Genomic DNA, 50149 nt, shown 5'->3' on the forward strand with positions numbered 1-50149 from the left:
CCCATTCCGAACACGGAAGTTAAGCTCTTCAGCGCCGATGGTAGTTGGGGCATTGCCCCTGTGAGAGTAGGACATCGCCATGCAAGAAGAGAAAGAGCAGCTGAAGAGGCTGCTCTTTTTTTGTTTGAGGAAAGCTCGTAAGAGCTAGTAAACGGAGGAATCCGCCTAAGTAAAATCGAAACTGTGGGGGCGGAAAGGAGCAAGAAGGTCGAGGAAGTGAAATGAGAGAAGACCGGAACGTACGACCGTACGTGAGGATCTGAACGAATGAAACTGACGAAGAGATTCGCCGCTCATTTTTGTCCGAACCCGAACCCGGAAGTAAAGCTCGAGCGCCGATGGTAGTAAAAAAAGGAGCTTCTGCTAAAGGCGTGCACGTCCTGTGCACAACGCAGAAGTCACCACATCCTGTGGAAGTCCTGTGAGAGTAGGACGTCGCCATGAAAGAAGAGAAAGTGCAGCTGATGAGGCTGCTCTTTTTTTGTTTGGACTGAATTCATAAACTAGCGGTACGAGTTTTTTAATACGATATAGAAATAGTTGCAGTAGCAAAGATTGGGTCATTTCAAAATAATTGAATATAAGCAGAGGTAAGTAAAAAGGAAATGAGGTAAGTAAAAGACAAAACGAGGAAAGTAAAGCGAGGCAGAGGTAATTAAAATCGAAAAAGAGGAAAGTAAAACGCCAAACGGGGTAAGTAAAAGAGAAGCGAGGAAAGTAAAACGTCAAACGGGGTAAGTAAAAAGAGAAACGAGTTAAGTAAAACGCCAAACGGGGTAAGTAAAAGAGAAACGAGGAAAGTAAAACGTCAAATGGGGTAAGTAAAATGGGAAACGAGGAAAGTAAAACACCAAATGGGGTAAGTAAAAGAGAAACGAGGAAAGTAAAATGCCAAACGGGGTAAGTAAAAAGAGAAACGAGTTAAGTAAAACGCCAAACGGGGTAAGTAAAAGAGAAGCGAGGAAAGTAAAATGCCAAACGGGGTAAGTAAAAAGGGAAACGAGGAAAGTAAAACACCAAACGGGGTAAGTAAAAGAGAAACGAGTTAAGCAAAACGTCAAACGGGGTAAGTAAAAAGAGAAACGAGGAAAGTAAAACGCCAAACGGGGTAAGTAAAAAGAGAAACGAGTTAAGTAAAATGCCAAATGGGGTAAGTAAAAGAGAAACGAGGAAAGTAAAACGCCAAACGGGGTAAGTAAAAAGAGAAACGAGTTAAGTAAAACATCAAGTGGGGTAAGTAAAAGAGAAACGAAGCAAGTAAAGAGCAGAAAAGCATGTAAAATCGAAGAATAGACATGTAAAAGGGAAATGAGTAAAGTAAAAAACTTATCGGAATAAATAATACGTAAACAAATCAAGTAAATGAGCTACTAGAAACAAACTTTAACAATGACATGACAATACGAGTCTTGTGTTATCAAGGATAAATACGACTAATTAATCCTATACACGATTGCTCCCAAATCTAAAAAAGATTGATTGACTTTCACTCATCAGAGGAGTAAAGTCAAAATAAAATGTCATGTTAAGGAGTTAGTATGGAATTCTATACGAAGAATGTTCACTACGGAAAAAAAGTGGCTACACCAATAAAAAGCAAAGTAACTCCTATTTACCAATCTTCGGCCTTTACATTTGCGTCTCTACAAGAGTTAGAAGGATTTTATGAAGGGAAGGGAAACTTTTTATATTCAAGAGTAGGTAATCCGAATACTGATGAATTGGGTCAAGCTGTCGCTGCTTTAGAAGGTGCTGAACAAGGTGTTGCAACTTCATCAGGTCTTTCAGCAATATTGGTATCGATTTTAGCTGTAGCTTCTACTGGTGACCATGTTATCGCTCCAGTTGACCTTTATGGTGGAACATATCAGCTAATCGCAAAAGAGCTTAAGGATGTAGGAATAGAATCTACTTTTGTACCATTTGAATCCAAGCATACTATTCTAGAGGCAATAAAGCCTAATACAAGAGTAATCTATAGTGAATCTGTAACTAACCCACTCCTTAGAGTTGAAAATATTGACCAACTTGTAGAGGTTGCTAAAGAATATAAATTAATTTCAATTATTGATAATACTTTTGCTACCCCCTTACTTTGCAAACCAATTAATAAAGGAGTAGATTTGATCATACATAGTGCTACTAAATACATTGGAGGACACAGTGATGTTACTGCCGGTGTAGTAGTAGGGAACAAATCTCTAATGGAGAAGGTTAATCAAAAGGTTGTAAACTTAGGGACTAATTTAAGTCCATTTGAGAGCTGGTTAGCGTGCAGGGGAATCAAGACACTTAGTATTCGAATGGAGAAACAGGCCCAAAATGCAAAGGCATTAGCTGAAGCATTAGTTGGAGTAAAAGGTGTTAAGCAGTTGTTCTATCCCTCGACCTTATCTAGTTTAGGAAACGGTGCTATTGTTACAATTGAACTTGATACGGAATTATGCAGGATGGAAAGCTTCTTTGAGTCATTAGAGTGGATTAAGATTGTACCTACATTGGCAGGGGTAGAAACAACGGTTTCTTATCCAATTGCTACATCTCACCGAGCTCTGTCAGAAGACGACCTTAAAAAACTAGGAATTACTCGTGGAATGGTAAGGATCTCAGCAGGTATTGAGCACGATCAAGACATCATCAAAGCATTTAAAGAAGCTATTATAAAGTCACTTATTTAAAAAAGTGACTTTTTCCTTTATTTAATAAAGAATTTGTGTTACTATAAATATTGTCATCTTTTTAATTATCGTGTGGTGCAGCAACAAGCAGCACTTCAATGAATAAGCTTCGAGTTGTCACGACGCACATTCATCTCTGAATAGTCTTGAAGAGGAAGGGACAGTCAAAATACACTTAACTATGTGTATACACAACTAAATTTATTTTTATTATCGCGGGGTGGAGCAGTCTGGTAGCTCGTCGGGCTCATAACCCGAAGGTCGTAGGTTCAAATCCTGCCCCCGCAACCAACCTATTTACCTTTAGTCATTATACATAATAATACGGTCCCGTGGTGTAGCGGTTAACATGCCTGCCTGTCACGCAGGAGATCGCGGGTTCGATTCCCGTCGGGACCGCCATCTTAACGAAAGTATGCTTTCGTTTTTTTATTTGCATTTTTATGGGGAAAATAAGAAAATGACAATAGGCACCTTAGGATATAAACTCCTAAGGTATTTTTGTTGAATAAATTATCTCAAAAAGTGGTGTTCATATTGGGTATTCATGATGAATTTTCATTTATAAAGGCGATTACTCCAAAGGAGAAACGAAGAGAAGATGTAATTGTGAGTATTGGTGATGATGCCGCAATTTTTAGGACAGAAAAAAATAGTGATACAATTGCATGTACAGATACAATGGTGGAAGACATTCATTTTAAACAAGAAACAATGGAGCCTTTTCATATTGGATTTAAGGCGCTTGCTGCGAATATCAGTGATGTAGCAGCGATGGGGGGGATTCCGCAGTATTATCTTGTCTCCATTGCTATTCCGGAAAAATGGTCTGAAGAGTCCCTAATGGAGATTTATAAAGGAATGGAGCATCTAGCTGAAAAGTATAATATGGATCTTATTGGTGGAGATACGGTCTCGACCTTTGGACCATTGGTTTTGAATGTTACAGTAATTGGAAGCGTTGAGAATGATAGAGGAATAAAGCGCAGTAGTGCAAAGCCTGGTGACGTGGTGTTTATTACAGGAAACATTGGTGACTCTGCTGCAGGTTTACATATTCTTTTAAATGAGAAGGCTAATAAGAATCAATTATCACCCCTGGTATTAAAACATCAAATGCCATTACCAAATGTACAAGCCGGACAACTGTTAGTCAAACAAGATAGGGTCTCCCTCAATGATATCAGTGACGGAGCAGCTAGTGAGGCTATCGAAATTGCTGAAGCAAGCCATGTCGATATCATTCTATATAAGAGCCAGCTCCCGTTTTCTAATGATATTCTTACTTTTGGTTTTGATCGAGCACTAAATTGGGGATTGTTCGGTGGAGAGGACTATGAATTGATTGGTACGATATCACAAAATTCATGGGAGAAAGTGATGGCTGAATTCGCAAAAATAAAGATAAAGATTACCAAAGTAGGAGAAGTTGTAGAAGGCTCCGGAAAAGTTTTTTTACAATCTGAAAAAAGACGAGAACAATTATTAAAGCAAGGATATAATCATTTTGGAACACGGTGATACTATGAAAATTGTAGAATGGATAACACATAACGAGGACGAAACAAAGGCAATTGCTACAAAGCTTGGCCGACAAGCAAGTCCAGGTGATGTTTTTCTTCTAGAGGGAGATCTTGGTGCTGGAAAAACAACCTTTACAAAGGGACTCGCTAAAGGTTTAGAGGTCTCTCGGAACGTAAACAGCCCTACCTTCACGATTATAAAAGAGTATGCAGGTAGACTACCTCTTTATCATATGGATGTATATAGGGTCGAGGATTCATACGAAGACCTGGGGTTTGATGAATATTTTTACGGAGAAGGTGTAACCGTCGTAGAATGGGCACATCTAATCGAGGATCAGCTGCCTAATGAGTATGGAAAAATCGTTATTGAACGAATGGACGATATAAAAAGGAAAATTACCTTTGAAGCAGTTGGTGTTAGATATGAACAATTGTGCGAGGAGTTAGAAAAGAAATGAATATATTATCTATAGATACGTCGTCCTATGTAATGGGAGTTGCCATCATGAGGGATGGACAAATTGTTGGTGAGATTTTAACCAATACAAAGAAAAACCATTCCATTCGCTTAATGCCAGCGATTGATAGTTTAATGAAGGAGTGTGATGTGTCCCCAAAAATGCTACATAAGATTGTCGTAGCAAAAGGACCTGGGTCATATACAGGTGTACGTATCGGCGTAACCGTTGCCAAAACATTAGCATGGACCTTAAATATTCCTATCGTGAGTGTCTCAAGCCTAGAGCAGCTAGCATGGAATGGAAAAAATTTTGATGGTTATATTTGTCCGTTAATAGATGCTAGGAGACAGCATTTGTTTACAGGTCTTTATGAATATAAAAACGGCTCGATGGAAGCCATTATTGAGGATCAAAATATTCAAATCGATGAGTGGGTTTTAAAACTAATAGAGCTCGATAAGAATGTATTATTTATTGGGAATGATGTACCTATCCACCAAGAGACATTACATCAGAAACTTGGAAATCAAACAGTTTTTGCAGAAAAACTGGATTGGAATCCTAAACCGTCTATGTTAGCATTTATTGGAGCAATGAGAGATCCAGAACATACACATTCTTTTGTACCAAGCTATTTGCGATTAGCTGAAGCTGAAGCGAACTGGTTGGCTTCCAAAGAAACTTCCAAATAGGGGGTCTTTATGAACAATTCCATTTCCTTTCGGTTAATGACAGTAGCTGATATTGATCAAGTTTTAATGATTGAGCATGCGTCTTTTACAGTGCCATGGAGCCATGAGGCATTTTATAATGAGATGGTAAATAATCCTTATGCAAGCTATATTATTTTGCAAGAGGGTAATACGATTATAGGATATTGTGGATTATGGGTAGTCATGGAAGATGCTCATATCACCAATATTGCGGTTTTGCCAAGTTACAGAGGTAGAAAATTGGGAGAAGCGCTACTTAATCAAGCAATTGAATTGGCAAAAGCACTAGGTTCAGAGAGGCTGTCCTTGGAAGTCCGTGTTTCGAATCATGTGGCACAATCACTGTACCGTAAATTAGGTTTTCAAAATGGAGGTATCCGAAAAAATTATTACACAGATAATGGTGAGGATGCCTTAGTTATGTGGGTGAATATTCATGAAACATCAGATCATATTAGGAATTGAAACAAGCTGTGATGAAACAGCGGTTTCAATCGTAAAAAATGGACAAGAAATCCTTTCGAATGTCGTGGCTTCTCAAATTGAAAGTCATAAACGATTTGGTGGGGTAGTTCCCGAAATTGCCTCAAGACATCATGTTGAGCAACTGACCCTTGTTTTTGAAGAGGCATTAAAAGAAGCGAATGTCTCGTATGAGGATATTGATGCGATAGCTGTAACAGAGGGTCCAGGATTGGTGGGTGCCCTTTTAATAGGTGTAAACGCAGCAAAGGCACTTGCCTTTGCACATGGCATCCCACTTGTTGGGGTACATCATATAGCAGGGCATATATATGCAAATCGATTTATGAAGGAATTTACGTTCCCGCTATTATCATTGGTTGTTTCAGGTGGGCATACAGAACTCGTTTTAATGAAGGAGCATGGCTCGTTTGAGGTTATTGGTGAAACACGTGATGATGCAGTGGGGGAAGCGTATGATAAAGTGGCAAGAACTTTAGAGTTGCCTTATCCAGGCGGTCCACATATTGACCGTTTAGCACATTCAGGACAGCCAACATTAAACCTGCCAAGAGCGTGGTTAGAGCCAGGCTCTTATGATTTTAGCTTCAGTGGGCTAAAATCTGCTGTCATAAATGCACTTCACAACGCAAGCCAAAGAGGAGAGGTGTTAGCTCCTGAAAATGTAGCAGCTAGCTTCCAAGATAGTGTAATAGATGTACTCGTAACGAAAACTGTGAAGGCTACAAAGGAGTATGGAGTGAAGCAAGTGCTTTTAGCGGGCGGAGTTGCTGCTAATAAAGGATTAAGAGCCGAGCTAGAGAGAGTGTTTCAAGAGATACCTAATGTCGAACTAGTCATACCTCCTTTGTCCTTATGTACGGATAACGCAGCGATGATTGCAGCGGCTGGAAGTATTGCGTATGAAAAAGGGAAACGCTCAGGATTCGACTTAAATGCAAATCCTGGGTTAGAATTAACATCTTTTAACAAAAGCAGTATCTAAAAAGGCTATCATGAGTAGCCTTTTTTATTTTGCGATAATAGTAGTGAATAATCAATCTGTGGATAACCTGTGGATATGTGAATTACTAATTGTGTGTTTTGTGGAAAACTAGTCAAAAACCACGTATTTTCATGTTGGTATTGTGGATAACAATGTGTATATGTGGGTAAAAAAAACACCAACGCTAATATTGTTGGTGTTTTTAGTGAAAGCAAAGAATTATTGTTAGGTTATCCACAAACTGTTTATTCACCTTTCTCAATTAATTCTTCCCATTCCTCCATTAACTGCTCTAATTTTTCATTGGTATGACTCGTTTCATTGTTTAGCATTTGTACTTTTTCGTGATCCTGATAAATTTCTGGATCACAAAGTAACTCTTCATTTTTAGCGATTGAAGCCTCCAGAGCTGAAATCTCTGTTTCAATTTCGTCGAGACGTCTCTTTCGTTGTCTTTCTACCCGTTTTAATTCTTTTTCCTCTTCGTAGCTTAATTTTACTTCTGGTTTTTTTGGATTTATTTCTATAGAAACGGTTTTCTTTTCGAACTGCTCTAATTCAATAAGATTAGCCTTTTTTTCAAGATAATAATCATAATCGCCCAAAAACTCCGTAACATTTCTTCGACCTAGCTCGAGTACTTTTGTTGAGATTCGGTTAATAAAGTATCGATCATGAGAAACAAACAGTATCGTTCCAGGATAATCGATTAATGCATTTTCAAGTATCTCTTTACTATCTAAATCAAGATGGTTTGTAGGTTCGTCTAATATAAGAAAGTTCGCTTTTTGCATCATTAATTTCGCTAATGCCAATCGGGCTTTCTCGCCACCGCTTAAGGTAGATACTTCTTTTAACACGTCATCTCCTGAAAAAAGAAAATTACCGAGAATGGTTCGGATGTCTTTTTCAGGAACAAGAGGATATTCATCCCAGAGCTCATTTAAGACTCGTTTATTTGATTTTAAGTTTGCTTGCTCTTGATCATAATATCCAATAGAAACTCCTGATCCAAACTGGATTGTCCCATTGCTAGGCTTTATTTTCTGTAAAATTCCTTTTAATAAACTTGACTTACCGATTCCATTTGGACCAATTAAAGCAACGCTTTCTCCTCTATTTAAGGTAAAGGTAATATTTTCAATGGTAGGTTTATTTTCCTCATAGGAGATAGCTAGATTTTGTACTTTTAATACATCATTTCCACTTTGTCGTTCAATTTGAAATTGGAAGGATGCTGATTTCTCATCCCCAGACGGCTTGTCCACCAATTCTATGCGGTCTAACTGTTTTCTCCTACTTTGGGCTCTTTTAGTAGTGGATGCTCTAGCAATATTCTTTTGAATGAAATCCTTTAACTTGGCTACTTCATCCTGTTGTTTTTCAAATTGTTTAAGATCTCGTTCATAATTCTCAGCCTTTTTCACAAGATAGTGACTGTAGTTACCGAGATATTTCTGAATGGAAGTTCTAGAAATTTCATAAACCTGTGTGACTAATTTATCTAGAAAGTATCGGTCATGGGAAACAATTAAGATTGCACCAGGATATGAGCTTAAATATTGTTCTAACCAAGCTAATGTACTCATATCAAGATGGTTGGTAGGCTCGTCTAATATTAGTAAATCGGGTTTTGTTAATAACAACTTCCCGAGGGCTAATCGTGTTTTTTGTCCCCCACTTAGTGTGGAAATAGCTGTAGAGTAGTTAAAATCACCGAAACCTAAACCGTGAAGTACAGAGCGAATCTCTGACTCGTACTGATAGCCACCTTCAAGTTTAAAGCTTTCTTGTAAAAGATCATATTCTTTAAGAATGCGATCGTATTGAGTTGAATTACTAAATATACTAGGATCTCCCATTTTTTCTTCAAGGGAACGTAATTCTCTTTCTTTTATTTTTAAATGTTGAAATACAGAGAGCATTTCATCCCAAATAGATAATGATGTTTCAAGTCCGGTGTGTTGAGCTAAATACCCCATCATGACATCCTTAGGTTTAATGATTTCTCCACCATCATGTGAAATATGTCCAGCAATTATCTTTAATAAAGTAGATTTTCCGGCTCCATTTCGACCAACTAGTGCAATACGGTCTCTTGATTGTACTTCTAATTTTATATTCGATAAAATAAGGTCAGACCCATAGTGTTTTGTTATTTGGTTGAGTTGCAGTAAGATCATGTTTTTCACCTCAAGTTTCCTATCTATAAGTGTATATATTTTTATATCGCTGGGCAATAGATGAGTATACAACATGAGTATGTTTCGTCGTAAAATGTTCACAAAAGGATATGCGACATTTTCGTTTAAATAGTGTATAGTCAATGTAGAGAAGTCTAGCCATAGGAGGGATTAGTTTATGGCAGAATTTACTCATTTCAATACGCAAGGTCATGCGAAAATGGTAGATATTACCTCTAAAGGAGATACTACTAGAACAGCCTTAGCAAGAACAAGTGTTGAGGTCTCAAACGAAATCTACCAGAAAATTGTTTCCTCTCAAATCCAAAAAGGAGATGTCCTTGCTGTTGCCCAAGTCGCGGGAATAATGGCAGCTAAAAAGACATCTGAGATTATTCCTATGTGTCATCCGATTCCAATAAAGGGAGTCGACATCACATTTAATTGGAAGCAAAAAGAAAGTATGTATGAGCTCGAGATTGACTGTATAGTGAAGACAAAGGGCAGTACAGGTGTTGAGATGGAAGCGTTAACTGCAGTTTCCGCGTGTGCTCTAACAGTATATGACATGTGTAAAGCAGTGGATAAAGGAATGGTAATTGGTCCGACATACTTAGTTGAAAAGACTGGCGGAAAGAGCGGGGATTACCACCGAGAGTAGAAAATGATAGGTGATAAGGTTGAGTCAAGAACAGTCTAAAATACCCCAAGCAACAGCGAAGCGATTACCATTGTATTATCGTTTCTTAAAAAATTTATATTTGTCAGGAAAAACGAGAGTCTCCTCTGCTGAACTAAGTGAGGCTGTAAAGGTTGATTCGGCTACTATTCGCAGAGATTTCTCATATTTTGGTGCACTTGGGAAAAAGGGGTATGGATATAATATTCAATATTTGTTATCCTTTTTCAGGAAAACTCTTGATCAAGATGAGCTAACAAAGGTTACCTTGATTGGGGTTGGAAACCTTGGTACTGCATTTTTAAACTACAATTTTATAAAAAATAATAATACTAAAATCGAAATGGCCTTTGACGTAGATATAAATAAGGTAGGAACGTTGATTGGGGATGTTCCAATATACCATTTTGATGAATTGGAGAATCGACTAGCAAATGATGTATCAATTGCGATATTAACAGTACCTGCATCGGTTGCCCAACCTATAACCGACCGATTAATTTCGTTAGGTATAAAGGGGATTCTGAATTTCACTCCTGCTAGAATCAATGTTCCGGATACAGTTCGAATTCACCATATAGATCTCGCCGTTGAATTACAGTCGTTAGTGTACTTTTTGAAAAACTATCCATTAGATTAAAGGAGGTGATTGGTTATGCCAAACATCGGATTAGGAAGCCTCTTATTAATTGTTTTCGTTGCTTTATTGATTTTTGGACCTAGAAAGCTACCTGAGTTAGGAAAGGCAGCTGGAAATACTCTTCGTGAATTCAAAAACGCTACAAAAGGGTTAGCGGATGATGAGGACGATGAAAAGAAAAAAGACGCTAACAAGTAAGCTGGACGATTTTTCTGGTGCTTACAAGCCTTCGCGCCTCGAACAGAAGTGCTTTCAACAAGCCAATGTACTTAAAAAATGTTTTTATTTGCTGAACATGTAAGTTAGGATGATATCCAATGAATCAAAATGAAATGTCCATTTATGATCATATTGGGGAATTGAGAAAACGACTCATTATCGTAGTCGTTTTCTTCTTTCTAGCAGTAGTTGGAAGCTTCTTCATAGCTGAACCGCTGATTGTGTATCTGCAAAAAGCAGATGAAGCGAGTGAGCTAACAATGAATGCATTCCGATTAACAGACCCTATAAAAATATATATGCAATTTGCGTTTATAGTGGCTTTTGTCATTACGTCTCCGATTGCCTTATATCAATTGTGGGCGTTTATTAGCCCTGGTTTATATTCTAGAGAACGGAAAGTCACATTAAGCTATATACCGATTTCAGTTTTTCTATTTTTACTTGGAATTGCATTTTCTTATTTTGTTTTATTTCCATTTGTCGTTGACTTTATGTCAAGGCTTGCATCGAGGTTAGATATACAGCAGGTCATTGGAATCAATGAGTATTTTCAATTTTTGTTTCAGTTAACTCTTCCATTTGGTATTTTGTTTCAATTGCCTGTTGTTATTATGTTTTTAACAAGATTAGGGATTGTAACGCCAGCCTTCTTGGCAAAAGTTCGAAAGTACGCTTATTTTGTGTTATTAGTGATAGGGGCGATGATTACCCCTCCAGAATTGATCTCACATATGATGGTTACGATTCCATTATTTTTTCTGTATGAAATTAGTATTCTTATTTCAAAGGGTGCCTATAAAAAGAAGCTCAGAGCAGAACAAGAACAAGAATAAAAACCTCCATTTCAAGATTAAATGGAGGTTTTTTTATGTTTATTTTTTTGACTTCGTTTGTTTTATTTTATTTGCAATTAGCATCATTCTAATTCCAACTCCAAAATCAAATGTTGCAACTACCATTAAAATGATGGTTGGAAAGCTCCATATATTATCGGTCTTACTTTGGATCGCCAATACGACAAAAATAATACCCATTCCAAAATATAATAAGCCCATTAAAAAAGGTGATCGCATGTTGAAAAAGCCTCCAGTTGATAAATACTTCGATAAATATATCGTTATGTGCTGATTTAATGGAAAAGCGATATGAATGCCTGCAGTGTTTCCAGTTCCTGTTGGTATCTCTCGATTTCATCTTTAAATATAAGTTGTACTAAAACAACAAAAGTATTTAAAGAAACATGAGCAAATATCGGAACAAGAATTCGTTTCGTTTTTACATAAAGATAAGCAAACGTCAAACCAGTAGCTGTGTAGACAAGGATGTTTACAAAGTCCATATGAATAATACCGAAGATAGCCGAGCTTAATAGGGCCGCTATCCAAAAGTTGAAACGCTGATAGAGCGTGCCGAATATAATTTTACGAAAAACAATTTCTTCTAAGATAGGTCCAAGAATAGATGTTACTACTATGAAGAGAGGGGTCGCTTTTGCAAGTTCTAAAAGAAACTCCGTATTTTCAGATCCAGGTTCAGCCCCAAATACCTCTTGGGTAATGTACCCTGCCATTGCTTGCGATACAAGCCCTAAAATGATACCGACAAAAGCCCAAATAATAGATACGGGAATGGAGCTTGGCTGATTCATTCTTGATAGTGGTGGCTGTTTTCTAATTAAAAGTATGATAATAATTAGTGCCAAGAGGAAACTAAACAGCATCCAATATGTATAGGCGAGCTTTAATGTAGCAGCTTCATCTTGAAGGGAACCACCAATTCCTAGCTTTAGTAACAATGGGACTCCTAACAACCCTGAGATTTGCATTAAAAAATAGGTAATGATCACGAGCCAGTATCTCTTTGCCGTTTGGTTCTGGCCTTTATAGTTCGTTTCCAATAGCCACAATCTCCTTTTTCCAAAAACTTTTGAAACTAATTGAAAAACAGTCTTTAGTATTGTACCATAGTTAAGTTTTGATTGAGCACTGAAAGCTTCACCAAAATGAAAATGGTCCATACAAACATATTGTATGTATAATGCTTACTATATAGTAGAAAGACCGGGTAAAATTCTAGCGAATCTCCTTCACATATTTAGTAAAAAGGTAGAGGGTTTAGTCATAGACTAGGCAGGATAAAATGTAAGAGGTAAGATTTATAAGAATGCTCAGTTACCTATAAGTATGGATTAAGTAAAATAAGTTTGTTAGAAATTGTCGGATTAAGACGTTAAAAATTTTCATCAAAATCGTTAGTTTTGACTTGCAATACTAGAAGAGATTATTTAATATAATAGTTGTGTTAGCACTCGAGACTAATGAGTGCTAATAATAAGATTATAATAATATTGAGGAGGTTGTCTCACATGTTAAAGCCATTAGGAGATCGCGTTATTATCGAGCTAGTTGAATCTGAAGAAAAGACTGCTAGCGGAATTGTTTTACCAGATTCAGCAAAGGAAAAGCCTCAAGAAGGTAAAGTAGTAGCTGTTGGTACAGGTCGTGTTCTTGATAACGGTGAGCGTGTTGCTCTAGAAGTATCTGCTGGGGACCGTATCATCTTCTCAAAATATGCTGGTACTGAAGTGAAGTATGAAGGTAGCGAATACTTAATTCTTCGTGAGAGCGATATTTTAGCTGTAATCGGTTAATACACATACTTAGAATAAAAGACAACGGTGGTTGTCATGCATAGTTTATACTTATAACAGATAATTAGAGGAGGTACACAAACATGGCTAAAGAAATTAAATTTAGTGAAGATGCACGTCGCGCAATGCTTCGTGGTGTTGATACTCTTGCAAATGCAGTAAAGGTAACGTTAGGACCAAAAGGACGTAACGTGGTTCTTGAGAAGAAGTTTGGTTCACCACTTATTACAAATGATGGTGTTACAATCGCGAAAGAAATTGAATTAGAAGATGCATTCGAGAACATGGGTGCAAAGTTAGTTGCAGAAGTTGCTTCTAAGACTAATGATATTGCTGGTGACGGTACGACTACTGCTACAGTTCTTGCACAAGCGATGATTCGTGAAGGCTTAAAGAACGTAACAGCTGGAGCTAACCCTGTTGGAGTACGTAAAGGTATCGAAAAGGCGGTTACTACAGCAGTTGGAGAGCTTGCTGCTATCTCAAAGCCAATCGAAGGTAGATCTTCAATCGCTCAAGTAGCTGCGATTTCTGCTGCTGATGAAGAAGTAGGTCAATTAATCGCTGAAGCAATGGAGCGCGTTGGTAACGACGGGGTTATCACAATCGAAGAATCAAAAGGATTCACGACTGAACTAGAAGTAGTAGAAGGTATGCAATTTGACCGTGGATATGCTTCACCATACATGGTAACTGATTCTGATAAGATGGAAGCTGTTCTTGAAAACCCATATATCTTAATCACTGATAAGAAGATCACTAGCATTCAAGAAATCTTACCGGTACTTGAGCAAGTTGTTCAACAAGGAAAGCCACTATTACTAGTTGCTGAAGATGTTGAAGGGGAAGCTCTTGCTACTCTAGTAGTAAACAAGCTACGTGGAACATTCAATGCAGTAGCTGTTAAGGCTCCTGGATTTGGTGACCGTCGTAAGGCTATGCTAGAAGATATCGCTGTGTTAACTGGCGGTGAAGTAATCACTGAAGATTTAGGATTAGATCTTAAATCTGCTAACATCAATCAATTAGGTCGCGCTTCCAAAGTTGTTGTCACAAAAGAAAATACAACAATCGTTGAAGGTAATGGAGAATCTGCTAACATCGCAGCTCGCGTGAAGCAAATCCGTACTCAAATGGAAGAAACGACTTCAGAATTTGATAAAGAAAAATTACAAGAGCGTCTTGCTAAGCTTGCAGGTGGAGTTGCAGTTGTTAAGGTTGGAGCTGCTACTGAAACTGAGCTTAAAGAGCGTAAGTTACGTATCGAAGACGCATTAAACTCAACTCGTGCTGCAGTTGAAGAAGGTATCGTTTCTGGTGGTGGTACTGCACTAGTGAACGTATACAACAAAGTTGCTGCATTAGAAGCTACTGGTGACGAGAGAACTGGTATCAACATCGTTCTTCGTGCACTAGAAGAGCCAGTTCGTCAAATCGCACACAATGCTGGTCTTGAAGGGTCAGTTATCGTTGAGCGCTTAAAGAAAGAAGAAGTTGGTGTTGGTTACAACGCAGCAACTGGTGAGTGGGTAAACATGATCGAAGCTGGTATCGTGGATCCTACTAAAGTAACTCGTTCAGCCCTTCAAAACGCTGCATCTGTATCTGCAATGTTCTTAACGACAGAAGCAGTTGTGGCTGATATTAAAGAAGAAAACGCTGGTGGCGGAATGCCTGACATGGGCGGAATGGGTGGAATGGGCGGCATGATGTAATCTGCCCCTTGAACCCTTGATATGACTGGGTTTGTTGGTAAGGTGAGAGTGGCTTGCTAACATTTTGCTAACATTGAGGTAAATTATCGGAGGCTTCTCATTAGTTCACTGAACTTTTGGGAAGCTTCTTTTTTCATTTCTTTCGTAACGTGGAGATACACATTCTTTGTAATTTGGTCATCAGTATGGCCGAGCCGATCCATGATTTGTTCGAGTGACACATTAGCTTCGGCAAGTAGGGAGGTATGTGTATGCCTTAAGCTATGTGGTGTTAATTCTTCATTTAGGCCAGCTATTCTAAGCAGCCTTTTCATTCGGTCTCTCACATTTTTAATCACGATGGGATAACCGAATTGTCTCTCCATCTTAGCAAAGATAAAATACCTATTGTAATAATCGTCACCTAATCGCATTCTTACTTGATTTTGAGCTTCCTTGTGATCCTTTAAAGCTTGAATAACATCTTCATCTACTACAATTTTCCGCCTTGATTTTCGGGTTTTGGGTGTGACTAACTGATACTCCACGGTATTGTTATTTGGATTATAATACGTCTTGGTAATACTTATCGTATGGTTTAGGAAGTCTATATCCTTCCACTTGAGAGCAACTAACTCTCCAACCCTCATTCCAGTATAGGCGAGTATTAAAAACACTAAGTAATCATGTTCAAGGCCATTTTGTTTTGCTGTTTCTAAAAACAAGGCCAGCTCTTCTTTTTCTAAGTAATTTGGTACTTCCTCTTCTTCCAGTTGTTCAATCGTTTTTTTGTCTTTCTTAACGTAAGCGAATTCTGTAGGATCCTTCTTTAATAGCTCCAATTCTAGTGCCTTTCGAAAGATCATCCTCCCGGTTCGATTGATTCCCTCCCTTGTGCTATCAGCTAACCCTTGATCTTTTAAGTCATTGAGAGCATCTTGGTACATCTTTCTTGTGATGTCCTTTAATTTTAATTGAGCAAAGTAGGGTAATAACCTCCCAATTTCATGAAGTCGAACACGAATAGTTCCGGGCTTAACGTCCTTTGATTCACTGTAGATATGCAGCCATTCTTTAGCAAAGTCGCTGAAAGTTTTGTCTGTATCCTCTAAATATGTCCCTTGATTTAACTCGTAAATGAGAGTATTAGCTGCCGCTTCTGCTTCTTGTTGGGTCAGAAAACCACTTTTAGACTTCTGTTTTCTTTTTCCAGAGATTGGGTCTATTCCGACATCAACGACATATGCCCATTTTGCACCGCAAGTACATTTTTTCTTTTTGCAAGTATAGTTCCTTCGATATAGATGTCCTTTCATTTGTAACCTCACTTTCTAAAAAATATTTTGTTGCTAAAAATACATTATTACCAAGTGTAATTCCATTAATTCATTCCATTTATTCGCTACATAATAAGAGAGATTTTATAGTGGAGGAAGTAATTGATAAGGGGGAGTTTTATGGGTAGTAGACTACATACTGCGTAGCAAAGAGGATCAACTTCAGATGACTTTGTGAAAGATTTCACTAAAACTATAAGGTCGAGTGTTAGTTTAAGAAGAGTGAGATAACTGAGAGCTATTCATAAAAATGAGTAAGTAGATTTAATTGAGAAAACATAATTAATCATGAATTTAGCTAAGTATACAATTATAATATAGAATTGGATCTATCTTAAATATAGAAGTACCTATAGAAGATTATTACTTCATGCTAAATTTCGAGATTTTACAATTTGGGGAGATAGACTTTAAATTTACTATCTTCCTGTGGTTTAAGGATGAAAATTTCACTTAAACATTAATCGATATGCAAATCGTTTGCCAAAATAATGATTCCATTTGCTGAGCATGTAGGTGAGTATCTATTATTACTTGGAATTGATGGGGCATCGAAAGGGAAAGATCATGATAAAAAAAGTCTAGTCCCAATTACTGAAAAAGATAAACGGCTACCATAGTTGTTATATAGAATTCATTTCCGGAGTTAATCTTAAGTATTAAACCTCGAATGCCTTAGAGTTTAATAGGTGATATAAAAAAATTAAAATTATCAATCATTGCTCTTGTGATTGGTACGATATCGTAGTATATTTAAGTTAGAAATTTAAATCTAAAAGGTGTGGGACATGGAACATTTGGTTGATCTTTTACTTAAAAACGGAATTAAACCCTTCAGCTACTTTCCGAAAGCAGTTGAGTTAGAAAAAAAAATCTCCCACACAGATTTATCAGCCTTAGTGTTTTTGCTAATGAAAGAACAACTAACTATGTCAGAATTAGCTTCTGACCTAGGTGCACCTCTAAGTACGATCACAAGTATGGCCAAACGCCTTGAAAAAAAGGGGTGGATTCAAAGAACAAGCTCACCCAAGGATCAGCGGGTGATTATAGTTTATTTAACTGAAGAAGGAAAAATTCTGGCTAGGCAGGCTAATGAAATCATGAATCAGGCATTGAGACGTGTTGAAACTGCCTTAACAGAACAGGAACTAGAGCAATTTGTGTACCTTGTGTTAAAGGTAGTAAAATCGTTGCAACAGCCTGAGGATGAGTACAACACATCCATTAAAAAGAAGCCTACTATCCGAAAAATCTCCATTGATGAATAATGGTTACCTTCCAAGCATTATATAGGGATGAACAAGTTATTAAAACGTTGTTCATCTTTATTATAAATAAATAGTACGATGTCGTAGTATAACACCTAGTGAGTTAAGTGAAGTCCAACACTACCCAACTATATTTTTTTAGCTGATTAGTACGATATCGTATTAAAAACATACCCAACTATACGAGGTGAAAAACATGAGGATTATTATTTATACGGGAAAAGGTGGAGTAGGGAAAACAAGTATTGCTGCTGCAACAGCCGTACAATTAGCACAGCAAGGATTGAGAACGCTTGTGATGAGTACAGATGCAGCACACAGCTTATCTGATGCTTTTGACCAACCATTAAGTGATCAACCTAAAGAGCTTCATGATTGTTTATGGGGAATTGAGGTTAATAGTTTACGAGAAACAGAACGGAACTGGGGAGCAGTCCAACAATGGTTGAGTGGCATGATGAAATGGGCAGAGCTAGAGGATATCAGTTCAGAGGAAATCATGATATTTCCAGGTATGGAGGAAATATTTAGTTTGATGCAAATTAAGACTCATGCTCAAAGTGGAAAATATGATGTCATTATAGTGGATTGTGCTCCAACTGGTGAAACATTAAGACTCTTAAGCTATCCCAATCTTATGAAATGGTGGCTTGAAAAGATCTTTCCATTTGAGCGACGTCTCATCAAGGTTGTCCGTCCAGTAAGTAAAGTTGTCATGGGGGGATTGGAGTTACCGAATGATGATGTACTAAACAGTATTGAACGCTTTGTCCGAGAATTAGAAGAAATGAATAAAATACTTTTAGATCGCGATGTAACATCTGTCAGAATCGTTTTAAATCCCGAAAAGATGGTCATCGCCGAATCAAGAAGAGCTTTCACTTACTTGAATTTATTTGGATTTAATACCGATGCCATTCTCGTTAATCGAGTCATTCCAGAGGAAGCAAGAGAAGGCTTTTTAGCAAATTGGCATCATATTCATCAGCGCTATGATGAAGAAATTAAGACCTGCTTCGAGCCTCTCCCTATTTTTCGAATTCCTTTAATGCCTTCTGAGGTTTCAGGGAGATTACACTTAGAGCAGCTTTCTCAAGTAGGGTTTGGTGACACAGATATGTCCAACATCTTATTCTCAGGCCAAACAGAACAAGTTCGCAAAGAGAATGGTCAATATATTTTAGAAATTTCGCTACCCTTCGTGAGTAAGGATGAAATTGAACTTTCGCAAAAAGGTGATGAGCTAATCGTTCAAATTGGATCTTATAAGAGAAAACTAGTTTTGCCTCGTAGTCTTGTGGGGAGAGCGATTGAAAGTGCTCGCATAACTGAACATGTCTTGAATCTTCATTTTTCAGAGAGTATCAATCAGTTTTAGGAAGGGGTGAGCAAAATGAAGAGAGGAACGACTTCACATGTTTTTCTGTCCCTATTAGAATCACATGAGCAGTTCTTAAAAAATACGATTCCTAAAGAATCACAGATACATTTCAGGAATGCCAATAAAGAGTTACTGATTGGCATCGGTGCTTGGATTGATCATCACATTGTGGAATTGGAACAACGTGCTGAAAAAGAAACAACCATGGCGCAATCCAACCATCAAGCGGTGAAGAAAATTAAAATATCCGATCAATGAGGAGGAAGAATGATGAACTGGAAAAAACGTAGTGGCCTATTACTAATGCTAACTTCTGTTATTCATAATCTTATTGGGATTGTTATATTTTGGGAGCCTTTGGTTGATATGTTTCAAGCAGGATTATTTAACTCTGTTGCTAGTCAGTATGATAGAGCCACTGTCTTTTGGTTTCTATTATCAGGTGCACTGATCTTTATCCTTGGGAATTTTATGCATTGGCTGGAAAATGACTTAAACAAAGAAATTCCACCTTTCCTCGGCTGGCATTTATTGTGGTTGTCTATTGTGGGGGCTTTCTTCTTACCAGCATCCGGCTTTTGGCTAGTCATCCCTCAAGCATTGATCATTATAAAGAGATGATGAATAATGAAATAACAGTTTATATCGACGAACACTTTACTAATTATTTGAATTTTAGCTGATTATTTAATGTGTTACCCATAGTAAAGGGAGGAATAACATGAAAGCGATTGTATGCAAAAAATCTGGTTCACCGGATGTACTGAATTATGAAGAAATTAATAAACCTAATCCCAAACCGGATGAAATTTGTGTCAAAGTGTATGCCTCTTCTGTTACAAGAGGAGATGTAATATTACGTAAGATGCCGCGCTTTATTCTATTCCCTATTGGATTAATGTTTGGATTTAAAGCCATGCACATACCTGGTGTTGAGTTTGCTGGCGAGGTTGAAGATGTTGGAGAAAATGTTAGGGATTTTAAAAAGGGCGATCAAGTATTTGGCACTGCGACCGGATTAAGATTTGGTGGTAATGCCCAATATATATGTGTTCCGGAAAAATCTAAGACAGGGGTTGTCACCAAAAAGCCTGAGAACGTTACTTACTCCGATGCTACTGTCATTCCAGTTGGGGGTATGACAGCAATGTATCTATTACGAAAAGGAAACATAAGAAAAAATCAGAAGATTCTTATCTACGGCGCATCGGGGGCGGTAGGTTCATATGCAGTTCAACTTGCTAAGTTTTATGGAGCTAAAATAACGGCTGTATGTAGTACAAATAATTTAGATTTAGTAAGATCTATAGGAGCAGATGAAGTGATAGATTATACTAAGGAAGTATTTACAGAAAGAAGAACAAATGATTATGATATTATTTTTGATGCTGTAGGAAAGATATCAAAGTCCCAATGTAAAGATATCTTAGTGAAGAATGGAAGTTATATCTCTGTAAAATCACCCACAAAGGAAAAACTAGAAGACTTGTTGTTCCTTAAAATGTTGCTAAAGGAAGAGAAACTAAAACCCATTATTGATAGGGAGTATACATTAGAACAGGTTGTAGACGCACACAGATATGTAGAGAGAGGACACAAAAAGGGTAATGTTGTTATCACGGTTGAACATAATTAGAAAGCTGTTTGACAATAGTGTATGGGAAGCAGTAGGTTTGTAGTGAGTTAGTAAATTATTAAGAAATCTTTTGTCAATAAACATATAAACAATTCTACTTTTAGAGAATAGCAAATCCTAATTATCAACTCCATAATAGGTTGTGAATTCTTCACTACATTAACAGGAGCAAAATATAGAATTTCAAAGATGAAAAACAACGGAGTCATTTTGCTGCACAGTACAAATATACTATTCAATAAAAAGACATAACCAAGCGGGTTTAGAATGTTAAATAAGGGAAGAATTCTTGTAATGGTATATCGATATTTTTGAATCAGGATAATTATTTTTCGAAGAGTTTAAGTAGAATGTAGAAGAGCCTCTGTGAAAGGATACAGTAGAAGGAAAGAGAAAACAACGCGTTATGACAACTGGTTAAGGTTTGTAAAGAAGAAATAAGAGATGGACTTTGATGTGACCCCTAAAAGTAGAGTTATATATTAAGCAGCTAATTGGCAGGTATGATTACGGTATTCAACCGGACTCATACCTGCTAATTTTTTCTTTATGCGCTTGTTATTATAATAACCTATATATTCTTCAATTCTTTGCTTTAAATCTTCAAATGAGCATATTGCCTCACCATAATACATCTCTTGCTTCATCAAACCAAAAAAGTTCTCAATAGGTGAATTATCTATACAGTTTCCTTTACGGGACATGCTCTGGAATACTTTGTTTTCTTTTAATGTTTTGACCCATTTATTATGTTGATAATGCCAACCCTGATCAGAATGGATAGTGGTTCTGTACTTTGAATCTTTAACAATTTCAAGAGCTTCCTTGAGTGGTAGGAGAACTAACTCTAAAGTTGGTCGCGTGCTTACTCCATATGTAAGAATTTCTCCGTTAAACAGATCCATGATTGGATTTAAATAAAGTTTAACACCATCTAAACACTTAAATTCAGTAATATCAGTTGTTAGTTTCTGATGACATACACTAGTATAAAAACGACGATTAATGAGGTTCTTGGCAATCGTTCCAACAGTCCCCTTGTAAGAACTATATTTTCGTGATTTTCGTCCGAATTTTTCTGCCTTAAGCCCGAGTTTTTTCATGATACGTTGTACCTTTTTGTGATTAACTTTATAACCACGCTTTCTCAAATCCAGATAAATTCGACGGTAACCATAGTTTCCATTGTTTTCATTAAAGATGACTTGAATAAGCTCTTCGAGTTCTTGGTTTGGATTCTCTTTCTTTATCATTTTAATATGATAGTGATAGGTGGATTCAGGAATACCTACTCTCTGTAAAACAGCATGCTAACATTTTGCTAACGCAATCCAGTGAAAAACGGTAAAATTCCGTTAAAGATGTTACAGACAGAATTTAGCAAAACCTTGATATAACGCACTTTAAGAACATCCAGTTAAAGATATTACACACTCTCACCTTAGGGGCGGCATGAAGTGATAGCCACCAAATCCTTAATATATAAGGTTTTTTGGGCGATTTGCTAACAAAATGCTAACATAGTATAAAGAAAATTAAGGCTTCTCATTAGATTAACTTTTGAGGAGCCTTTTAACGTTTATATTTTGAATTGAACAATAACATTTAAATTTTAAATTGGACTATGCCTTTGTTTCATTTTGTCAGTCTATTTTACCTTGCTTTTTTATTTTTATTCCAATTTATTCAATAACTGTGTTTAAAAATGGTACAATTATCCTAAATGATATATATGAGATTTGAGGTGCTGAGATGAGTAGTCAAACTAATGATACGATTATTGATTATATAGCTAGTTTAGGAGAATATGCAGCGGATCATGCTGTTAAAATAAACAATATACATAAAAGTTTAATAGAAAAAATGCACTATTTAGAAGACGACGTAGTTCGAAATGAATTACAGAAATTGGAACATGAGGTTCTGCAACAATTAAGTGAATTAGAAAAATCAATTGGACAAGTTGGAAAGCATACGAACACAAAACTTTCTTCTGCTGAGGGAAAAATCTTAAATAGTGCCTCCAAACAGATAGAAGAATTAAAGGAAATGAGGAGTCAACTATATACTCAGATTGAACAAGTTGAACGAAAAATTTCTAGTTTGAATACTCATTATCATCAAGAAATTGTCCGGAAAATTGATATTAATCAAAAAGCAGTAATGACAAAACTGGATCAGAATCTTAAGAAGGTTAATCAAGATTTTAATGAGATAAACAATCACTTAGAGGGTCTGAGTAAAAAAGTAAGGTTTGGTAATGTTGTTAGTACTTTAGTCTTAGGAGTGTTAGTTGGACTTATTATTTACTTATACTCGACAGGTGTTATTCTGTGACGAGATTTATATTTTGTTATGAAGAGAAAATAGTAGTTAATGAAGGTAACAAAGAAAAAGTATATGAAAATTATTGTTTAAAAAATATCAATAGTCGCTATTATTTTGGAGAAAAGGCCAGTGAACTTCACCGTGTGTGGCCTAATTTGATAAGAATGCATTTTAATAAAGCAATTAGACAAGCATCAACATTAGAGGAAAGAAATCAATTAGTAAGAAATTTTCTTAATCAGAACATCGATGGTACTGATCGCCATGTTTTCATAATGCCTAGAGATATCATTGAGATTATTGAGAACGAACAAAAAGAAATTATAGATGAATTTTCTGATCGGGTTCTTTTGCAAGGTTTCGGGATGTTCTACTCAAAAATTACTAAAAATGTTAAAAAGGAGAGCAATACTTATACGATTCATATATACCAAGGGCTTGAAGGAATCGAGGGAGTATTGTCAGAGGTGAAGCCAGAAGGAGAATTAAAAATAATTTCTGAGATTTATGTTAAGCCATCGAATCAAATTATTATCCTGAATAAAGTAATAGAACATCTACATAAACAAGTTCAACAATCAAGTAGTGTTAAGTTGTATATCAAAACTGGAAATGAATTAACGAAAAAATTTCCTTATCTATCTATTTTGGAACAGAAAAGTGAGGATTTTACTTTCACATTCAATTTAAGTGACTTTAATGACGATACAGGATCATATGAAATGAATGAATTGCAATACGACCTTAAAATGCTTGCAAATCATTTAATAGAAAGATTACCAAATGAAAAGTATAAAAATTTATTTTCTAGTATTATTTATTCGTTTAATAAAGTTGCCATAAAGGACCAAGAATTTGTTCTCGAACAATTAAAAAGTGTCATTTTGAAGAATTCGGGAATTACAGACGATGACTTAGAGAAGTTAAGAAATATCTTTCTACTGAGGAAGTCTTCAACTTATAAGGTAGGGTTTATCAGTCCATTTTCTTACGGCAAATCATCATTAATTAATGGTCTTCTTGGTAAGTCTCTATTAAAGGCTGATATTCGAGCGGAAACTGCTGTTGTAACCCATGTTACATATGCAGATGAATATTCTCTATTCTTTGTAAATAATGAAGAAATAATAGCTGCTCGTTTTGATACAATTGATCAGTTTAAGAAAGAAGTAGAGAAAATTACAAGTGTCCATACTGCTGATGAAACTTTGCAGCACTTATATTTAACCTTACCTTATGATACAAGATATCCCTCAATTGAGTGGATAGATACACCGGGATTGTTTGCTAAACATGAGTATCATAATCAGGTAACTGATAAGGCAATTGAAGGTTTAGATTTAGTTGTGTACGTGTTTGATCCCACAAAAATTGGAGAAAAGCCTTTTACTAAAAAAATAAAAGAGTACACAGAAATTATTGGAGAAGAAAATACAATATTTGCAATTGGAAAACGAGATTCTGTAGTTGATTCGTTAGATTTAATAGAACAAGAATTAAGGCAACATTTACCGAAAAGTCAGGAAGAAAGAGATATTGTTAGTGCCTCTGGGTATTTTGCATTAAGGGCTAGACAGTATAAATCTGGACAGCTTGAGTTAGTGGACCTTCAAAAAGATTATTTAATATATGCACTTTATAAAGAAGATTCATACTCGGGGAAACGCTTAGAAGCACATCATATTGATAGGGTGTTAGAAATGAGCAATATTGGTGCTCTAGAAAGAATCATTTATAAAAAAGTAAGAAAGTGGCTTAAAGAGGAGGGAGTTTATGAAAATAGTATTGTTTTACGATAATGAAATGTATGTTAAAAAATGGAAGTGTATTATGGATTGTCTAGTAGATCAGGATTCAACTACTGTGACATACACTTCCTTATTTGACCATTATAAAATGGAGGATTCATTTTTTTCTTTTTTTCTATTAACACCGCAACAAGCTGCATCAATGCCTTTATTAGAAAAAGTAGAAGCTTTAATTGAAACTGGAGCACATGAAAAAAGTATGTTGTTTATTATTAATGACAAAGACCAAGTAAGCCTAGAGGAAAGAGAAGTTATTACTACAGAAGTATGTAAGACCCTAGAAAAATATATATTGAGTCCAGAAATACTTTGGACTTCTAGCCATGGATATCACTTGTATCAAACATTTAAAAAAAATCATGAAGATGAAGGGTTAAAAAGAGAGCTGAGATATACTTATTGGAACACTGAAGGAGAGCCTCTAACTTTAAAAGATATGATGGAAAACCAAGAGATGTCACTCGTTATTGAAGACTCTGGTATTCCAGCATTAACTGAGTTTATTGAAAATCAGATGCTTCTCTTTCCACAGAGAGTAAACAGGAGAGATCTCAGCAAAAAACATGTGTTGTTACTAGGAGATAACCGATTAATTAGAGATGCGCTTGCAGAACAAGATAATTTGGTTATACATAAAGTAGAGAATTTTAACCAATTGGAACAGGAAGCGATGCCGCATGACTGTATTTTGATTTTCACTTCTCATGAACAAGTAGAGTTGCTTGATTATGAAAAGTTAAATAGTTTTTCTTCTGTCACAGTCTTAATAGATGGAGGTAATCAACGAAATGTCTGGGAGATACACTCTGATGAGGCATCACAACTAACTGTTAAACATCCTTACCTTAGATTTATAGAAGTTTGTTCATACTATGTAGAGTGTTTAAAGGTTAAAAAGACTCCTGAAGAATTAATTGACGATCCATTTATTGTAATTCGTGGCCAACATGGATTTCCAATTTATAAAGTTGAAATATCTGACTGGGATGAAGCATTGTTGAATGAAAGTGGAATTCCAAATGTTATTAAAGCTATTTCATAAAATTAAAGAAATAACTATACATCTTTGAATTGATAGGAGGAAAAAAGGTTGTTAAAAGAATTTGCAATTAAAAAAGAATTTACATTGCAACAAGCAAATAAGGTAGTTAATGATGAGAATATTGTCAATGAAGTGTTAAAAGAATCTGGTTTAAAGGAGAAGGTAAATAGATTAGAACAGGGCTTGTTTCGCATTGCACTTGTTGCTCCTTTTTCAGCAGGGAAGTCAACATTTATTAACGGCTTGATAGGGAAAGATTTACTTTCAGTAAATATCTTAGCTGAAACAGCCGCAATTACTGTCATTAAATATAGTGAGGAAAAACGTATTGAAATTCATTATAAAGATGGTACTAAGGATATCTTTCCTACTGATGGATCTGAACCAACAGATGAAGAATTAAAGCAGTTTTTAAAAAGGAAAACTGCTGTACAGCGTAAAGATGGGGAAACAGTAGAAATATTTGAAGAAAAAATCGATAAAGTAGAAGTGTATTGGGATCTGCCAATCTGTGAAGATGGAGTAGAGTTAGTTGATACACCTGGACTGTTCTCTGCATATGATCAGCATAGTCAATTGACGAATAATATTCTTCCTACTATTAATGCTGCTCTGTTTGTAGTGGAACCCCACCAAGTCGGTCAGAAACATTTCATGGAAGTTATACAAGATAGAGTAGAAGAGGCCAAAAATAGTCGCTTAGAAGAAGAAGGACGTCATATCTTCTTTATTATTAATAAAATCGATAAATACCCAACTGAAGAAGTGGAAAAGGCCGAGAAAGAACTTATAAATATCTTAAAGCCTATTTTAGCTGTTCCAAATATATTTAAAGTGTCTTCATACTTTGCCGTAAAAGCAAGAATGTTTCAAAATAAAGAAATAAGTATAGATGAAATACAAAAGGATACACAGATCCGTTTCACAGATGAAGAAGGATTTCCGGTGGCAGGAAGAGGCATACAAGAAGAACACATTCCGGAAATTTTAAATATTAGTAATTTTTTACCTTTAGAAAAAGCACTATCGGATTACTTATCTGAAAAGAATGATTTTCTTATTTCAGACGTACTTAATACTATACAAATTTTATTTGATAGAGAGATAGAAGGGCTAAAGCAAAGCATTGAAATTCAAAATAATGCAGGCGATGAAAAGCGTGAATATTATATTGAACGACTAGCTGAGTTAAAAGATTCCTTTGGCGAGATGCTACATAATATTCAAGATGATATTGAGGAAACAATTCATTTTGATTTATTTGGTAGTTCATCATCTTCTGGTGGATTAAAAGAAATATCAGAGAAAATTGAAGATGAAGAAGCTGAGAAATACGCCTTAGATCTTGAAGAATATGCAGGGAAGTTTTGGAATACAAAATCTGTTTTCCTAGATGAGGACAATGCAGTAGAAATGATGAACGAAGTCGCAGATAAAATAAATTCAAAAATCAACATATTCCGTCGTCAATTAACCAAAAATTCTTTTGATCAAATTGAACAACGTGTTAAGAAAGCTGCTAATAAAGTTGTAAATCTTTTTGAGCAATTTGAAGTAGAAGTTAATAAGTCCTTTGAGGACAAACTGGACTTATCAAAGAAAGACCATACATCATTTCTGGATGTAAATGCTTTATTAGAGAAATTACGTTATGATCTTGAAAAGAATTTTTCAAAAACATTAATTAAAATCTCTAAAAAACTAGAAAATGAAATTGCTAGCGCTAGAAGAAATCGAGTATCTTATCGTGATAAGCCAGGTGTATGGAACTGGTTTAAATCATGGTTTGGGAAACAGGATACAGAGCGTATATTTGATGAAGTTGGCTTTCGAAAGGATGTCTCAAAAAAGGTTAGTCAAATGGTTCAAGATGGTGCAGCTACTTTAAGAGAGGAAGCAAGTGAAATTGCACAATATATTTTAGATGAAAGTATTCGTGAGATAATTGAAAACTTTCAACATACTATCGCTGAACGTATATCTTCGTATAACAGCTGGCGAAAGCGAATGCTTAAAGGAATAGAGAAAGACTTAGCTGAAATAGAGCAAACAAAAGAAGAAGTAATTCTGCAATACGAAGATAGAATAAAAGAACTACAAGAAAAGAAAGTAATGCTAAGAGAAGAAGAAGTAAATTTTATGGTTAATACACTCGAATTAGCGGAAAAAGAGGTGGCTGCAGATGTCAATTAATTTTTCTAATTTCAAAACTAATGTCTCGGTTTGGCTGGATAGCCAATATAGTCAATTTGAAAATGAATTTCAAAAGAAAAACGCATTAGAATATGAGAGTTTAATAAAAAAAGAGCAGCTGACAGTAAATAATTATATTCGGAGTCTTATTGATGAAATTAACTTTAAAGTGCGTAATGACTTAAAAGACAAGTTTGATTTTAAGGAAGTACGAAGATTATATGAAGAATATCAGTCAATGACCAAACCTTACAATTTCTCTTTAATGGAATACAAAGTTGGTGCAATACCAAAAAAAGATTCAGTTTTTGAGCGGAGTCCTGCACATTCTGAAAAAGCTCAAACAGGAAAAGAGCATTCAGTTCAAAGAAATAAAGAACAAAATATGATTATAGGAGCAAGTGTTGGAGGCCTTTTAGGAGCCGGTATTGGATTTAAGGCAGTAAACCCATTAATGTTTAAAATGATTACAACACCGACGGGACTATTTTTAGGAGCAATAGTAGGTGGGTATATTGCTCTACAATTGTTGCCTGAAATTGAAAATAATAAAAAACCTAAACAAGCAGTACCTGTACAGACAAAAACTGAAATTCAGTCTTATAAAGAAGTGGCTACAACTGTAGAAACTAATGTACAGACACAATCAATTAATAAAGTCTTACAAGAAAGAAAAATTCAAGTAGGAAGAAAATTAAATGAGATTGTTGATCATATGGAACAAAATTATAAAAAACTTTTAGCAACTGCTAATGAATAAGGGGGGACCAGGGTGATTTCAAATAGTGATAAACAAAAAATTCACAATCATTTAAAAGCACTCGCATCTCCAATAAATCCACAGATTCATTCTGGGCGGACGAAAATTCAACGTCCCCCTTTTCACTGGTTGAAAATTGCAGAAATCAAAGTGGATCACGTAGAACATGATGACATTCTAAAGGAGATTAAAAACCGTTGCAAACAATTTACGCATTCTTTAGTAGGTATACGTGAATATGTTTATTTACGGTTATCAAATACTGAACATTTTACTGTTTGTGTTGAAGTAGGAATTGGTGGGCCTAAACGTTCAGAAAATGAAATAGTTGGAATTTTCGAGGGGGCTTTTCCAGGAGCTAATCTAAACATTTCAACAACCAGAGAACTGGTTAACTCCTATAGTTATAGTGCAGCAGCAATTGGAATTCCTCCAAAGTTGGATAATGAGGAATTATCTTCTTCGTGGATGAATCATTTGTTTTCTACTTTGAAAGGACATGAGTTTTCACTCGTTATATGTGCAGCACCACTTGACCAAGAAGAAGTCTTGGAAGGAAAAAAAAGGATTTCTCAAGAGAGAGATACTTTCTTTACTAATAAAAAAATTTCCACCTCAAATGGAACATCAAACATGGTTCAAGAAGGAGAAAACACCAATGATAATAGTGGATTTAATGTTCTAATTAAAAGCTCAGGTGACTCTAAGGGCTACAATCATTCGAAGTCTGAAACGGTGACTAAAGACGACACTTATGAATTCGAATCAAGTGATACGGCACGTTACCTCGATTTACTAGATCAACAACTGGATCGTTATGACAGTGGCCAATCGATAGGTATGTGGCAAACTGCTATTTATTTTGCAACGAATGAAGAAGGTAACTTAGATAAAATGGCAGCTTCTATATCTAGTTCCTTGCATAATGAAGAAGGGGTGCACCCTTTTACATTTGTTAAAAATGAAAAAGTTTTGAATCTTTTAGCTCGCTGTGAAATTCCGGGAGATGATTCTTCAGAAGATCTACTTAGAGGAAAGCTGAGCAAATTAACATCTGTCATCACTACTGATGAACTAGCAAGCTTATTTATCTTACCATCTATGGAACTACCAGGCTATCAAATATCATCTGTATATGATTCTACGGTGAATGTCCCGCAAACAGGAGGGGAAATCCCATTAGGAAGAGTGTTACACCGTAGTAAAGAAATCAATCAAAATTTTGGAATAACACCTGAACAATTAAATAAACATGCATTAATTACGGGCATCACCGGGAGTGGCAAAACTAACACAATCTATTCCTTGCTCGACTCTTTTTATTTACCGTTTTTAATTATTGAGCCGACAAAGCAGGAATATCGTCATCTTCTCAATAAGTTTGAAACATTAAGGGTGTATACTTTAGGGAATGAGAGGGTTTCACCGGTTCGTTTAAATCCTTTTTATTTTCCAGAAGGTATCTCACTATTAACTCATATTGATTCACTAAAAGCAGTATTCACGTCATCATTTTCTATGTATGCTTCGATGCCGAATATCTTAGAGCAATGTTTGTACAATATTTATTTAAAAAAAGGATGGAGCCTACATCATTCTACGAATATATATGGAAAAACGCATGAAGAAGCTAAAGAATTTTTCCCAACAATTAAGGATTTATACGAAGAAGTTGATGAATATCTGAGTAAATCAGGCTATGCAGAAGAACAAAAATCTAATATCCGTGCTGCTTTATTAACCCGGTTAAAAAGTTTAATGGTTGGAAGTAAGGGTCTAATGCTAAATACAACAGAGTGTATTGATTTTTCAGAATTACTCTCCACTCCCACTGTCCTAGAGCTTGAAGAGATAGCAGATGATGATGATAAAGCTCTTATTATGGGTGTATTATTTATTCGGTTAGCCCAACAACTAAAAATCTCACGTACAGATAGCAAAATTGATAATGACCTTAAGCATATAACCATTGTAGAAGAAGCCCATCGGATTTTTAGTAACCAAGAGGGAAAATCAGAAAGTCAAGAAACAGCCAATATAAAAGGGAAGGCTGTTGAGCATTTCTCAAATGTGCTAAGTGAAATTCGATCAATGGGTGAAGGAATGGTTATTATTGACCAAGTACCAACAAAGCTGGCTCCTGACGCTATTAAGAATACAAACTTAAAAATTGTACATCGTATTGTAAGTGTTGATGATGCTGAACATATGGCACAAGCTTTAGCGATGAAGCCAGATCAAACAGAATTTTTAACTAGACTTAAAAAAGGAGAAGCCTTTGTCTTTCAAGAAGGAATGGATAAACCAGCACATGTGAAAATGTTTCCTTTCAAGAGTACTCAGTCATTTGTTCGTGAAGATGAAATTATGAAAGCTGCGATGGAGTATAATGCTTTTGTCACAAACAGTCCTGGTATCCATCCTTTTGCAGAGTTAATGATGGAGCAGGATCAATACGCAATGAAAAAAATTGTTGAAGTAGGAAAGAAATTGTATCATAGCCTACTCTTTGGAGAACTTAGCTCAATTCAATCATATTTAATATATACGGAAAAACAATTACTTTCAATCGCGTATCAAAATGGCTTTGATGTAAATGAAGAAGATCAAGTTCATTTCCTCCAGTCAGTAATTCAATTGATGATTGGTCGCTTAATTGAGACAGATCTTTACTTTTCAAAAATACATCGTATTCGCACAAAAGTGCATTATTTCTTGAAACTATTAACAAAGGATCGTAATTATATTTGGTCTGAAAGAGAAATTCAATTGTTAGAGCTAAGACGTAAGGAATTTATTTATCCTTTACTAGAAGAAGCAACGCGGAGGCAACTATATGAGGAAAGGACAGCTCAATGTTTATGGAGTAGGCCTTCCGCAATTAACGGACAAGCTTATAAAATAGCTAGTAACATGATGGAGAATGGTATTTTTGAAAAAGTTCAAACAAATGTGGATCAATCGGCAATGGAGCATTTATATCAATCAGTAAAACAGGAATTACAAACTTATATGATTCATCCAATTATGAGTTCTCCACAAGATGCTCAATTGCTCTCAAATGTCTTGGCGCTTCTAATTCAGGGATCAAAAAAAGCAAACGAAATACAATATGTGATGGATTCTTTCATTGAAAAGGAGATGGAAAAATGGACGGTGGAGTATCAGCTGCAGTTTTAGAAAAAGTAACAGAGGCTTCTGTAGAATTACAAAAGTCTATCGAAGGTTTGGTTAAAAGTGTCGAGTCTTCTATTGAATCCGAACAAGCCCAAGGAGTATATGAAGGATTAGAACAAGAAGTAAACGAGAGTTTTGTTCCTTTAAAAAACGAGTTAGGTGAAACGGTAATTGAGGTTCCACCGGCAGAAAAACAACTATATGATGAGATTGGAGTTGAGTACGAGAATATCAACGGAATGGATGTGTATGTTCGCAATGACATAGATCCTAATCAAACTGATGCACTAGGAAGAACAAACCTTGAAAGGATGGAACAAGGATTAGCTCCATTAGATGAAACAGGACAATCAATTGAGTTGCATCATATTCGTCAAAGTCCTGAAGGTCCACTTGTTGAATTAAAAAGTGTTGAACATGAAGGTAATTTTGAATTGCTCCATCCAAATCTAGAGAGTCCATCTGCTATTGATCGTGGGGAATTTGCAAAGATTCGTGCGGAACATTGGAAAGCGCGGGCAGAAATGATTAAAGCAGGAGGAATGGTATAATGAATCATGAAAAGCTTCGTAAATTAATACAGGAAAAACGTGATGCCTCTTATTTCTTCGGTACGGTTGATGATACAACAATAAAAAAAGCTGAAGAAAAGCTTGATTTAACGTTTCCAAAAGAATACCGTGAATTTCTTGAAGAGTATGGATGTGGAAATATAGGACCGATTGAAATTTTTGGATTAGGACCAAATGTGGAAAGTGTACCAAATGTGGAGTGGGTTATAAAGAATTTGCGAGAGACGAGAGACCTACCCAATTATTTAATTCCTGTTGAAAACATAGGAGATGGTTCCTATGCAGTAGTGTCTTCTGCAAACTCAAGCGAACATGGTGTTATGGAGGGGATTGTCCTACAATGGAATTCTAGGGTGAACGATCCCCCAAAAATAGCAAATAGCTTTGGCGAGTATTTACAAGAACGTTTGTTGAACGTATAACTGCGTAAAAAAACAGGGATTACATAGTGGTGTGGTCCCTATTGTTTTAGCAAGACGTTTTTATGTAAATAATAGCCCCCTCTAAAAGCAAGGGGTAAATCTTTATATAAAATCTATATATATGCGTTTCAGTATCATCATGCTATCAAAACACAAGTGGAATGTGTTTCGCAATTATTAACATTGAAATAATCTTTGATCATTATTCAACTTTTTTATAGGTACGGAAACATCGAGAATACTTAAGGAGCACTTCTAAGTTAAAAACTGCTCCTTTTCAGTTAAATCAGTATTCAGTATTTGGGACTAACAAAATGCTAACATTTTGCTAACGCAATCCAATGAAAAACGGTTAAATCCCGTTAAAGATGTTACAGTAAGAATTTAACAAAACCTTGATATATCGCACTTTACGCACACCAAGTTAAAGATATTACACACTCTCACCCTAGGGGCGGCATGATGTAATCTGCCCATAAAACCTTTGATAGATAAGGTCTTTGTGGTACAAACCTAGAAAATATTTAATATTTATTTAACAAGGTCTCTTAAGAGTTTATTAAACTTTTGAGGGTCCTCTTTCCCTTTTGTTGTTGTAACATGTAAGTAAACATTTTTTGTTACCTCATCATCAAAAAATCGAATACAAGGGTATGTTGAATTAATATATCGTCATTGTGGAAAAGATGAATTATCTGTTCAAGAGGTATTAGAACAACCTGAAAGAGAATTTTATCTGGATTTCAGGACATTAAAACCATGAATGTGATAATAGGAAGAAATAACACAGGGAAATCTAGTTTATTAGATTTACTAGAGATACCATAAACAATTTACATTCAGACAACCTACGCGGGCAGTGGTTAAAATAAGAAGGGAACATATATAAAATGAAAATCCATTCCTCTTCCCACAGGTATCAAGGGGATAGTTATGTCACTTTTAGAAAAGCCCAAGAATGAGGTTGGTAACATACTGGACTTTTTCAATAGGATTGAAAAAGATGTTCATAATTATAAAGGTAATTTCACGAAGTATTGAAGTGTATTCATATCACAACTACAATACCGGTCAAAAGGATGGATACAACAATTTGATGTCAAAACTTTAATTAGTGTTTTGATTTTAATATATTCTAATAACAAGCCGTGGTTCCCCTATCATGTCACAACTATAATTCCTTAAAACATGTAGATTGAAGCAAAAGAATACAGCTTGAACATGTCACATATATAAATATCATATTTATTAATACATAAGAACTATATACTATTGAGAAATGGAACAATAAAAAAAATCCGCTCATTTGAGTGGACCATAATTCACTAATTTATTTTGTATAATCTTTTTCGTATATTATTTCGTTTTTATCTGACACCCCGATAATGGTCTCAAGCTTAGCACCATTACCGATATTTACTTCAGTAAATGTTTTTTTATCATCATTTAATACAATTACATTAGTTCGGCCATCTGAATATAAGAAACAAATCTTTTCAATATCGCTATCATTAATAAATCCTGAAACGATATGTAAATCTCGCTCTACTGCTCCTTCTAAACCACCACTATAATTAATTATACTTAACGGTAAATCCTTTTGTCTTTGAGCTGTATCAATGTCGCTATATTCATATTCGTTCTCACTTTTTTTATAAGCAGTCATGAACCCATGATATACATTTTGTTCTTTGTTATAAATGAAAGAAACAACCTTTAAGTTATCAACGGTATTCACTTCTTCTAATTTTAAATCTTCGATTTTACTATCTTTATTAACTAAATCTAGAGATTTTACTAACAAATCTTCAAGAGATTGATTGATTAGCTCCTTGTTCTCAATTGTAAAGGAATTACCTTTACCACTTACAAATAGTGAATTACCATTTGAACAAGCTGATAGGGAGAGTAAGAAAACGATTATTAAAACTATCTCCGCTGTGTTTTTATTGAAAATATTCATCATTATCACCTCGTTTTAGTAGAACTGCATAGTTTTAAGCTATCTTTATAATTAACGAGTCTTATATTTTTGTTTTGGGTACCCCATCTTCCCTTGTATTTAGTTGCTCCTTCTTTTATCAACTTTTCAATTAATTCAGGATTAATATCAGACCATTCATTTTGAATCAATACCGCGAGTGAAGTAATAAACGGTGCTGCAACTGAAGTTCCATGAAATTTATTAATATTAGAACCATCTAGTGAGTAAATATTCTCCCCTGGAGCCCATATGTCTACAAATTCGTTTGTTGTACTCTCAGTCAGAATATTATTTGTTGAATCGATTGCTCCAACAGATAATACACCAGGTGGATTTAACTTCGTTGAAAAATTGTTTAATCTCATCCCTGAAGTTATCTAACGAATTCGCTTGTTCCTCTATCTGATTGAAAGTGATTCCTAGCCTTTTACATAGTAAATCGAGAATTTCTCTACTGGGTATATTAGGGCCAAGAGTTCCGTTCTCTAATTTACTAAGATAAGAAACAGAACAAATACTTCTGATAATGCAGATTGAGTCATTTTATTTTGCATCCGGTGAAGTTTTAATCTAGAACCGATATCAGCTAATGTTGTCATCTTCCAAATACCCACTTGAATATTTTACCATCAAGAAAAATAAATAGGTATTATTTTTGTATTGAGAAAATCTATATAAGTATCTGATTTAAAAAGGGTATTTTGATAAAAATTTCTCAACTAAATTTCAATTAATATAAAGAAAACCCTCAAATGTATGAAGGTTTTCTGGAAATTTTATGAGAAAAATATATTTCGTTCATATCTGAACCATTTATAAACCTTATCCTTTGCTTCTTTATTTTTAAGGTAGGATAATATTATATCCAATAATACATCAGTAGGATTCTTGAATTTTTCAAGAACGGAAAACGATTTAGGAGAAAAATCTTCAATAATTCGAACTTGGTAATAAACTTGGAACTTATCAAGAATGTCTTGCGTAAATAATCTACTGGTTACCTGAATCTTATGATACAGGAGTTCCATGTGGATTCCTTTGCTTTCATCAGATTCTGTTGAATACAAGTTAATTGCCACATTATATTTTTTGTATTGAAGCATAATTTTTGATATTTCATGCATCACGAACTCATTCTCAATAAACCCTTGTTCACGATATACTATGCAAACGTGTTCGTCGAGCTTTCCAGCACCATTAATACTGGACATTTAAGAGTTTCTAACTCTTTCTTAAAATAAACATTTTCACTTGAATTGTCATAGCCGAATAGAATGTTATCTTCTGGCTTGATATGAGCCAACTCTACAACTCTCTAATCTTAACTGGGATGGTTAATTGATTTTTACTTGCTGGTGCTCAAAATTAGTGAAAATCTTTATGTAACCAAACAACTCGATTTCCTTCATCTACTCTAAAATGAATAAGATCCCCCTCGTTAATCTTTAAGAATTCTTTAACATCCACTGGGAGCCAAATCTGACCTTTACTTGATACTTTAGCCACAATAATCACCCTTCCCTTCCCTTCCCTTACTAACGTGAAGATACACATTTCTTGTTCCAAGCTCATCCATATCTTATTCTAACCATGTGTATCCCCATATCACTATGAGTTCCACCTTTAACACCATGATTGATGTCAATAATGATTAAGACTTAATTTTTGCAAAAAGGTAGACTATTCAATATTAATTAAGACAATAGAAAACAGAATGAAACGGTTATTATAATATGAAGAGCTTACTCCAAATTCACTTACGTCATCCCCATACCTTATTACTTGCGGTATCATAAATTGATTGATACTTCCTCCTGTGCGTGCATGTGACCTAATAAAAGGTCATCATGCCGTCTTTCATCAGTTGGCTTCTTAAATCTTTGAACCATTCAATTCTTTAATTTGGTAAAAAAAACAAGAAATGAGTTGAAATTTGTCGGATAAAACTTTATAGTGGGTCTTGTGTCATGCGTAATATAGCCTAATTCGTTATTACTTTTGATGCAGAGCTAATTCATTTTCACTATCAATTAAATATTTTATTTATATCATCATAAGAGAGGGGTTTGTTTAAATGGTTAAATCTTTGAAAGTCAAACTTATAACACTATGTTTACTGTTGTTAGCGATTCCAGCTTTGTTAATTGGGATAATTGGATATCAATCTAGTAAATCTAGTTTAGATGATTTAGGAAATACAAATTTAAAAAACAATGTAAAGATGTCACTTAAGTTAATAGAATCACTAAATACAGAGGTTGAAAAAGGAACTCTGTCTTTAGATGAGGCGCAAGAAAGAGCAAAAACACTAATATTAGGTGAAAAAAACAATGATGGCTCTAGAACAATAGATAAAAATGTTGATTTAGGTGAAAGCGGTTACTTATTTGCTGTTAATGAAAATGGACAAACAATGTTACATCCTCAAAAGGAAGGGGAGAACTTCTGGGAAGCGAAGGACCCTAACGGAGTTTTGTTTATACAAGAAATTGTGAAGCAAGGACAAAATGGTGGAGGGTTTTCTTATTACGAGTGGCCCTTACCATCAAATGAGGATGTAATGGCACCTAAGGTCAGTTATTCTGAATTAGATCCACACTGGGGATGGGTGATATCCGCTGGGACTTATATGATGGACTTTAATAAAGGTGCAAAAAGCATCTTGAACATTTTAATGATTACTTTGGGTGTTTCTTTATTAGTAGGAGCTATAGTTATTTGGTTATTCACAAATTACATAACAAAACCAATAATAGCGGTTTCTGAAAAAATGACAAAAGTTGCTGAGGGCGATTTATCGATTAAAGTCATGGATTCGAAAAGCAAAGATGAGGTAGGCACTCTTGTTAGGAGCTTTAACAAAATGATTTTGAACCTTAAAGAAATCATTGTTAAGGTTATTGATACCTCTGAACATGTAGCCGCATCTAGTGAACAGTTGAGTGCCAATGCAATTGAAACGGCAAAAGCATCAGAACAAATTGCCTCCTCTATACAAGCAGTTTCATCGGGTGCTGAAGAACAGTCGAAGAGAGTAGAGAGCTCTACAGAACTAGTCACAAAGATCTCAAAAGATGTTAATGTGATCTCAGAACGTGCAGAAAAAGTTGATGAAACTACTACACACACTTCTGAGCAAGCAAAAAAAGGTGAAGAAATTGTTAAAAATGCAATTGAACAAATGAGTATTATTACTTCAAATACTGAGGAAACAACGGAAGTCATTAAACTATTAAATGAAAAATCCTCTGAAATCGAAAAAATTGTTTCACTCATAACTGATATAGCTGACCAGACTAATTTACTTGCTTTAAATGCAGCTATTGAAGCAGCTAGAGCAGGAGAGCATGGTAAAGGATTTGCAGTTGTTGCTGATGAGGTACGAAGGCTTGCTGAACAGTCTGGTGAATCAACACATCAAATTTATGCACTTATTCAAGATATACAAACAAATACACAAAAGGCTGTAGACTCTATGTCAAATGGAGAAGTCATTGTACATAAAGGTGTGGAATTAGTCGGAGAAGCAGGAAAATCATTCAAAGGGATTTCAGCTGCAATTGAAGAGATATCTGATCGTATGAAAGATGTTTCAATTTCGATTGAACAAATAAATAAAGGTACTGATTCCTTAGTAGATTCAATGAAAAGCACGAATAGTATTACAAACCAGACAACTAGTTATGCCCAAGAAGTAGCAGCTGCAGCAGAAGAACAAACAGCTTCTATGGAGGAAATTAACTATGCCACGAAGACTCAAGCCGAAATGGCACAGGAGTTACAGGAAATTGCTAAACGCTTTAAAATATAATGTAAACTCTGAGTGATTTTCAGTTTCTTATAAATGTTCAGGTGAGAAAATGAGATACTGAATTTTTCACACAATGGTTTATAACTTTTTTACGTCAAAAGTTTGTTCCAATTCTTAGAGAATTAAGCTATAAAATGTTTTATTAGTAAAAGTTTTGTATAAATGGAGATGATCATTTATACAAAACTTTTTTTGAATAGATGGTCCTACTATTTGCTAATGGCCTTTATCAACTACTCTAAAGAGTTATCCTCATTAAAATTGATCTTATGGCCAAGTGCATTCATTGGCCCTTTTGTTATGATATTGGCTAGATGTTCAGCCATATAGTCAGGAGAGTAATGATCGTCTGCATAGAGCCACCACTTCAAGACTCCGATATATGCTGAGCTAATAAAATGTAGGATAAAATCTGCTGGTAATGCTAATTTACTAAAATCCCCTACTATGGTCGAGAAGCTTCCCTTAAATTTTTCAAATAAAAACTTTTCTACTTTACCAGTAAAATCTGGTATGCCGTTTGGTCCCAACATGACTCGGTAAAACTCACGATTTTCATTAATATTAGTAAACACTCTGTTTAAAGTTATTTTGAACCTTTTTACATTGACCTCACCATTTTTGAGGTGGAAGGATATATTCATCACATCCATTAACTCTTTTAAATAAGTGTTGCTGATTTGGTCTAGTAAATCATATTTATCTTGGTAATGTAAATAAAACGTAGCCCTGTTAATAAAGGCTTCATCAGCGATATCTTGTATCGTAATGGCGTCAAAACCCTTCTTATCAATAAGTTTTAGCAACGCTTCTTTTATTAATTTTTGAGTTCGTACCACTCGTAAATCCGTCTTTTTCACCTAATCATCACTTCCCCTAATTTTGTAAAATACACAACAATTTATTTGGCCTTGTCGCTTATGAAACGAAACCACTTATATTGCTCATTGAATGTCAGTAAGGATTTTCTATAATTGAATTATATACAACATGATGTAAATTAATCAACAAAGTGTCAATTAAAGGAGGGCATGTGATGAGCGGGATTATTAAAAACAAACTACTTTGGATGGGTGCAGGGATTATCATTCTTTTTACTAGTATTTTTACCTTCGCTTTTATGGGTTCAACTGTTAATCCAACCCCTAAAGAATTACCTGTAGCAATTGTGATGGAAGATGAAGGGGTCACATTGCCAAATGGTGAACAAATCAATTTCAGTAATTTCTTTGTTGAAGAAATACAAAAGAGAGATTCATCGTCTGTCAACTGGAGACTCTTTCATAATAAAGAAGAAGCAATCCAGGTAATGAATGAGAAAAAACTATATGCAACTATTGTTTTGCAAGAGAAATTATCCGAGCAAATTTTTTCATTACTAACAGGAAGCTCCGTTCAACCAACGACAACCATCATACTGAATGAAGGTATGAACCAAGCGGGTGTAAATGTTGCCGCGCAGATAGCGAGCGGCGTTTTATCTAATTTTAATTTACAACTACAAGAGAAGTTGCTAGCTCAACTAGAAGGATTAAATGTACCTTTAACGGCTGAATTAGTAAGATCCCTATCGAGTCCCTTTACAATCGAAACTGAAAAAATAAATACGGTAGCAGTCAACAATGCAAATGGAAATACGCCAGCATTATTTACTCAGCTTCTTTGGATCTCAACTTTTATCAGCTCTATGATTCTGTTTACTCTATTAAAAAAATCTACTGAAGGTAAATGGACATTCAATAGTTTGGTAAGCCAAATGTTGATTGGAATACTTTATGTAACCATAATCTCTAGTATCACTTTGCTTCTTGCTGTTCATGTTTTAGAAGTTAATGTACCAAGTCAAGGCCAATTGTTTTTTACATTGCTATATATAGGACTTTGCTTTTTCTTTTTGCAAAATGCCTTTCTCAACTGGATTGGTTATGCGGCTGCGACGTTATTTATCCTTCTATTGTTTTTTTCAATGCCAATCTTGACTATTGCGCCAGAAATGCTGCCTAATGTAACAAATGACTTTCTTTATTCGTGGGTTCCATTTCGATTTAGCCTAGAAACGCTAAGGGATGTTCTATTCTTTAAGAAAGGTATTTATGAAGAGGGAATAGGTACCATTGGTTGGATAGGACTTGTTTCGTTAACTTTGATGGCTTTATCAATATTCAAGCCAAAAAGTAAGCAAAAAGATACTATAAACGAAGATAAACAATCAGTACCAAACCATTGATACATGTACCATGCAAAAGCAAAGACATCTCAAAATGTTTTGAATGAGATGTCTTTTTGTTTTAGAGGATTTAGAAAAAGCAGAGTAGAACTTTAAGACTGTAATCATGTTTTTAATAAGAGAAGGCAGGTAATGATGATGGATCTTCCGATTTTAACGGTTGAATTAGCAAACAGAATGGAGCGAATTGATTTTGAGGTTTTAAGAGATCGAATGCAAGCGGTTCAATTAAGAAAAGGTAATCCAAATAATGTTGAGATTAAGAGCTTTGGAAAATGTATGGCCCTGTCCGCTGATGATATGCCGAGAGAATTTAATAAGGTGTGGTTTTTTTCCGAAGATGATATTTCTCGATTAGATGATATGGTTGCCTATTACAAAGAGCGAAATCTTCCATTTTCCATTGATATAACGCCAGTTACTTTAACGGGGAGACTAGCAAAAGAGCTAAACAAAAAGGGATTTTATCAACATGGCTTTCATTCAACTCTCTTCGGAGCACCATCTATTGATAATCACAATACTATGAAGCCAATTCGTATTTTAAAGGCAGGAAAGGAAGAAATGAGTCTATTTAGTTCATTATTTTCTCAATCATTAGAAATTCCGTTCGATATTCCGGAGAACAACGAAAGCTTCAGTATACTTCATAATAATCCAGAGTGGTCTTTTTATATAGGCTATGTAAATGAAATACCTGCTGGTTTCTCTATGCTTTATATAGGGGCAAATGGTATAGCTTGTTTAGGAATGGCAGGCACTTTACCAGCTTTCAGGGGACATGGCTTACAGTTAGCGATGTTAAAGAGGCGTTTAATGGATGCAAAGGAGAGATTAAGTCACATAATTGTGGCGCAATGTGAATTCGGGACTCCATCATTCCGAAACTTACAAAGGGTTGGCTTAAAAGTTGCGTATACTAAATCAGTTTGGTATTCTCCTCTACCTTAATAAAAGTAATATTTTGTGATTATTTCCATAAAAAGAAAAAAATTTCCCAATAAAAAGGATATATCAATTTTTATTAGAATTGTATAATAGATAAGTATATATGTATTTTAAATTGATAGAAAATTTTGTATTTTTAGGAATGCTTTCAGCTAAATGAAAATTCAAATGCTATTTTTCGCATGGTAGGGGATGTGGGTATAGCTTACATTTCTGCTGTTAGTGCCTACCTGAAAATAGAGAAAAGAGGGGGATCAGTAATGGTACAAAAAATTGATACGCTTCATCCAATATTAGGGAATGTTCTAGATAATATAGACAAGGTTATGATCGGTAAACGTGATGTGGCGACACTTAGTTTAGTGGCGCTTTTGGCAGAAGGGCACGTTTTATTAGAGGACGTACCTGGTGTAGGAAAGACGATGATGGTTCGTGCATTAGCGAAATCAGTGAGTGCAGATTTTAAACGAATTCAATTCACTCCAGACCTATTACCTTCTGATGTAACGGGTGTATCTATATATAATCCGAAGGATCTTCAATTTGAATTCAGACCAGGTCCTATTATGGGAAATATTGTGCTAGCGGACGAGATTAATAGAACATCTCCAAAGACACAAGCTGCACTACTTGAAGGGATGGAGGAAGCGAGTGTTACAGTTGATGGAGTAACGAGACCACTCTCAAAACCTTTCTTTGTTATGGCAACCCAAAACCCGATTGAATATGAGGGGACGTATCCCCTGCCAGAGGCACAGTTAGATCGTTTTATTTTAAAATTGCGCATGGGGTATCCTAGCCAGGATGAGGAGCTTGATATGCTGGCTAGAATGGAAGCGGGTCAACCGATTCACGAATTAGAGCCGGTGATCTCGACACAAGAGCTTGTAGAATTCCAAAAGCAGGTTAAAGAAGTATCTGTAGATGTATCGATTAGACAATATATCGTTAATATCGTGAATCAAACTAGAACCCATCATGGCATCTATTTAGGAGCAAGTCCACGTGGTGGTATCTCATTAATGAGAGCTGCACAAGCCTTTGCCTTTATTCACAACCGAGATTACGTAGTTCCCGACGATGTAAAGTATTTAGCTCCGTACACATTATCACATCGCATAATCTTAAAATCCGAGGCAAAATTTGAAGGAGTTACGGCAGAACAACTCGTCAAGCAACTCATCGATCAGATTAAGGTTCCATTAGTTAGGTATTGATTAATATGAAAGCAAACTCATACGTTAATTTAACAGGAAGGGTTCTGCTCCTACTTACGCTTCTTGCGATCACATTTATTTATGCGATGTTTCAAGGTGGCTTCGTCAGTTGGTTTATTTTTTATAGCTTTCTTCCATTTGGACTTTATTCACTAGTAGTGAGTGTTTATCGTATGAGCTTTTTTACCGTGACAAGAACTGTAAACCAAACTCATTTCACTTCAGGTGAAAAACTAAAAGCAACCATAACGGTTGAAAGAAAGTTCCGATTTGTTCCACTTCTCTACGTTATTGTTTCAGAGGAAGTACCAGAATCTTTACGGTTTTGTAATCAATCAAAAAAAGCAAAGGTCATTCTTTTCCCTTGGTTTAAGGGGAAGTTAACGTATGATTATGTAATTGATGCCATCCCTCGGGGAGAACATTTATTTACATCCGTTACGATCAAAACAGGAGACCTGTTTGGGTTGATTGAAAAGGCAAGAAGCTATGAATTGCCAAAGACATTTTTAGTGTATCCTCAGTATGTTGATTTAGTGTATCGACAGCTAGAAAACAGGTTTGATCAAGGTTATACGTCTTCGCGAACAAGATTAGTAAGGGATACGGCTATGGCTGTTGGAATTAGAGAATATCAACCAGGAGACCGGTTTTCATGGATTGATTGGAAGGCTAGTGCTAGAAAAAATTCATTTATGACAAAAGAATTTGAACAGCAGCAGAGTCATGATGTTGTGGTATTTATGGACCGTGCATACGGACAAAACCGTCCACTCTTTGAGCAAGTCATTATTTTTACTGCTTCTATTGTGAAATCGATTTTGCGCCATGGTGCACAGGTTGGATTTGTCTCAGTTGGAAAAGATCGTTATGTTGCTGGGTTGAAAAATACAGAACAGCATCAACAGCAGATATTTTATCACCTAGCCAAGGTACAGCCGGACCAACAGCATTTTTCAGTTGCCGTTGAGTCGGAAGTAAGTAAATGGCAGCACGGCTTAACCATGATTTTTATTACAAGTGACTTATCTGACTCGTTCATTCGGACGATTGAATATTTAACACATCGTCAATATCAAATTGTCGTCTTTGTTGTCCTTCCTAAACTGAACCCAGCGAGGGAAACTCTTGTAAAGATAGAAAAGTTAAAGCAAAAGCATATATTTATTAAAGCTGTTCAGGAAGGACAATATGCAGATGCTTTTCATGAGGTGAGTCGATGAATATGAAACAGGGACAACTTCTTAAAGCAATCTATTATATCTATGGTTTTCTTGTTTTGTGGGAATGGCTTAGACCACTGGGTGTTGTAACAGACACTGGTAATCTATCAATATTTTTATATTTTATTGGTTTTTGTTACCTGCTCTCCTTTTTTTCAACTCCAATGCTTGTTTCGATTTCGGCTAAGCTTCTTGTTATTGCTTATGCCATTCACCGGTTGTTTTTTGAAGGAAGTTTCTTTGGAAAGACGTGGATTGGAGAGTTCTTTTACGACTTTAAAGTGAACATTTCGTATTTGATGTCTGCTGAGTGGTGGGAGTTAACCGACTCATTTAGAAGTCTATTATTTTTTATTCTATTGTGGTTATTAGCCTATTTAATTGAATATTGGATTGTTCACTTAAAGAAAATCTTATTATTTTTATTGTTAACAATTACCTATTTAGCGGTTATTGATACTTTTACACCGTATGATTCAAAGGGTCCAATTGTCAGAATGGTTGTGTTAGGGTTTCTTATGTTAGGATTACTAAAATTGGACCGAATTAACCTTCATGAAACGCTACCTATCAATAGTAAAACAAAGGTAAAATGGTTAGTACCGCTTATTATATTTACAGTCGTTACAACGACTGTTGGCTATTTAGCTCCAAAAGCTGCCCCACAATGGCCAGATCCAATTCCTTATCTAAAAGGATATGGAATTGGAGATGGTGATGGCTTTGGAAATGGGATTAGGCGTGTAGGGTACGGATCAAACGATTCAACATTAGGTGGTCCATTTATTGGTGATGAAACAGTCGTATTCTCAGCAGAAGTAAGAAATAAACAATATTGGCGAGTAGAAACAAAGGATGTTTATACGGGAAAAGGATGGGAAGCAACTAGTAATGAGTTCGAGTCAATAAGGGAAGATGACGGTGTTTCAATCCCACTTTTAGAAGCTAATGTAGAAACAGAAACGTATACTGCAAAAGTATCTGTAAAACTTGGGTATTCACATATTGTTTATCCTGTTGAGCTCGAAAATGTTGAATCGAACATGGATATCACGTATCGAGTAAATCCTGAGACTGAAAAAGTGATGACAGAGCGAAGTGGTCAGCTTGTTCCTTTAGATCGATACGATGTGACATTTAATGAGCCAAAGTATAGTATGCAAGCTCTCATGGCTGCTTCGGATGATGAAGTACAACCGTTTTTAGATCGGTATACTCAGCTTCCTGAGGAACTGCCAAACCGTGTGAAAGAACTAGCGATAGAAATTACGACGCCATACGAAAATCGTTATGATAAAGTCCGTGCCGTTGAGCGCTATTTTAGAGCTAGTGGCTTTGTGTATGAAACGGAACAGGTTGCTGTGCCTGGAGCGAATGACGATTATGTTGATCAATTCTTATTTGAAACGCAAATGGGTTACTGCGATAACTTCTCCACTTCGATGATCGTGTTATTGCGTTCTGTAGGCATTCCTGCCCGATGGGTAAAGGGATATACAGGAGGAGATTACATCTCAACCTTAAGTAATAATAATCGTATATATGAAGTAAAAAATGCCAATGCCCATTCATGGGTGGAAGTATTCTTCCCGGGGACTGGCTGGGTGGCATTTGAGCCAACTAAAGGATTCTCAAATCCATATAGTTTTGTGTCAGAACAACAAGAAGATGATGCAACTCTACCAATTCCAGAGCTGCAAGATCAACCTGAAACTCCAGAAGAAGATCTATTAGGTGAAGAGGAAGAGGGAAATGAATTTACTGGATCAAATTCTTGGGTAACAAATATAACGTTTACTGATATTCTTAAAACACTTGGTGTTCTTTTAGTAATCGCTCTAGTTGTGTTCTTTACGAGAAAAAAGTGGATGCCAAAATATTTAATGCTTCGGTATGGTCGATTTAAAGACCCAAGTGCCTATGTAAAAGCCTACTTTGCACTAATTGGTGCATTAAAGCGCTTTGGTCTTAAGAAGAAAGATAGTCAAACACTAAGAGAGTATGCTGCTTATGTTGATGCCTTCTTCTATTCAAAGGATATGAGGAAATTAACCGTGAAGCTAGAAAGTATCCAATATCGAAAAGATCCAACACTAGAACAAAAGGAAATCGAGAACTTACGTAAATTGTGGGAAAATTTAATTAAAAATGTAGCATCTTGACCGATTGAAAGCCCATTGATAGAATAGGGTCAAATTATACAAAGTTCCTTCATATATCCTCGATAATAGGGTTCGAGAGTCTCTACCGGGTCACCGAGAATGATCTGACTATGAAGGCGGAATCAAGTTGTTATATTAATCATACATTGATTTTATGTAAACTAGGATTCTGCCTTCTATTATTTGGAGGGTATGAATTCTAGTTTTTTGTTTGATATTTTATAAAAAGGGGTAGGGGTGAGACGAATGTTAAAGGTACAAGAGAAAATCGTCGTTTTAGACTTTGGAAGCCAATATAACCAGTTGATTACTCGTCGTATTCGTGAATTTGGAGTATATAGTGAGCTCCATCCACATACGTTAACAGCTGAGGAAATAAAAGAGATGAACCCTAAGGGGATCATTTTATCGGGCGGACCAAATAGCGTGTACGCGGAAAATGCGTTTCATTGTGACAAGGAGATCTTTGAGCTAGGTGTGCCGGTTCTTGGTATTTGTTATGGAATGCAGCTTATGACTCATATATTTGGCGGAAAAGTAGAAAAAGCGTCACATCGCGAATACGGTAAAGCTACATTAAAGATTGAACAAGAGTCATTACTATATCAGGATTTACCAAATGCGCAGGTTGTTTGGATGAGTCATGGTGATTTAGTCAAGCAAACACCGGAAGGCTTTATGGTGGATGCAACAAGTGAATCTTGTCCAATTGCTGGTATGAGTGATGTTTCTCGAAAATTTTACGGCGTTCAGTTCCACCCAGAAGTTCGTCATTCCGAGTATGGTAATGATCTACTAAAAAACTTTGTATTTACGATTTGTGAATGTAAAGAAAAATGGACAATGGAAAACTTTATCGAGTTAGAAATGGAAAAAATCCGTCAAACGGTTGGGGATAAAAAGGTTTTATGTGCATTAAGTGGCGGAGTTGATTCATCTGTAGTTGCGGTTTTAATTCATAAAGCGATAGGTGATCAATTAACATGTATGTTTGTCGATCACGGTCTTCTTCGTAAAGATGAAGCGGAAAGTGTAATGAAGACATTTAGTGAAGGTTTTAATATGAACGTTATGAAAATAGATGCAAAAGACCGCTTTTTAGATAAGCTTCAAGGTGTTAGTGACCCGGAACAAAAGCGAAAGATTATCGGAAATGAATTCATCTATGTGTTTAGAGATGAAGCATCGAAACTTGAAGGTATTGATTTCTTAGCACAAGGAACTCTATATACAGATATTATTGAGAGTGGAACACTTACAGCTCAAACGATTAAATCTCACCACAATGTAGGTGGTCTACCTGAAGATATGGAATTTACACTCATTGAACCATTAAATACATTATTCAAAGATGAGGTAAGAGCGCTTGGTACAGAGCTAGGTATTCCGGATGAGATTGTGTGGAGACAACCGTTCCCAGGTCCAGGATTAGGAATTCGTGTCCTAGGGGAAATCTCCGAGGAAAAGCTTGAAATAGTGCGTGAATCAGATGCAATATTACGTGAAGAGATTAAAAAAGCGGGACTTGATCGCGATATATGGCAATACTTTACTGTGCTTCCGGATATCCGTAGTGTAGGGGTTATGGGAGATGCTAGAACATATGATTATACAATTGGCATAAGAGCTGTAACTTCTATTGATGGTATGACATCTGATTGGGCACGTATCCCTTGGGATGTCCTTGAGAAAATTTCGACACGATTAGTGAATGAGGTAAATCATATTAATCGCGTAGTCTATGATATAACAAGTAAGCCACCTGCAACAATCGAGTGGGAATAACATCTAAATACGAACGTTAAAAACGAACATTTGTTAAATGTTCGTTTTTTTGTATTGACGAGTTAGTGGTGCGCTGTTAGAATTACTATTGTACTCATAAATTTTGTCGATACTCGTATAATATTGGGGATATGGCCCGAAAGTTTCTACCAAGCTGCCGTAAATAGCTTGACTACGAGGTGAGAAGAAGGACGATAAACCTTTTTCTATTTACCTTGTAATATGTAGAAACTCCTGGCTGAGCTCGGAGTTTATTTTTATTTTGGGGAAAATAGAAAGGGGTAAAAGTATGAAACGTTATTTTAAGTTTGATGAACTTAATACGAACTACAAAAAAGAGTTTATCGCTGGCTTAACAACTTTCCTATCAATGGCTTACATTTTGTTTGTGAACCCAGATGTATTAAGCTTAGCGGTTATTACAGATTTACCAGATGATCTAAGAATGCCTAAAGAAGCAATCTTTACAGCAACTGCAATTGCAGCAGCAGTCGGTTCTTTACTTATGGGGATTATCGCTAGATATCCAATTGCTCTTGCGCCAGGTATGGGTCTAAATGCATTTTTTGCTTTTACAGTTGTATTAGGAATGGGTATCCCTTGGCAAACTGCCTTATCAGGTGTATTAGTTTCAGGATTATTCTTTATTGTTTTAACTTTAACTGGATTAAGAGAAAGAATAATAAATGCAATACCTGCTGAACTAAAGTTTGCAGTGGCTGCAGGTATTGGATTATTTATCGCATTTATCGGACTTCAAAATGCAGGTATCATTGTATATAATGATGCAACTCTAGTAGGTTTAGGTGATTTATCAAGTGGTCCAGTGCTACTTGCAATCTTTGGGGTATTTATTACCGTGATTTTCATGGTTAAAGGAATTAATGGTGGTATTTTCTACGGAATGTTAATCACGGCTATTGTTGGAATGATTGCAGGATTAATTCAAGTACCAACACAAGTTGTTGGAGCTGTGCCGAGTCTGGAACCGACATTTGGTGTAGCATTTACACACTTTGGTGAAATTTTTACAATTCCAATGTTAGTTGTTATTCTTACTTTCCTTTTTGTAGACTTTTTTGATACAGCAGGAACATTGGTAGCGGTAGCAAACCAAGCAGGATTAATGAAAGATAATAAACTACCACGTGCAGGTAGAGCATTATTTGCTGACTCAGCTGCTACTGTCGTTGGAGCGACGCTAGGGACTTCAACAACAACTTCTTACATTGAATCCTCTGCAGGGGTTGCAGCAGGTGGAAGATCTGGTTTTACATCTGTAGTAACAGCAGGATTCTTCTTACTAGCCTTATTTTTCTCTCCATTATTAGGGATTATTACATCAGCTGTTACGGCACCAGCATTAATCATCGTTGGTATCTTAATGGTTTCAGCGTTAGGGAAAATTGCTTGGGATAAGTTTGAAATTGCTGTGCCAGCTTTCCTTACAATCATTGCAATGCCATTAACTTATAGTATTGCAACAGGTATTGCGATTGGATTTATCTTCTATCCGATTACAATGATCATGAAGGGAAGAAGAAAAGAAATTCATCCAATCATGTATGGAATGTTTGTAATTTTCGTACTGTACTTTGTTTTCTTAGTAGAATAGAACAAATGGAAAGAGGATCTAGCCACATATTCATCGGCTAGATCCTCTTTCCATTTATTACAAGGCATTATAGCGTTGACTTCGGTGAAAAATCCATGTAATATGTAGAAAGTCGCTGCTAACGACATGGTTCAAAAAGAAAAAATAATTTCTTTTAAAAAATGTTGACAGTGATTAAAGATAAATGATATTATATGTAAGTCGCCTTTGAGCGATGAAACAAAATTAAGACAAGTTCTTTGAAAACTAAACAAAACGTCAAGCGTGTTGGTTTTATAAACCAACGAGGTTATTTCACGCAAGTGAAAATAACCATCAATAATTTTTAAAATCTAC

Annotated in this window: 42 protein-coding genes, 2 tRNA genes, 1 rRNA gene, 2 pseudogenes and 2 riboswitches; of the genes and pseudogenes, 37 read left to right on the top strand and 10 right to left on the bottom strand. The window is 35.7% G+C overall.

From position 1 onward, the window contains the following. The 9 genes from rrf to tsaD all read left to right on the top strand — a co-directional run. A 5S ribosomal RNA gene (gene rrf, locus ACFSCX_RS25730) occupies positions 1 to 83 on the top strand; the annotation flags it as partial. A gap of 1455 nt (positions 84 to 1538) precedes the next feature. After that, on the top strand, positions 1539 to 2678 hold the full coding sequence (locus tag ACFSCX_RS16900; RefSeq protein ID WP_377929423.1) for a trans-sulfuration enzyme family protein: 1140 nt from the start codon (positions 1539 to 1541) through the stop codon (positions 2676 to 2678). A 214-nt stretch (positions 2679 to 2892) separates the two neighbouring features. Next, positions 2893 to 2969, top strand: a tRNA-Met gene (locus ACFSCX_RS16905). A 35-nt stretch (positions 2970 to 3004) separates the two neighbouring features. Next, positions 3005 to 3080 (top strand) — tRNA-Asp (locus tag ACFSCX_RS16910). A gap of 126 nt (positions 3081 to 3206) precedes the next feature. Further along, positions 3207 to 4199, top strand: coding sequence for a thiamine-phosphate kinase (thiL, locus tag ACFSCX_RS16915; RefSeq protein ID WP_465252674.1), 993 nt, complete (start codon positions 3207 to 3209; stop codon positions 4197 to 4199). A 4-nt stretch (positions 4200 to 4203) separates the two neighbouring features. Further along, entirely contained in the window at positions 4204 to 4662 is a 459-nt protein-coding gene (gene tsaE, locus ACFSCX_RS16920) for a tRNA (adenosine(37)-N6)-threonylcarbamoyltransferase complex ATPase subunit type 1 TsaE (RefSeq protein ID WP_377929462.1), read from the top strand. Beyond that, positions 4659 to 5357, top strand: a complete 699-nt coding sequence (gene tsaB / locus ACFSCX_RS16925) for a tRNA (adenosine(37)-N6)-threonylcarbamoyltransferase complex dimerization subunit type 1 TsaB (protein ID WP_377929425.1) — start codon at positions 4659 to 4661, stop codon at positions 5355 to 5357. The genes tsaE and tsaB overlap by 4 nt, the downstream gene beginning before the upstream one ends. Before the next feature lie 9 nt (positions 5358 to 5366). After that, a complete protein-coding gene (gene rimI, locus ACFSCX_RS16930; RefSeq protein WP_377929426.1) occupies positions 5367 to 5843 on the top strand; it encodes a ribosomal protein S18-alanine N-acetyltransferase in 477 nt (158 codons plus the stop codon). Further along, positions 5815 to 6846: a tRNA (adenosine(37)-N6)-threonylcarbamoyltransferase complex transferase subunit TsaD gene (tsaD, locus tag ACFSCX_RS16935; protein WP_377929427.1), complete on the top strand. Its 1032-nt coding sequence runs from the start codon at positions 5815 to 5817 to the stop codon at positions 6844 to 6846. Before rimI ends, tsaD begins: the two co-directional genes overlap by 29 nt. 245 nt (positions 6847 to 7091) lie before the next feature. Here tsaD and ACFSCX_RS16940 read toward each other — a convergent pair whose 3' ends face one another. Then, complete coding sequence (locus ACFSCX_RS16940; protein WP_377929428.1) at positions 7092 to 9029, bottom strand: ABC-F family ATP-binding cassette domain-containing protein; 1938 nt, start codon at positions 9027 to 9029, stop codon at positions 7092 to 7094. A 178-nt stretch (positions 9030 to 9207) separates the two neighbouring features. Here ACFSCX_RS16940 and moaC point away from each other — a divergent pair, with 178 nt between their 5' ends. From moaC to tatC, 4 genes are all read left to right on the top strand, one after another. Beyond that, positions 9208 to 9690, top strand: a complete 483-nt coding sequence (moaC, locus tag ACFSCX_RS16945) for a cyclic pyranopterin monophosphate synthase MoaC (RefSeq protein ID WP_377929429.1) — start codon at positions 9208 to 9210, stop codon at positions 9688 to 9690. A 19-nt stretch (positions 9691 to 9709) separates the two neighbouring features. Beyond that, positions 9710 to 10348: a redox-sensing transcriptional repressor Rex gene (locus ACFSCX_RS16950; protein WP_377929430.1), complete on the top strand. Its 639-nt coding sequence runs from the start codon at positions 9710 to 9712 to the stop codon at positions 10346 to 10348. Positions 10349 to 10363: 15 nt separating this feature from the next. Next, complete coding sequence (locus ACFSCX_RS16955; RefSeq protein ID WP_377929431.1) at positions 10364 to 10546, top strand: twin-arginine translocase TatA/TatE family subunit; 183 nt, start codon at positions 10364 to 10366, stop codon at positions 10544 to 10546. 119 nt (positions 10547 to 10665) lie between these two features. Next, on the top strand, positions 10666 to 11403 hold the full coding sequence (tatC, locus tag ACFSCX_RS16960; RefSeq protein ID WP_377929432.1) for a twin-arginine translocase subunit TatC: 738 nt from the start codon (positions 10666 to 10668) through the stop codon (positions 11401 to 11403). 39 nt (positions 11404 to 11442) lie between these two features. On the opposite strand, the gene ACFSCX_RS16965 is transcribed toward tatC, so the two are convergent. Both ACFSCX_RS16965 and ACFSCX_RS16970 read right to left on the bottom strand, forming a co-directional pair. Further along, positions 11443 to 11643 carry a YdiK family protein gene (locus ACFSCX_RS16965; RefSeq protein ID WP_377929433.1) on the bottom strand — a complete coding sequence of 67 codons (201 nt, stop codon included), beginning with the start codon at positions 11641 to 11643 and terminating at the stop codon, positions 11443 to 11445. 56 nt (positions 11644 to 11699) lie between these two features. Next, on the bottom strand, positions 11700 to 12395 hold the full coding sequence (locus tag ACFSCX_RS16970; RefSeq protein WP_377929463.1) for a CPBP family intramembrane glutamic endopeptidase: 696 nt from the start codon (positions 12393 to 12395) through the stop codon (positions 11700 to 11702). A 540-nt stretch (positions 12396 to 12935) separates the two neighbouring features. On the opposite strand from ACFSCX_RS16970, the gene groES reads away from it, so the two are divergent. After that, positions 12936 to 13220, top strand: coding sequence for a co-chaperone GroES (gene groES, locus ACFSCX_RS16975; RefSeq protein ID WP_377929434.1), 285 nt, complete (start codon positions 12936 to 12938; stop codon positions 13218 to 13220). An 83-nt stretch (positions 13221 to 13303) separates the two neighbouring features. Continuing rightward, on the top strand, positions 13304 to 14935 hold the full coding sequence (groL, locus tag ACFSCX_RS16980) for a chaperonin GroEL (RefSeq protein WP_377929435.1): 1632 nt from the start codon (positions 13304 to 13306) through the stop codon (positions 14933 to 14935). 83 nt (positions 14936 to 15018) lie between these two features. Here the strand turns inward: groL and ACFSCX_RS16985 are convergent, their stop codons facing one another. Beyond that, on the bottom strand, positions 15019 to 16230 hold the full coding sequence (locus tag ACFSCX_RS16985; protein WP_377929436.1) for a site-specific integrase: 1212 nt from the start codon (positions 16228 to 16230) through the stop codon (positions 15019 to 15021). 809 nt (positions 16231 to 17039) lie between these two features. Between ACFSCX_RS16985 and ACFSCX_RS16990 the strand changes: the two genes are divergently transcribed. The 5 genes from ACFSCX_RS16990 to ACFSCX_RS17010 all read left to right on the top strand — a co-directional run bounded on the left by ACFSCX_RS16990 (position 17040) and on the right by ACFSCX_RS17010 (position 20539). Beyond that, complete coding sequence (locus ACFSCX_RS16990) at positions 17040 to 17522, top strand: MarR family winged helix-turn-helix transcriptional regulator (RefSeq protein WP_377929437.1); 483 nt, start codon at positions 17040 to 17042, stop codon at positions 17520 to 17522. A gap of 196 nt (positions 17523 to 17718) precedes the next feature. Beyond that, the gene (locus tag ACFSCX_RS16995) at positions 17719 to 18900 is read left to right on the top strand and encodes an ArsA family ATPase (protein ID WP_377929438.1); all 1182 of its coding nucleotides are present in this window, start codon (positions 17719 to 17721) and stop codon (positions 18898 to 18900) included. Between the two features lie 15 nt (positions 18901 to 18915). After that, positions 18916 to 19161: a hypothetical protein gene (locus tag ACFSCX_RS17000; protein WP_377929439.1), complete on the top strand. Its 246-nt coding sequence runs from the start codon at positions 18916 to 18918 to the stop codon at positions 19159 to 19161. 12 nt (positions 19162 to 19173) lie between these two features. Continuing rightward, the gene (locus ACFSCX_RS17005; protein WP_377929440.1) at positions 19174 to 19524 is read left to right on the top strand and encodes a DUF6463 family protein; all 351 of its coding nucleotides are present in this window, start codon (positions 19174 to 19176) and stop codon (positions 19522 to 19524) included. Positions 19525 to 19624: 100 nt separating this feature from the next. Then, positions 19625 to 20539, top strand: a complete 915-nt coding sequence (locus tag ACFSCX_RS17010; RefSeq protein WP_377929441.1) for an NAD(P)-dependent alcohol dehydrogenase — start codon at positions 19625 to 19627, stop codon at positions 20537 to 20539. Positions 20540 to 21021: 482 nt separating this feature from the next. Here the strand turns inward: ACFSCX_RS17010 and ACFSCX_RS17015 are convergent. Beyond that, positions 21022 to 21831 (bottom strand): annotated as a pseudogene (locus ACFSCX_RS17015) (IS3 family transposase); the annotation flags it as partial. Positions 21832 to 22291: 460 nt separating this feature from the next. Between ACFSCX_RS17015 and ACFSCX_RS17020 the strand changes: the two are divergent. From ACFSCX_RS17020 to ACFSCX_RS17055, 8 genes are read left to right on the top strand one after another with little or no spacing between them, the layout of a single operon-like run. Continuing rightward, positions 22292 to 22876 carry a hypothetical protein gene (locus ACFSCX_RS17020; RefSeq protein WP_377929442.1) on the top strand — a complete coding sequence of 195 codons (585 nt, stop codon included), beginning with the start codon at positions 22292 to 22294 and terminating at the stop codon, positions 22874 to 22876. Next, on the top strand, positions 22873 to 24666 hold the full coding sequence (locus tag ACFSCX_RS17025; protein ID WP_377929443.1) for a dynamin family protein: 1794 nt from the start codon (positions 22873 to 22875) through the stop codon (positions 24664 to 24666). The genes ACFSCX_RS17020 and ACFSCX_RS17025 overlap by 4 nt, the downstream gene beginning before the upstream one ends. Further along, on the top strand, positions 24641 to 25717 hold the full coding sequence (locus ACFSCX_RS17030) for a hypothetical protein (RefSeq protein ID WP_377929444.1): 1077 nt from the start codon (positions 24641 to 24643) through the stop codon (positions 25715 to 25717). Before ACFSCX_RS17025 ends, ACFSCX_RS17030 begins: the two co-directional genes overlap by 26 nt. A 48-nt stretch (positions 25718 to 25765) precedes the next feature. Then, a complete protein-coding gene (locus tag ACFSCX_RS17035; RefSeq protein ID WP_377929445.1) occupies positions 25766 to 27910 on the top strand; it encodes a dynamin family protein in 2145 nt (714 codons plus the stop codon). Beyond that, positions 27900 to 28670, top strand: a complete 771-nt coding sequence (locus ACFSCX_RS17040; RefSeq protein WP_377929446.1) for a hypothetical protein — start codon at positions 27900 to 27902, stop codon at positions 28668 to 28670. The genes ACFSCX_RS17035 and ACFSCX_RS17040 overlap by 11 nt, the downstream gene beginning before the upstream one ends. Positions 28671 to 28682: 12 nt before the next feature. After that, entirely contained in the window at positions 28683 to 31850 is a 3168-nt protein-coding gene (locus tag ACFSCX_RS17045) for an ATP-binding protein (RefSeq protein WP_377929447.1), read from the top strand. Continuing rightward, entirely contained in the window at positions 31820 to 32398 is a 579-nt protein-coding gene (locus tag ACFSCX_RS17050) for an HNH/ENDO VII family nuclease (RefSeq protein WP_377929448.1), read from the top strand. Before ACFSCX_RS17045 ends, ACFSCX_RS17050 begins: the two co-directional genes overlap by 31 nt. After that, positions 32398 to 32841, top strand: a complete 444-nt coding sequence (locus ACFSCX_RS17055; protein ID WP_377929449.1) for an SMI1/KNR4 family protein — start codon at positions 32398 to 32400, stop codon at positions 32839 to 32841. The genes ACFSCX_RS17050 and ACFSCX_RS17055 overlap by 1 nt, the downstream gene beginning before the upstream one ends. 1330 nt (positions 32842 to 34171) lie before the next feature. On the opposite strand, the gene ACFSCX_RS17060 is transcribed toward ACFSCX_RS17055, so the two are convergent. From ACFSCX_RS17060 to ACFSCX_RS17075, 4 genes are all read right to left on the bottom strand, one after another. Continuing rightward, entirely contained in the window at positions 34172 to 34804 is a 633-nt protein-coding gene (locus ACFSCX_RS17060) for a hypothetical protein (RefSeq protein WP_377929450.1), read from the bottom strand. 5 nt (positions 34805 to 34809) lie between these two features. Next, on the bottom strand, positions 34810 to 35190 hold the full coding sequence (locus ACFSCX_RS17065; RefSeq protein ID WP_377929451.1) for a S8 family serine peptidase: 381 nt from the start codon (positions 35188 to 35190) through the stop codon (positions 34810 to 34812). A 411-nt stretch (positions 35191 to 35601) separates the two neighbouring features. Further along, on the bottom strand, positions 35602 to 36036 hold the full coding sequence (locus ACFSCX_RS17070) for a hypothetical protein (RefSeq protein WP_377929452.1): 435 nt from the start codon (positions 36034 to 36036) through the stop codon (positions 35602 to 35604). Positions 36037 to 36190: 154 nt separating this feature from the next. Continuing rightward, entirely contained in the window at positions 36191 to 36331 is a 141-nt protein-coding gene (locus ACFSCX_RS17075; protein ID WP_377929453.1) for an AbrB/MazE/SpoVT family DNA-binding domain-containing protein, read from the bottom strand. A gap of 568 nt (positions 36332 to 36899) precedes the next feature. On the opposite strand from ACFSCX_RS17075, the pseudogene ACFSCX_RS17080 reads away from it, so the two are divergent. Together ACFSCX_RS17080 and ACFSCX_RS17085 are read left to right on the top strand one after the other, a co-directional pair. Further along, positions 36900 to 37694: pseudogene (locus tag ACFSCX_RS17080) on the top strand (cache domain-containing protein); the annotation flags it as partial. Beyond that, the gene (locus tag ACFSCX_RS17085) at positions 37689 to 38636 is read left to right on the top strand and encodes a methyl-accepting chemotaxis protein (protein WP_377929464.1); all 948 of its coding nucleotides are present in this window, start codon (positions 37689 to 37691) and stop codon (positions 38634 to 38636) included. The pseudogene ACFSCX_RS17080 and the gene ACFSCX_RS17085, both read left to right, overlap by 6 nt. A 233-nt stretch (positions 38637 to 38869) precedes the next feature. Here the strand turns inward: ACFSCX_RS17085 and ACFSCX_RS17090 are convergent, their stop codons facing one another. Next, positions 38870 to 39496, bottom strand: a complete 627-nt coding sequence (locus tag ACFSCX_RS17090; protein WP_377929454.1) for a TetR/AcrR family transcriptional regulator — start codon at positions 39494 to 39496, stop codon at positions 38870 to 38872. Between the two features lie 176 nt (positions 39497 to 39672). Here ACFSCX_RS17090 and ACFSCX_RS17095 point away from each other — a divergent pair, with 176 nt between their 5' ends. The 7 genes from ACFSCX_RS17095 to ACFSCX_RS17125 all read left to right on the top strand — a co-directional run bounded on the left by ACFSCX_RS17095 (position 39673) and on the right by ACFSCX_RS17125 (position 49813). After that, on the top strand, positions 39673 to 40863 hold the full coding sequence (locus ACFSCX_RS17095; RefSeq protein ID WP_377929455.1) for a YhgE/Pip domain-containing protein: 1191 nt from the start codon (positions 39673 to 39675) through the stop codon (positions 40861 to 40863). A 132-nt stretch (positions 40864 to 40995) separates the two neighbouring features. Further along, entirely contained in the window at positions 40996 to 41814 is an 819-nt protein-coding gene (locus ACFSCX_RS17100) for a GNAT family N-acetyltransferase (RefSeq protein WP_377929456.1), read from the top strand. 257 nt (positions 41815 to 42071) lie between these two features. Continuing rightward, positions 42072 to 43028: an AAA family ATPase gene (locus tag ACFSCX_RS17105; protein WP_377929457.1), complete on the top strand. Its 957-nt coding sequence runs from the start codon at positions 42072 to 42074 to the stop codon at positions 43026 to 43028. 5 nt (positions 43029 to 43033) lie between these two features. Then, on the top strand, positions 43034 to 44251 hold the full coding sequence (locus tag ACFSCX_RS17110) for a DUF58 domain-containing protein (protein WP_377929458.1): 1218 nt from the start codon (positions 43034 to 43036) through the stop codon (positions 44249 to 44251). Further along, the gene (locus tag ACFSCX_RS17115) at positions 44248 to 46413 is read left to right on the top strand and encodes a transglutaminase-like domain-containing protein (RefSeq protein WP_377929459.1); all 2166 of its coding nucleotides are present in this window, start codon (positions 44248 to 44250) and stop codon (positions 46411 to 46413) included. The genes ACFSCX_RS17110 and ACFSCX_RS17115 overlap by 4 nt, the downstream gene beginning before the upstream one ends. Positions 46414 to 46442: 29 nt before the next feature. Then, positions 46443 to 46544: riboswitch (purine riboswitch) on the top strand. A 115-nt stretch (positions 46545 to 46659) separates the two neighbouring features. Further along, a complete protein-coding gene (gene guaA, locus ACFSCX_RS17120; RefSeq protein WP_377929460.1) occupies positions 46660 to 48198 on the top strand; it encodes a glutamine-hydrolyzing GMP synthase in 1539 nt (512 codons plus the stop codon). 93 nt (positions 48199 to 48291) lie between these two features. Beyond that, a riboswitch (purine riboswitch) is annotated at positions 48292 to 48393 on the top strand. Between the two features lie 94 nt (positions 48394 to 48487). Beyond that, positions 48488 to 49813: an NCS2 family permease gene (locus tag ACFSCX_RS17125; protein WP_377929461.1), complete on the top strand. Its 1326-nt coding sequence runs from the start codon at positions 48488 to 48490 to the stop codon at positions 49811 to 49813. Positions 49814 to 50149: the final 336 nt, after the last annotated feature.

It is taken from the genome of Bacillus salitolerans (genome assembly GCF_042680805.1).
Classification (GTDB): domain Bacteria; phylum Bacillota; class Bacilli; order Bacillales; family SA4; genus Bacillus_CJ; species Bacillus_CJ salitolerans.

What these genes read in the sequence shown, in the direction of transcription:
- ACFSCX_RS16900 (WP_377929423.1), top strand. Translation starts at nt 1,539, where the DNA reads ATGGAATTCTATACGAAGAATGTTCACTACGGAAAAAAAGTGGCTACA.
- tsaE (WP_377929462.1), top strand. Translation starts at nt 4,204, where the DNA reads ATGAAAATTGTAGAATGGATAACACATAACGAGGACGAAACAAAGGCA.
- tsaB (WP_377929425.1), top strand. Translation starts at nt 4,659, where the DNA reads ATGAATATATTATCTATAGATACGTCGTCCTATGTAATGGGAGTTGCC.
- rimI (WP_377929426.1), top strand. Translation starts at nt 5,367, where the DNA reads ATGAACAATTCCATTTCCTTTCGGTTAATGACAGTAGCTGATATTGAT.
- tsaD (WP_377929427.1), top strand. Translation starts at nt 5,815, where the DNA reads ATGAAACATCAGATCATATTAGGAATTGAAACAAGCTGTGATGAAACA.
- ACFSCX_RS16940 (WP_377929428.1), bottom strand. Translation starts at nt 9,029, where the DNA reads ATGATCTTACTGCAACTCAACCAAATAACAAAACACTATGGGTCTGAC.
- moaC (WP_377929429.1), top strand. Translation starts at nt 9,208, where the DNA reads ATGGCAGAATTTACTCATTTCAATACGCAAGGTCATGCGAAAATGGTA.
- ACFSCX_RS16955 (WP_377929431.1), top strand. Translation starts at nt 10,364, where the DNA reads ATGCCAAACATCGGATTAGGAAGCCTCTTATTAATTGTTTTCGTTGCT.
- tatC (WP_377929432.1), top strand. Translation starts at nt 10,666, where the DNA reads ATGAATCAAAATGAAATGTCCATTTATGATCATATTGGGGAATTGAGA.
- ACFSCX_RS16965 (WP_377929433.1), bottom strand. Translation starts at nt 11,643, where the DNA reads ATGCGATCACCTTTTTTAATGGGCTTATTATATTTTGGAATGGGTATT.
- ACFSCX_RS16970 (WP_377929463.1), bottom strand. Translation starts at nt 12,395, where the DNA reads ATGCAAATCTCAGGGTTGTTAGGAGTCCCATTGTTACTAAAGCTAGGA.
- groES (WP_377929434.1), top strand. Translation starts at nt 12,936, where the DNA reads ATGTTAAAGCCATTAGGAGATCGCGTTATTATCGAGCTAGTTGAATCT.
- groL (WP_377929435.1), top strand. Translation starts at nt 13,304, where the DNA reads ATGGCTAAAGAAATTAAATTTAGTGAAGATGCACGTCGCGCAATGCTT.
- ACFSCX_RS16985 (WP_377929436.1), bottom strand. Translation starts at nt 16,230, where the DNA reads ATGAAAGGACATCTATATCGAAGGAACTATACTTGCAAAAAGAAAAAA.
- ACFSCX_RS16990 (WP_377929437.1), top strand. Translation starts at nt 17,040, where the DNA reads ATGGAACATTTGGTTGATCTTTTACTTAAAAACGGAATTAAACCCTTC.
- ACFSCX_RS16995 (WP_377929438.1), top strand. Translation starts at nt 17,719, where the DNA reads ATGAGGATTATTATTTATACGGGAAAAGGTGGAGTAGGGAAAACAAGT.
- ACFSCX_RS17000 (WP_377929439.1), top strand. Translation starts at nt 18,916, where the DNA reads ATGAAGAGAGGAACGACTTCACATGTTTTTCTGTCCCTATTAGAATCA.
- ACFSCX_RS17005 (WP_377929440.1), top strand. Translation starts at nt 19,174, where the DNA reads ATGAACTGGAAAAAACGTAGTGGCCTATTACTAATGCTAACTTCTGTT.
- ACFSCX_RS17010 (WP_377929441.1), top strand. Translation starts at nt 19,625, where the DNA reads ATGAAAGCGATTGTATGCAAAAAATCTGGTTCACCGGATGTACTGAAT.
- ACFSCX_RS17020 (WP_377929442.1), top strand. Translation starts at nt 22,292, where the DNA reads ATGAGTAGTCAAACTAATGATACGATTATTGATTATATAGCTAGTTTA.
- ACFSCX_RS17030 (WP_377929444.1), top strand. Translation starts at nt 24,641, where the DNA reads ATGAAAATAGTATTGTTTTACGATAATGAAATGTATGTTAAAAAATGG.
- ACFSCX_RS17040 (WP_377929446.1), top strand. Translation starts at nt 27,900, where the DNA reads ATGTCAATTAATTTTTCTAATTTCAAAACTAATGTCTCGGTTTGGCTG.
- ACFSCX_RS17050 (WP_377929448.1), top strand. Translation starts at nt 31,820, where the DNA reads ATGGACGGTGGAGTATCAGCTGCAGTTTTAGAAAAAGTAACAGAGGCT.
- ACFSCX_RS17055 (WP_377929449.1), top strand. Translation starts at nt 32,398, where the DNA reads ATGAATCATGAAAAGCTTCGTAAATTAATACAGGAAAAACGTGATGCC.
- ACFSCX_RS17060 (WP_377929450.1), bottom strand. Translation starts at nt 34,804, where the DNA reads ATGAATATTTTCAATAAAAACACAGCGGAGATAGTTTTAATAATCGTT.
- ACFSCX_RS17065 (WP_377929451.1), bottom strand. Translation starts at nt 35,190, where the DNA reads ATGAGATTAAACAATTTTTCAACGAAGTTAAATCCACCTGGTGTATTA.
- ACFSCX_RS17070 (WP_377929452.1), bottom strand. Translation starts at nt 36,036, where the DNA reads ATGTCCAGTATTAATGGTGCTGGAAAGCTCGACGAACACGTTTGCATA.
- ACFSCX_RS17085 (WP_377929464.1), top strand. Translation starts at nt 37,689, where the DNA reads ATGATTTTGAACCTTAAAGAAATCATTGTTAAGGTTATTGATACCTCT.
- ACFSCX_RS17095 (WP_377929455.1), top strand. Translation starts at nt 39,673, where the DNA reads ATGAGCGGGATTATTAAAAACAAACTACTTTGGATGGGTGCAGGGATT.
- ACFSCX_RS17100 (WP_377929456.1), top strand. Translation starts at nt 40,996, where the DNA reads ATGATGATGGATCTTCCGATTTTAACGGTTGAATTAGCAAACAGAATG.
- ACFSCX_RS17105 (WP_377929457.1), top strand. Translation starts at nt 42,072, where the DNA reads ATGGTACAAAAAATTGATACGCTTCATCCAATATTAGGGAATGTTCTA.
- ACFSCX_RS17110 (WP_377929458.1), top strand. Translation starts at nt 43,034, where the DNA reads ATGAAAGCAAACTCATACGTTAATTTAACAGGAAGGGTTCTGCTCCTA.
- ACFSCX_RS17115 (WP_377929459.1), top strand. Translation starts at nt 44,248, where the DNA reads ATGAATATGAAACAGGGACAACTTCTTAAAGCAATCTATTATATCTAT.
- guaA (WP_377929460.1), top strand. Translation starts at nt 46,660, where the DNA reads ATGTTAAAGGTACAAGAGAAAATCGTCGTTTTAGACTTTGGAAGCCAA.
- ACFSCX_RS17125 (WP_377929461.1), top strand. Translation starts at nt 48,488, where the DNA reads ATGAAACGTTATTTTAAGTTTGATGAACTTAATACGAACTACAAAAAA.